43 protein-coding genes (1 of these 43 running past the window's edge) are annotated in these 57,671 nt (G+C 68.0%); 32 read left to right on the top strand and 11 right to left on the bottom strand.

The features are described 5' to 3' along the window. The 10 genes in view from BM417_RS41200 to BM417_RS41155 are tightly spaced (at most 9 nt apart) and all read left to right on the top strand, a layout consistent with a single transcriptional unit that may run on beyond the window. Window positions 1-2,292 carry the 3' end of a non-ribosomal peptide synthetase gene (locus BM417_RS41200; protein ID WP_093605564.1) on the top strand. The gene continues 6,183 nt to the left of window position 1, outside the view, so only the last 2,292 of its 8,475 coding nucleotides appear in the window; the start codon falls outside the window, past its left edge; its stop codon occupies window positions 2,290-2,292. Further along, window positions 2,289-3,893, top strand: a complete 1,605-nt coding sequence (locus BM417_RS41195) for a condensation domain-containing protein (RefSeq protein WP_093605563.1) — start codon at window positions 2,289-2,291, stop codon at window positions 3,891-3,893. Before BM417_RS41200 ends, BM417_RS41195 begins: the two co-directional genes overlap by 4 nt. Then, a complete protein-coding gene (locus BM417_RS41190; protein ID WP_093605562.1) occupies window positions 3,890-6,478 on the top strand; it encodes a penicillin acylase family protein in 2,589 nt (862 codons plus the stop codon). Before BM417_RS41195 ends, BM417_RS41190 begins: the two co-directional genes overlap by 4 nt. Beyond that, the gene (locus BM417_RS41185) at window positions 6,475-6,882 is read left to right on the top strand and encodes a hypothetical protein (protein ID WP_143139030.1); all 408 of its coding nucleotides are present in this window, start codon (window positions 6,475-6,477) and stop codon (window positions 6,880-6,882) included. The genes BM417_RS41190 and BM417_RS41185 overlap by 4 nt, the downstream gene beginning before the upstream one ends. Beyond that, the gene (locus BM417_RS41180; protein WP_093605560.1) at window positions 6,875-7,081 is read left to right on the top strand and encodes an MbtH family protein; all 207 of its coding nucleotides are present in this window, start codon (window positions 6,875-6,877) and stop codon (window positions 7,079-7,081) included. Before BM417_RS41185 ends, BM417_RS41180 begins: the two co-directional genes overlap by 8 nt. A gap of 1 nt (window position 7,082) precedes the next feature. Next, on the top strand, window positions 7,083-8,294 hold the full coding sequence (locus tag BM417_RS41175; protein WP_093605559.1) for an MFS transporter: 1,212 nt from the start codon (window positions 7,083-7,085) through the stop codon (window positions 8,292-8,294). Between the two features lie 9 nt (window positions 8,295-8,303). Further along, a complete protein-coding gene (locus tag BM417_RS41170) occupies window positions 8,304-10,112 on the top strand; it encodes a GNAT family N-acetyltransferase (protein ID WP_143139029.1) in 1,809 nt (602 codons plus the stop codon). Continuing rightward, a complete protein-coding gene (locus tag BM417_RS41165) occupies window positions 10,109-11,110 on the top strand; it encodes a 3-oxoacyl-ACP synthase III family protein (RefSeq protein ID WP_093605557.1) in 1,002 nt (333 codons plus the stop codon). The genes BM417_RS41170 and BM417_RS41165 overlap by 4 nt, the downstream gene beginning before the upstream one ends. Before the next feature lie 2 nt (window positions 11,111-11,112). Next, window positions 11,113-12,792, top strand: coding sequence for an HAD-IIIC family phosphatase (locus BM417_RS41160; protein WP_093605556.1), 1,680 nt, complete (start codon window positions 11,113-11,115; stop codon window positions 12,790-12,792). Then, a complete protein-coding gene (locus tag BM417_RS41155) occupies window positions 12,785-13,030 on the top strand; it encodes an acyl carrier protein (RefSeq protein WP_093605555.1) in 246 nt (81 codons plus the stop codon). The genes BM417_RS41160 and BM417_RS41155 overlap by 8 nt, the downstream gene beginning before the upstream one ends. Here the strand turns inward: BM417_RS41155 and BM417_RS41150 are convergent. Beyond that, complete coding sequence (locus BM417_RS41150; RefSeq protein WP_281251406.1) at window positions 13,017-13,496, bottom strand: class I SAM-dependent methyltransferase; 480 nt, start codon at window positions 13,494-13,496, stop codon at window positions 13,017-13,019. The genes BM417_RS41155 and BM417_RS41150 overlap by 14 nt on opposite strands. Window positions 13,497-13,827: 331 nt before the next feature. On the opposite strand from BM417_RS41150, the gene BM417_RS48840 reads away from it, so the two are divergent. The 5 genes from BM417_RS48840 (at window position 13,828) to BM417_RS41130 (ending at window position 17,267) form a co-directional block, all read left to right on the top strand. Continuing rightward, window positions 13,828-14,532 (top strand): hypothetical protein, encoded by a 705-nt coding sequence (locus BM417_RS48840; protein WP_245822667.1) that lies wholly within the window; start codon window positions 13,828-13,830, stop codon window positions 14,530-14,532. Between the two features lie 57 nt (window positions 14,533-14,589). Next, window positions 14,590-15,108: a TetR/AcrR family transcriptional regulator gene (locus BM417_RS41140; RefSeq protein ID WP_143139028.1), complete on the top strand. Its 519-nt coding sequence runs from the start codon at window positions 14,590-14,592 to the stop codon at window positions 15,106-15,108. Window positions 15,109-15,235: 127 nt separating this feature from the next. Next, window positions 15,236-16,030, top strand: coding sequence for an alpha/beta fold hydrolase (locus tag BM417_RS41135; RefSeq protein ID WP_093605552.1), 795 nt, complete (start codon window positions 15,236-15,238; stop codon window positions 16,028-16,030). A gap of 11 nt (window positions 16,031-16,041) precedes the next feature. Continuing rightward, window positions 16,042-16,515 carry a hypothetical protein gene (locus tag BM417_RS49580; RefSeq protein WP_245822665.1) on the top strand — a complete coding sequence of 158 codons (474 nt, stop codon included), beginning with the start codon at window positions 16,042-16,044 and terminating at the stop codon, window positions 16,513-16,515. Beyond that, the gene (locus BM417_RS41130; protein WP_245822663.1) at window positions 16,428-17,267 is read left to right on the top strand and encodes an MFS transporter; all 840 of its coding nucleotides are present in this window, start codon (window positions 16,428-16,430) and stop codon (window positions 17,265-17,267) included. The genes BM417_RS49580 and BM417_RS41130 overlap by 88 nt, the downstream gene beginning before the upstream one ends. Here the strand turns inward: BM417_RS41130 and BM417_RS41125 are convergent. Further along, on the bottom strand, window positions 17,264-20,389 hold the full coding sequence (locus BM417_RS41125) for an ATP-binding protein (protein ID WP_093605551.1): 3,126 nt from the start codon (window positions 20,387-20,389) through the stop codon (window positions 17,264-17,266). The genes BM417_RS41130 and BM417_RS41125 overlap by 4 nt on opposite strands. Next, window positions 20,386-21,282: a bile acid:sodium symporter family protein gene (locus BM417_RS41120; protein ID WP_093605550.1), complete on the bottom strand. Its 897-nt coding sequence runs from the start codon at window positions 21,280-21,282 to the stop codon at window positions 20,386-20,388. The genes BM417_RS41125 and BM417_RS41120 overlap by 4 nt, the downstream gene beginning before the upstream one ends. A gap of 156 nt (window positions 21,283-21,438) precedes the next feature. Between BM417_RS41120 and BM417_RS41115 the strand changes: the two genes are divergently transcribed. Continuing rightward, window positions 21,439-21,942, top strand: a complete 504-nt coding sequence (locus BM417_RS41115; RefSeq protein WP_093605549.1) for a monooxygenase family protein — start codon at window positions 21,439-21,441, stop codon at window positions 21,940-21,942. On the opposite strand, the gene BM417_RS48240 is transcribed toward BM417_RS41115, so the two are convergent. After that, complete coding sequence (locus BM417_RS48240; RefSeq protein ID WP_177320894.1) at window positions 21,933-22,097, bottom strand: hypothetical protein; 165 nt, start codon at window positions 22,095-22,097, stop codon at window positions 21,933-21,935. The genes BM417_RS41115 and BM417_RS48240 overlap by 10 nt on opposite strands. A gap of 808 nt (window positions 22,098-22,905) precedes the next feature. Then, window positions 22,906-23,175 carry a hypothetical protein gene (locus tag BM417_RS47295; RefSeq protein ID WP_143139027.1) on the bottom strand — a complete coding sequence of 90 codons (270 nt, stop codon included), beginning with the start codon at window positions 23,173-23,175 and terminating at the stop codon, window positions 22,906-22,908. Window positions 23,176-23,222: 47 nt separating this feature from the next. Between BM417_RS47295 and BM417_RS47290 the strand changes: the two genes are divergently transcribed. After that, entirely contained in the window at window positions 23,223-23,879 is a 657-nt protein-coding gene (locus tag BM417_RS47290) for a hypothetical protein (RefSeq protein ID WP_143139026.1), read from the top strand. A gap of 198 nt (window positions 23,880-24,077) precedes the next feature. Then, window positions 24,078-26,708, top strand: coding sequence for a hypothetical protein (locus BM417_RS41105; protein WP_093605547.1), 2,631 nt, complete (start codon window positions 24,078-24,080; stop codon window positions 26,706-26,708). Between the two features lie 145 nt (window positions 26,709-26,853). Here BM417_RS41105 and BM417_RS41100 read toward each other — a convergent pair whose 3' ends face one another. Next, window positions 26,854-27,054, bottom strand: a complete 201-nt coding sequence (locus tag BM417_RS41100) for a hypothetical protein (RefSeq protein ID WP_143139025.1) — start codon at window positions 27,052-27,054, stop codon at window positions 26,854-26,856. Between the two features lie 563 nt (window positions 27,055-27,617). After that, window positions 27,618-27,779, bottom strand: a complete 162-nt coding sequence (locus BM417_RS48235) for a hypothetical protein (protein ID WP_177320893.1) — start codon at window positions 27,777-27,779, stop codon at window positions 27,618-27,620. 184 nt (window positions 27,780-27,963) lie between these two features. On the opposite strand from BM417_RS48235, the gene BM417_RS41090 reads away from it, so the two are divergent. Both BM417_RS41090 and BM417_RS41085 read left to right on the top strand, forming a co-directional pair. Further along, window positions 27,964-29,424 carry a recombinase family protein gene (locus BM417_RS41090; protein WP_245822661.1) on the top strand — a complete coding sequence of 487 codons (1,461 nt, stop codon included), beginning with the start codon at window positions 27,964-27,966 and terminating at the stop codon, window positions 29,422-29,424. A 171-nt stretch (window positions 29,425-29,595) separates the two neighbouring features. Continuing rightward, complete coding sequence (locus tag BM417_RS41085) at window positions 29,596-29,847, top strand: hypothetical protein (RefSeq protein WP_093605543.1); 252 nt, start codon at window positions 29,596-29,598, stop codon at window positions 29,845-29,847. A 95-nt stretch (window positions 29,848-29,942) separates the two neighbouring features. On the opposite strand, the gene BM417_RS41080 is transcribed toward BM417_RS41085, so the two are convergent. The 4 genes from BM417_RS41080 to BM417_RS41065 are packed head-to-tail and all read right to left on the bottom strand — an operon-like array spanning window position 29,943 to window position 35,769. Further along, window positions 29,943-31,088, bottom strand: coding sequence for a lipase family protein (locus BM417_RS41080; RefSeq protein WP_093605542.1), 1,146 nt, complete (start codon window positions 31,086-31,088; stop codon window positions 29,943-29,945). 2 nt (window positions 31,089-31,090) lie between these two features. Further along, window positions 31,091-32,761 carry a CHAT domain-containing protein gene (locus BM417_RS41075; RefSeq protein WP_093605541.1) on the bottom strand — a complete coding sequence of 557 codons (1,671 nt, stop codon included), beginning with the start codon at window positions 32,759-32,761 and terminating at the stop codon, window positions 31,091-31,093. Continuing rightward, complete coding sequence (locus tag BM417_RS41070; RefSeq protein WP_093605540.1) at window positions 32,758-34,029, bottom strand: CHAT domain-containing protein; 1,272 nt, start codon at window positions 34,027-34,029, stop codon at window positions 32,758-32,760. Before BM417_RS41070 ends, BM417_RS41075 begins: the two co-directional genes overlap by 4 nt. 21 nt (window positions 34,030-34,050) lie before the next feature. After that, entirely contained in the window at window positions 34,051-35,769 is a 1,719-nt protein-coding gene (locus BM417_RS41065; RefSeq protein ID WP_177320892.1) for an NACHT domain-containing protein, read from the bottom strand. A gap of 282 nt (window positions 35,770-36,051) precedes the next feature. Between BM417_RS41065 and BM417_RS41060 the strand changes: the two genes are divergently transcribed. From BM417_RS41060 to BM417_RS41000, 12 genes are all read left to right on the top strand, one after another. Continuing rightward, complete coding sequence (locus BM417_RS41060; protein ID WP_177320891.1) at window positions 36,052-38,217, top strand: hypothetical protein; 2,166 nt, start codon at window positions 36,052-36,054, stop codon at window positions 38,215-38,217. A gap of 13 nt (window positions 38,218-38,230) precedes the next feature. Then, complete coding sequence (locus BM417_RS41055) at window positions 38,231-39,397, top strand: SEFIR domain-containing protein (protein ID WP_143139022.1); 1,167 nt, start codon at window positions 38,231-38,233, stop codon at window positions 39,395-39,397. A gap of 27 nt (window positions 39,398-39,424) precedes the next feature. Continuing rightward, window positions 39,425-42,115, top strand: coding sequence for a tetratricopeptide repeat protein (locus BM417_RS41050; RefSeq protein WP_143139021.1), 2,691 nt, complete (start codon window positions 39,425-39,427; stop codon window positions 42,113-42,115). A gap of 564 nt (window positions 42,116-42,679) precedes the next feature. Beyond that, the gene (locus BM417_RS41040) at window positions 42,680-44,173 is read left to right on the top strand and encodes a hypothetical protein (RefSeq protein ID WP_093605534.1); all 1,494 of its coding nucleotides are present in this window, start codon (window positions 42,680-42,682) and stop codon (window positions 44,171-44,173) included. 230 nt (window positions 44,174-44,403) lie between these two features. Further along, window positions 44,404-45,228 carry an amino acid kinase family protein gene (locus BM417_RS41035; protein WP_245822659.1) on the top strand — a complete coding sequence of 275 codons (825 nt, stop codon included), beginning with the start codon at window positions 44,404-44,406 and terminating at the stop codon, window positions 45,226-45,228. A gap of 438 nt (window positions 45,229-45,666) precedes the next feature. Further along, window positions 45,667-47,595: a CHAT domain-containing protein gene (locus BM417_RS41030; RefSeq protein WP_093605532.1), complete on the top strand. Its 1,929-nt coding sequence runs from the start codon at window positions 45,667-45,669 to the stop codon at window positions 47,593-47,595. Between the two features lies 1 nt (window position 47,596). Then, the gene (locus BM417_RS41025; RefSeq protein WP_093605531.1) at window positions 47,597-52,723 is read left to right on the top strand and encodes a hypothetical protein; all 5,127 of its coding nucleotides are present in this window, start codon (window positions 47,597-47,599) and stop codon (window positions 52,721-52,723) included. Window positions 52,724-52,725: 2 nt separating this feature from the next. After that, on the top strand, window positions 52,726-54,051 hold the full coding sequence (locus tag BM417_RS41020; protein WP_093605530.1) for a hypothetical protein: 1,326 nt from the start codon (window positions 52,726-52,728) through the stop codon (window positions 54,049-54,051). Beyond that, window positions 54,048-54,995, top strand: a complete 948-nt coding sequence (locus BM417_RS41015; RefSeq protein ID WP_093605529.1) for a S1 family peptidase — start codon at window positions 54,048-54,050, stop codon at window positions 54,993-54,995. The genes BM417_RS41020 and BM417_RS41015 overlap by 4 nt, the downstream gene beginning before the upstream one ends. Before the next feature lie 521 nt (window positions 54,996-55,516). Continuing rightward, window positions 55,517-55,771 carry a hypothetical protein gene (locus BM417_RS41010; protein ID WP_143139020.1) on the top strand — a complete coding sequence of 85 codons (255 nt, stop codon included), beginning with the start codon at window positions 55,517-55,519 and terminating at the stop codon, window positions 55,769-55,771. Window positions 55,772-56,127: 356 nt separating this feature from the next. Continuing rightward, window positions 56,128-57,297: a recombinase family protein gene (locus BM417_RS41005; protein ID WP_245822657.1), complete on the top strand. Its 1,170-nt coding sequence runs from the start codon at window positions 56,128-56,130 to the stop codon at window positions 57,295-57,297. Window positions 57,298-57,385: 88 nt separating this feature from the next. Further along, on the top strand, window positions 57,386-57,671 hold a 286-nt coding region (locus BM417_RS41000), incomplete at its 3' end, for a transposase (protein WP_143139019.1).

Below are 57,671 nucleotides of genomic sequence, written 5' to 3'. Positions count from 1 at the left end.
CGGATGGGCGCGGGCGCGGACATCCCGCTCGGCACGCCGGCGGACACACGCGGCCACGCCGGGCTGGACGATCTGGTGGGGCTCTTCCTCAACGCGATCGTGCTGCGCACCGACGTCTCCGGCGACCCCGGTTTCGCGACGCTGCTGGCGAGCGTCCGCGACGCGGACCTCGCCGCGTTCGAACACGCCGACCTGCCGTTCGACCGGCTCGTCGAAGCACTGAACCCGGTCCGTTCGCCGGGTGCGCATCCGCTGTTCGGCGTGTACGTCGCCTACCGCGGTGAGGCCGCGGCCTCACCCGCTCTGCCGGGGCTGTCCGCACGGTCGCACCCCGTGCCGGAGTCGTCTGCGAAGGCCGACCTCGCGTTCGCGCTCGACCACACCGGGCAGGCCGCGATCGTCTACGCGACCGAGCGGTTCGACCGGGCGACCGTCGTCGGTCTCGGCGCACGACTGCACGAGGTCCTGCGTCAGGTCGCCGCCGATCCTGACCTCCCGATCAGCCGCGTCGAGGTGCTGGCTCACGACGAACGCGACCGGATGCTGGGCGGATGGAACGACACCGCGTGCGAGTTGCCGGACGCCTGCTTCGCGGATCTCTTCGAGGCGCGGGCCACCGTGCGGCCGGACCACCCGGCGGTCGTGTTCGGTGACACGACGCTGACCTACGCCCAGCTGGACTCGGCGGCGAACAGGTTGGCGCACAAGCTGATCGGCTACGGCGCGGGCCCGGACAGGCTCGTCGGGATCGCGCTGCCGCGGTCGCTGGAGATGGTCGTCGCGATGGTGGCCGTGCTCAAGTCCGGCGCGGGCTACCTGCCGCTGGACCCGGCCCATCCGGCGCACCGCCTGGATCTCATGATCACCGACGCGGCACCGGTGTTCGTCCTCCGGCCGGACGACCTCGGCACCACCGGCTACCCGGACCACCCGCCGGACCGCCGATCCTCCGCTACCTCGCTGGCGTACGTGATCTACACGTCCGGTTCTACCGGCGTACCGAAGGGCGTCGCGGTGACCCACACCGGCGTGCAGGGACTCGTCGCCACCGCGACCGGACGCTGTGGCGTCTCCGCGGACAGCCGCGTGGTCCAGTTCGCCTCGATCAGCTTCGACGTGGCGTTCTGGGAGCTGTGCATGTCGCTGCTGGTTGGAGGCACGCTGGTGATCGCGCCGAGCGAGGTCCGCCTGCCGGACCGGACCCTGACGGACTTCCTGGCCCACAACGAGATCACGCACGTGGCGTTGCCGCCCTCGTTGCTCGCGGTGTTGCCGGAGGGCTGCGAGCTCCCCGCCGGCGTGACGGTGCTGACCGGCTCGGAAACGGTGCCCGCCGAGGTGGTCGGACGCCACGGCCCTGGCAGGACGCTGTTCAACGCCTACGGGCCAACGGAAGCCACGGTCAACTCCACGTTGTGGCGCGCTACCGGAGATCCCGTCGAGGCGGTGCCGATCGGTGTGCCGGATCCGGACACGACGGTGTACGTGCTGGACGGCCTGCGGCTCGTGCCCCCAGGTGTGGCCGGTGAGCTGTGCATCGCGGGCCGCGGTCTCGCCCGCGGCTACCTGAATCGGCCGGGTGCCACGGCGGCGGCGTTCGTGCCCGATCCGTTCGGACGGCCCGGCGGCCGGATGTACCGGACCGGTGACCTCGCCCGGTGGACGGCCGACGGCCAGCTGGAGTTCATCGGACGCGCGGATCTCCAGGTGCAGGTGCGTGGGTTCCGGGTGGAGCCGGGCGAGGTGGAGGCGGCGTTGCGCCGGCATCCGTCGGTGCGCGAGGCCGTGGTCGTCGCGGACACACCCGGCCCTGGACAGACCAGGCTGGTGGCCTACGTCGTCACGGACGCGGTGGAGCGGCTGCGTGACCACCTGCGTGAACTCCTGCCCGCGCACATGGTGCCCTCGGTGTTCGTACCGATGGACCGGATTCCCCGCGCCACCAACGGAAAGCTCGATCGATCGAACCTGCCGCGGCCCGGAGTCACGGCTGTCCGGGTGCAGGAACCACCGGCCACGGAACTGGAGAAGGCGGTCGCCGCGGTGATGTGCGAGATCCTCGGCGTCGACGACATCGGCCTGCACGACGACCTGTTCGAGCTCGGCGGCCACTCCCTGCAGATACCGCGGATCGCGGTGGGCGTGCGGGAACGCACCGGACAGGACATCTCGGTGAAGGACGTGTTCCTCGCGCCGACGGTCGCGGGTGTGGTGGCCGCTCTGGGACAGGGCACGCCGACCGCCGCGATCACCGCGGTCGACCGCGCGGCCCGCAGGCGGGTGGCGCCATGACCGAGTACACCTTCCCGCTGTCCTTCCAGCAGCACCGGTTCTGGTACTTGGAACAGCTCAACCCCGGCGGGGCGTACCACCTCCCGATCGTGCTGCGACTGGCCGGCGAGCTGCGGGTGGACCTGCTGCGCGAGGCACTGCAACGGGTGGTCGACCGGCACGAGGTGTTGCGCACGCGCTACCAGCCGGACGCCCAGGTGCAGGTGGTTGCCGAGCAGTGGACGGTGCCGCTGAGTGTGGTCGAGGGCGACCTGGAACGGATCAGGGCCGAAGCGCTGTGCGAACCGTTCGACCTGTGGTCCGCGCCACCGCTGCGGGTGGTCCTCGTCCGGTCTGCACCGGACGAGCACATCCTGCTGATGGTGATCCACCACATCGCGTGCGACGGGTGGTCGCTGGGCGTGCTGGGCCGCGAGCTGTCGGAGGCGTACACGGCGTTGCACGACGGACGCGAGCCGGACCTGCCGGAGTTGCCCGTCCAGTACGGGGACTACGCGCTGTGGCAACGGGACCGGATGTCCGGCGACGTCCTGGCCGCCGGCCTGGCCCACTGGGCCGCCGTGCTGGTCGGCGCGCCCGCCACGCTGGAACTGCCGACGGCGCGGCCGCGTCCCGCCGAGCCGGCCCTGAACGGCGACCGGGTGCGGCTGGCCGTGCCGGACGCGTTGGCCGAACGGGTGGAACAGCTGGCCCAGCGGCACGGGGTGAGCGTGTTCATGGTCGTGCTCGCCGCGTATGCGACCGTCCTGACGCGGTTGTCCGGTCAGGACGAGGTGGTCGTCGGCACGGCGATCTCCGGGCGGGAACGCCCTGAGGTGGCCGATCTCGTCGGCTGCTTCATCGACGTGGTCCCGCTGCGGCTGTCCACGGTGAAGTCGTCGGCCGAGGAGTTGCTCGCGGAGACGCGCCGAGTCTGCCTGGCCGCCTACGCCCATCAGGACGTGCCGTTCGAGCGCGTGGTCGACCACCTCCGCCCGGCACGCGACCCGGTCCGCCCACCGCTGTTCCAGGTGATGTGCAACGGCCAGGACACGCCCCGGCACGACGTGACGTGGCCCGGGGTCGAGGTGAGCGGCGAGCAGCCAGAGCCGGGAGTGTCCAAGTACGACCTCACGCTCGACGTGCATTCACGGCCAGGAGGGGTGCTGCTCGATCTCGAGTACGACCGGGACGTCTTCGACGAGCCGGGGATGGCCGGCCTGCTGGACCGGATCGTCGTGGTGCTCGACTGGCTCACCGACGACACCCGGCCGCTGTTCGACGGACCACCGCGGCCCGCTCCCGAGGTCGATCGGATCACCGCTCCGGGACCACGTCCGCCGGCGGCCGCGGCCGTCGAACCGCGGGACGCGCTCGAAGCGTTGGTGCTGGGCCATCTTCGCGACGCGCTGGGGGACGAGCGACTCGGCGTGACGGACGACTTCTTCGAACACGGCGGCTCATCGCTGGCCGCGATGACCGCGCTCGTGCGGATCCAGGAGGACACCGGGCAGCGGCTCGGCCCGGCCGATCTGTTCGGCGAGGCGACCGCGGCGAGGTTCGCGGAGCGGCTGAGGGACGGCCATGACGACATTGACCACGAAAGCGAGCAGAACCGATGAAACGTGTTCCCATCCGGCGGGTGCTGGACGTGCTGGGCGGACTGGTGTTCGCGCTGCTCGTGCTCGTGCCGTCGATCACCGGCCTCGGCGCGCTGCCCGCCCTCGGCGGCGCGCTCAACCCCGGCACCGGCGTGTGGCGCCTGGCGGCCGACGCCGGCACCGCGCGGTCGGGCGACCTGACGTTGCCGGGCCTGAAGCAGCCGGCGACGGTGTCCTTCGAGGACAACGGACTCGCCCACGTCAAGACCGGCGACGACCAGGACCTGTTCCGCGTCATCGGCTACCTGCACGCCCGCTTCCGGCTGGTGCAGATGGACCTGACCCGCAGACAGGCCAGCGGCACGCTGTCGGAGGTGATCGGCGCCGCGACCCTGGAGAGCGACCGGTTCCAGCGCGACCTCGGCCTGCGCAGGACCGCCGAACGCGACTGGGCCTCGCTCACCGGGGACAACCCGGCGCGGGCGACCGTGCAGTCCTACAGCGACGGCGTCAACGCGGCGATGCGCGAACTGCGCAGCGGCAACCGGCTGCCCACGCAGTTCGCCGTGCTCGGGTACGAGCCGGCTGAGTGGACACCGGTGGACACCCTGGCCGTGCAGCGACTCGTCGGGCAGAAGATCAGCTTCGACTCGCAGGCGCCGCTGTTCTCCTACGCGGAGAAGGCGATGGGGCGGGACGCCTTCAAGGAGTGGTTCCCCGACGTGCCGGAGAACGAGCAGCACCCGTACGCCAAGGGGCCGTTCCAGAAGCTGCCGCTGACCCCGCTGCCGCAGCGGTCGTTCCCGGACCCGTCCGCCGGCGCGGCCAAGGCCACTGCGGCCGGCCAGACCAGGCCCGCGAATCCCGTCGCACTCGGTGCGGGCGCTGAGCTCGCACCCCTGCTGGCGAAGCTGGGTCAGTTGCCGGACAGCGGCATGGGCGCCATGGGCCACAGCAACAGCTGGGTCGTCTCCGGCAGCCGCACCGAGTCCGGCAAACCGATCCTCTCGGCCGACCCGCACCTGCCGCACAGCCTGCCGTCGATCTGGTACCAGGTCGAGGGCAGCAGCCCCGGCTACCACTTCAGCGGGGTCACCACGCCTGGCCTGCCGGTGCCGCTGCTGGGTAAGACCGACGAGTTCAGCTGGGGTCTCACCGCCTCGCAACGGCCGACCACCTTGTACTACCTGGAGAAGACCGACCAGAGACGGCCGGATGAGTACTTCTCCAAGGGCGCGTGGCAACCGATGACGCTGCTGCGGGAGAAGATCGCCGTGCGCGGTCAGTCCGATGTGGACCACACGGTCAAGCTCACCTCGCACGGCCCGGTGATGGAGATGGAGGGCGTCACGGCGGCCGTCTGGTGGGCGGGCACCCTGCCCAACGACAACCTGCGCAGCATCCTGACCATGTTGCGGGCCAAGAACGTCGGCGAGTTCCGCGACAGTCTGCGCAACTGGGTCACGCCCGCACTGAACTTCTCCTACGCCGACCGGCACGGCGACATCGCGATGTTCAACGCCGGTGTCGCGCCGCAGGTCGACGGGCACGAACCGACACTGCCGCTGCCCGGCGACGGAACCGCGGAGATCACCGGCTCCATCCCGTTCGACGCGCTGCCGTCGTCGGTCAACCCGCCGGAGGGGTACATCGTGTCGGCCAACCAGCGCGAGGTCACCGGCGACTACCCGTACCAGTACTCGACCTCGTACAACTGGGTGCTGCACGGCTGGCGCGACGGCGAGATCATCGACCGGATCACCTCCGCGGGCAAGCTCAGCTTCGCCGAGACCGCCGAGATGCAGAGCGATTGGCACGACAACAACGCCCGCCAGCTCGTCCCGTTGCTGCTGGACGCACTGCGCGGCGAGCAGCTGTCGGGCTCGGAGCAGCAGGTCGTGGACCTGTTGCGCGGCTGGGACTTCAACGCGACCCCGGAGTCGCTCGCGCCCGCCTTCTTCGACTCCTTCAAGAACCGGGTGTCGTGGGTGACGTTCGAGCCGTGGTGGAAGCACTACGGCGTCAAGCAGAACCCGGGCCAGTACCTGCTGCCGAAGGGGCCGGACGCCGGCGCGTGGGCGCAGGAGACGTTGCGCGGCACCGTGCTCGGCTGGATCCAGCACGACCCGGAGAACAAGTACTTCAGCCTGCCCGACGGCACCAAGCGCACCACCACACAGGTGCTGCGCGAGGCCTTCCACCAGTCGGCGAAGCGGACGGTGGACAAGTTCGGCGCGGACCTGAAGGGCTGGCGGTACGACAAGTACCAGAAGGTGCTGTTCCCGTCGCTGCTGGGCATCTCGGCGCTGGACGTGGGTCCGATGCCGTGGGGCGGCAACCCGCGCACGATCAACACCGCGGTCGGCACCAGGGACGACGAGAACGGCAACCCCCTGTCCAACCTGGCCACCGCCGGGCCGACCTGGCGGCTGAACGTGGACTGGGGCACCGGCGAGGCCAACGCGATCTTTCCCGCCGGGCAGAGCGAGAACCCGATGTCCCCCTGGTACGCCAACGGGGTTCCGGTGTGGATGAAGGGCCAGTTCTGGCCGCTGCTGGAGAAGAACGCGGTCCGGGCGACCGCGGAATGGAGGTTGCAGCCATGAGGGTGGTGATCGTTGCCGTCGCGGTGGCGGCGCTGGACGCGGCGGCCCTGCTGGTGGGCTGGTGGTGGGTGACGGCTCTGGTGGCCGCACTGGTGGTGTACCGGTTCGCGGGCAAGCGGGTGCTCCTTGCGGTGCTCGCGGGCACAGCGGTCGCCTGGGGCGCGTCGATGGTGGCACAGGCGGGAACGCGGATGAGCGCGGTCGGCGATCTCGTGGCCGCCATGGCGCTCAACACCCGTGGCCTCGGCTGGGCCGTGGTTGGGGTGTCCCTGGTGTACGCGCTGTTGCTGGCGTTGGCGGGGAGCTGGGTCGGCGGCGTGGTGCGGCGACTTCGCCGCTCCGAACCAGAAGCTATCGCAGAGCAGGACGAATCCGTGGAAGCCGTGGAGGCACAGCATGTCTGAGCAGGACGACCACTACACAGTCGTGATCAACGACGAGGAGCAGTACTCGATCTGGCCCGTCGGCCGCGAAGTGCCGGAGGGATGGCGCGAGGTCGGCGTGAGCGGGGACAAGCAGACCTGCCTCGCGCACATCGACGAGGTCTGGACCGACATGCGTCCGCTCAGCTTGCGCAGGCACATGGCGGAAGCGGGGCTGTGAGATGACGCGGGCGAACCCCGAGGTGTCCGTGCGCGGCGTCTTCCGGCCGCTGCGGCACGCCGAGTTCCGGTGGCTGGTCGGCGGTCAGATGCTGTCCACGTTCGGCGACATGCTGCTCGTCGTGGCACTGCCGTTCGTGGTGCTGCGGCACGGTGACGCGGCCGACCTCACCGCGATGCTCACCGCCCTGGGGATCGCCCGCATGGCCGGCTCCCCGCTCGGTGGCTGGCTGGCTGACCGCTGGCAGCCGCGCACGGTGATGCTCTTCGCCGACGGTGCGAGGGCCGTGGTGCTCGCCGGGTTGGTGGTGATGGTCTCCGGGGACGGGTTCGACCTGCTGCACTTCGGCATCGGCGTGGTGCTGCTCGGCACGCTGGACGGGGTGTTCCTGCCCGCCTACTGGGCGGTGCTGCCCGCGCTGGTCGCGGAGGACGAGCTCGCCGCGGGCAACGCAATCGGTGAAGGGCTGCTGGTCTTCACCGTCATGGCCGGCACGTTCGTGGGCGGGCTGGCCAGCGCGGTGCTCAGTCCTACCGTCGTGCTCGCGGTGGACGCGGCCACGTTCGCCGTCTCGGCAGGCATGCTGCTGTTCCTCCGGTCACGACCGGGAGTCCGGACGGACGAGGGCACCGGTGGTCTCTGGGCCTTCGTCAAGGGGTCAAAGCTCTTCCTGTCCATCACGTTGATCGCGGGCGTGCTGCACCTGGCGTCCGCGGGCACGATGAACGTCGCGCTGCCGGTGCTCGCGGACGAACGGTCTGCCGACGGCCAGCAGGTGTTCGGCGTGCTGCTCGGAACGCAGGGCGCGGGCCTGCTCGTGGGCACCCTGATCGCGGGCCTGCTGTGGGGTTTCGCCCGGCGTGGCCTGGCCGCGGTCGCGTTGCTGGTCGTGCACGGCGCTGTGCTGATCGTGTTCCCGCAACTGCCCGGTCCGGTCGCGCCGATGGCCGCGATGTTCGTGCTGGGCGTGGTCGCCGGAGTCCTGAGCATCCTGGCCGTGACGATCCTGCAGCAGATCTCGCCACCGGAGGTGCGAGGCCGCGTGATGGCGGTGTTCTCCGCGGTGACGCTGGGGGCCTACCCGCTGTCGGCGGTGCTCGTCGGCACGGTGGTGGTCGGCGCGGGCGCGCCGGTGGCGTTCCTTGTGAGCGGAGTGGGTGTGCTGGTGACGGCGGCGATCGGGTTCGGCCAACGTGCGTTGCGACAAGCCTGAGGAGTGGTGATGACGTATCCCGAGGCCGGCGCACCGCCGTTGCCCGTGCTGCCACCGCCGTGGAGCGTCCGGCCCCTGAGCCCGGAGGACGCCGGGATGGTGGCGGACTGGATGAGCACGCCGCACGTGGCCTCCGCCTGGGATCAGGCGTGGCCACGGCAGCGGTGGGCGGACGAGCTGGCGCGGCAGGTCGCGGGTGATCACTCGCTGCCGTGCGTGGCCTGCTACGACGGGCGTCCGCTGGCGTACCTGGAGATCTACCGGGTGGTCCGCGACCGGCTTGCCGCGCACTACCTGGCGGGCTCGCACGACCTGGGTGTGCACGTGGCGATCGGTGACCCGGCCGACGTCGGGCGTGGACTGGGAAGCGCGCTGCTGCGGGCGGTCGCGGACGGGCTGCTGGCCGCCGAGCCGGAGTGCGAGCAGGTGGTGGCCGAACCGAACGTGGTGAACCTCGCGTCGCAGCGGGCGTTCCGCAACGCCGGCTTCCGGCCCGCGGGCGAGGTGGTGTTCCCGCACAAGAAGGCGGCGCTGCTCATCAGGTCGCGGGTGGACGAGGCCGCCGACGTGGTCGGCATCGGCTTCGGGCCTGCGAACCTGGCACTGGCGGTCGCGCTCGCCGAACAGACCGGCGTGACCGCTCGCTTCCTGGAACGCCAGGACGGCTTCGCCTGGCACCGCGACATGCTGCTGGACGGCGCGACGGTGCAGGTGTCGTTCCTCAAGGACCTGGTGACGATGCGGAACCCGACCAGCGAGTTCGGGTTCCTGTCCTATCTGGCCGCCAAGGACAGGCTGGCGGAGTTCATCAACCACAAGACGTTGTTCCCGTCACGGGTCGAGTTCAACGACTACATGTGCTGGGTGGCGAGCCGCTTCGCCGCGAGGGTCGACTACGGCGCGGAAGTGGTCAGCGTGCGGCCGGTGGCGGGGACGTCGGGCATCGACGAGGTCGAGGTCGTCACCCGGCTCGGCAGGCGGCTGCGCTGCCGGGATCTGGTGATCGCGACCGGGCTGCGGCCGGTGTTGCCCGCCTGGGTGGAGCCGTCGGACCGGGTGTGGCACAGCGACGAACTGTTGTCGCGGCTGGAGAAAGTGGATGTGGAGCCGCGCCGGGTCGTCGTGCTCGGCGCCGGGCAGAGCGCGGCCGAGGTGGTCGAGTACGTGCACCGCCGCTATCCGCACGCCGAGGTGTGCGCGGTGTTCGGGCGGTACGGCTACTCGCCGGCCGACGACAGCCCGTTCGCGAACCGGGTGTTCGACCCCGCCGCGGTGGACACGTTCTACGGTGCGCCGGACGAGGTGAAGGACAGGGTGCTCGGCTACCACCGCAACACCAACTACTCGGTCGTGGACCTGGAGCTGATCCAGGAGCTGTACCGGCGCGGCTATCAGGAGCTCGTGACCGGTGAGCGACGGCTGAAGGTGCTCAACCTGTCCACAGCGGACAAGGTGCGCGCCCTGCCTGACGGCGTGGTCGTCGACGTGGTGTCGCTGGCGACCGGGGAACGGTCGGAGCTGGAGGCGGACTTCCTCGTCTGTGCCACGGGTTACCGCGAGGCGGACGTGTTCGGATTGCTGGGTGAGCTGGGGGAGTACTGCGTGCGTGACGACCGGGGGCGGCCGGTGGTGGACCGTGACTACCGCGTCCGGACCGTGCCGGGTGTGTCGTGCCGGATCTACCTGCAGGGGCCCACCGAGCACTCGCACGGCATCAGCTCCGGACTGCTGTCCACCGTGGCCGTGCGGGCGGGCGAGATCGCGCGGTCCATTGTGGATGGTTCGGTGGCGCGGGAGCCCGTGGTGGCGGGCTCATGAGTTTCGGTGTGGCGGGGATGGGCGTCGCGCTCGGCGACCCGGTCCCGGTGGCGGCCGCCGCCGACGAGTACCTCACCGACCAGCGGCAGCTGTCCCGCTGGGGATATGGGACGTTCCACCGGGCCGGCCCGTCCGTCGGGATCACCGATCTGGCCGTGGAGGCGGGACGACGGGCACTGGACGCGGCGGGTGTGACCGCGGCCGAGGTGGACGTGGTGGTGCTGGCGATCTCCGACGTCGCCGAGCACCTGTACTGGGATCCGGCGGCCGCGTGCCAGCACCGGATCGGCGCGAGCCGGGCGGAGGCGATCCTGGTCAACCAGGCGTGCGGCGGCGCGGTGACCGCGTTCGACACCGTGGCGGGAAGGTTCGCGACCCATCCGGACCACGAGGTCGCGTTGATCATCGGCGCGAACCGGGTGTGCGAGACCTATGTGAACCGGATGGCGGTCAACACCTGCGTCAACGGCGACGGTGCGGCCGCCGTGGTGGTGCGAAGGAGCTCGCCCGGTCTCCGCTGGCTCGTGACCGAGACGGTGACCGACGGCACCTACGCGGACTACTTCAGGCTCGAAGGCGGGACGGCCCAGCCGTTCGGCGGTGGTGAGCCGCCGCGGATCCGCGACCCCTTCACCCGGCTCGCGGAGTTCTTCGACAACGACGTCCGCGCGATGGTCGAGTTCGGGCGGATGACCGTGGACCGCCTCCGCGAGGTCGTCGAGCGGGCGTGCAAACGGGCAGAAGTGTCCGCCGTGGCACGGGTCGTGCACCTCAACGACAACGTGATCGCGTTGGGTGACCTGGCGAAGGCGCTGGACCTGCCGCTGTCGGCGGTGAACGCGGACGTGGCCGCCGCGCACGGGCACCTGGGGTGCGCGGACCAGATCCTGGGACTGTCGTGGCTGGTGGAACGCGACCTCGTCGCTCCTGGCGAGGTCGTGGCACTGACCAGCACGGGCAGCGGAATGCACTGGACCTGCACGTTGATCGAGGTGTGAGGATGAGACGGCCGTTGCGAGTCGCGGTGGCGGCGACGTTCACCGCCGACGGTGTGGTGCCGCTGCTGCGGTCCGCTCTGGAACGCGCGGGCATCACGTCGGAACTGCACCTGTGCCCCTTCGGCCAGGTCGAGACGGAGCTGACCGCGCCGGACTCCGGGCTCTCCGGGTTCGCCCCCGACGCGACCCTCGTGCTGGTGCACGACGGCGCGTTCCTCCCGGCTTCCTGGGATCCGACGCGGCTGGACGAGCTGGACGATGCGGTGCGCGCGCGGCTGGCATCGCTGGAGTCCGCGGTCGCCGGGCGGGGAACGGTACTGCTGCACACCGTGCCGCTGTCGAGAGTGGAGCAGCGCACCGTCGTGTCGTACCGGGGGCGGGCGACGCTGGGCCGGTTGTGGCGACGGCTGAACTCGGAGCTGCTGGAGCTCGCGGAACGACATCCGTCGGTGCACGTGCTCGACTTCGAGGCGTTGCTGGCTGATGAGGCCGGGCCGGTTCGTGACGAACGGTTGTACCGGTACGCGAGCATGGCGTGGAGTGCGGTGGCGGAACAGGCTTACGCGAGAGAAGCGGCGGTGTTCTGCCGTGCGGTGGCGGGGTTGTCGGCGAAGGTGCTCGTGCTGGACGGTGACAACACGCTGTGGGGCGGCGTCGTGGGTGACGACGGCGTTGCCGGGATCGAGCTGGGTTCGTCGTACCCCGGCAACGCGCACGTGGATCTGCAGCGACGGGCGTTGGCTCTGCGACGCCAAGGGGTCCTGCTCGCGTTGGCCAGCAAGAACTCCGCGGCGGTCGTGGACCAGGTGCTGGCGGAGCACCCCGGCATGGTGCTGCGGGCGCCGGACCTCGTGGTGCGGGCGGTGAACTGGCGCCCCAAGGACGCCAATCTGCGTGAGCTGGCGGCCGAGCTGAACGTCGGGCTGGATTCGCTCGTCTTCGCCGACGACAGCAGGTTCGAACGTGAGCTGGTGCGCGAGGCCCTGCCCGCGGTGCGGGTCGTGCCGCTGGACGGAGACCCGGCCGGCTTCAGCGGCCTGCTGTTCGCCGACGACCACTTCGCCGTGCTGGAGACGACCGAGACGGACCGATCGCGCACCGACCTGTACCGGGCACGGCGTGAGCGGCACGACTCAGCCGCGTTCAGCTCGCCCGAGGAGTACCTGAACGGCTTGCGGCTCGTGGTGTCCGTGCGCGAGGCCACCGTGTACGACCTGCCCAGGCTGGTGCAGTTGTCGTTGCGCACGAACCAGTTCGTGATGGTGCGCGGTGCGCACGCCGAGGCGGAGACCCGTGCGTACTCGGCGTCTTCTGATCGGTTGTTGCTCACCATCTCCGTGTCCGATCGGTTCGGCGACGAAGGTGTGGTCGGCGGGATCTGGGTCAGCTGCGGAGAAGAGGCGTGGACGGTGGACAACTTCGTGCTCAGCTGCCGGGTGTTCTCCCGCGGCGTCGAGCACACCGCACTGCAGGCCGTCGTGGACCGTGCGATCGCCGCCGGTGCCGAACGGCTGGACGCCGCTTTTGTTGCCACAGAACGCAACCAGCCCGCCGGGGCGTTCTACCCGTCGGCGGGGTTCACCCCTCGTGTGCCGTCCGGCCACACCTTGCCGTTGCGTCCGCCGCCCGCCCTGCGGCCTGCCTGGGCGACTGTGACAGAGGGGGAGAACGCCGATGTCTGACGTGCTGACGGACCTCGTCCCGCTGGTCGCGGAGGTGTCGGGCACCCGGCCGCACGAGGTGACCGGCTCGTCCCGGTTCGAGCAGCTGGCCGAGTGGGGGAGCATGGCCGCGTTGCGGTTGCTGGCCAGGGTCGAGCCGCACTGGGGCGTGCGGCTCGACCTGCGGCGCTTCCTGGCCACCGAGACGGTGGCGGAACTGGCCGGCGTGATCGCCGAGGAGCGGCTCAGATCCGCCTGACGGTCCTCGTCGTCGCCACGGTCAGCACGATGTTGTTCCCGAACGTCGTGGCCTCGTCGCACACGAGGCCCGCACCCTCGACGAGCAGGCGCATCTGCTCCGGCGTGCGGAACTCCGGCAGCCGGAAGAACATGCGTCGGAACAGCCGGGCCGGCTTCAGCTCGGCGATGTGACACCGGCCGCCGTCGCCGAGGACACGGGCCACTTCAGCCAGGCCCGCGGCCTGGTCGGACCAGTGCCCGAAGGACGTCGTGCTGAGCACGAGATCGATCGCGCCGGTGTCGACCGGCAGCCGCTCGGCGGTGGACCGGTGCAGGACCGCGGTGGGAACCAGTGCCTTCGCCATGGTGAGCATCCCGTTGACCGGGTCGACTCCGACCACCTTCGCGTCCGGCCTGTGGGGTGCCAGAACTCTGCACACATGCGTTGAGCTGCGGCGGTCGGGCCCCTGTTGTCCGGTCGGCATGATCGTGGACGTGGCACTGCGACTGCTGTACCTCATCTTCGCCAAGCTAGGTGGCTGGCTGGTTCTGCTCGGCCGGTCCTCGGCGGCCAAGGACGTCGAGTTGTTGGTGTTGCGGCATGAGGTCGCGGTGTTGCGCCGTACTCATGGTCGTCCGCGGTTGGACCGGGCTGACCGCGCTGTGCTGGCCGCGTTGGTGCGGCGACTACCTCGCTGGCTGCGGGAGCACCGGTTGGTGTCTCCGGGCACTGTGTTGCGGTGGCATCGGCGGTTGGTCGCGAAGAAGTGGACCTACCCGAACCGGGCTGGGCGACCGCGGGTCGATGAGACCGTCGTGGCGTTGATCGAGCGTATGGCGCGGGAGAACACAGGCTGGGGTTACCGCCGCATCCAAGGTGAGCTGCTCAAGCTCGGCCACCGGACGGCGGCGTCGACTGTTCGCCGTGTGCTCAAGCGGCTTCGGATACCGCCTTCGCCGACTCGGGACTCCGACACGTCGTGGCGGCGGTTTCTGCGTGCTCAGGCGGCGAGCATGCTGGCGTGCGACTTCTTCCACGTCGACTGCGTCGTCACGTTGAAGCGGGTGTACGTGTTCTTCGTGATGGAGGTCGGCACCCGCTACGTCCACATCCTCGGGACCACCTCTAACCCTGACGGGCTGTGGACCACTCAGCAGGCTCGCAACCTCCTTATGGCGCTTGACGATCGGGCGACCGACTTTCGCTTCCTGGTTCGTGACAGGGCGGGCCAGTTCGCGGCGTCGTTCGATTCTGTTCTCGCTGACGCCGGCATCGACGTCGTGAAGATTCCGCCGCGATGTCCACGGGCCAACTGCTACGCCGAGCGGTTCGTTGGCACCGTAAGGCGAGAGCTCACCGACCGACTGCTCATCATCAACGAGCATCACCTGAAGTCGGTGCCCATTACAACCACCGACGGCCACACAGAGCGTGGCACCACGCCCCACCACGACCCGATTACCCGCTCACAGAATCAGGCTGTAGGGCCGTTCGTCGTCGGCGAGTACTCGGCGGCTTGATCAACGAGTACGAACCTGCGGCGGCCTGAGGCACAGGTCAGACCGCCAAGCCTGGTTTTGGCACCCCACACGCTGTCGGACGTCGCCGCCGCGGCCGGCATCACCAAGCCGCTCGTCCACAGCTACTTCGGCTCCAAGGACGACCTGTTCGCTGCCTGCCTGACCCGTGCGCGCAGCAACATCGTGACCCACGTCGAAGAGGCGCTCGTCGACGTCACACCAGGTCTCGACGCGGCCTTCACCGTGCTGGAGGCCGTGTTCACCGCGCTGGCCCCGCGCCCGCACGACTGGTCGCTGCTCTACGACACCACGGTCCCGCCCGGCACCGCTGCGGCCGTCGCCCTTCGCGCACAACGACGTCTGGTCGCCGCGCCGGCGATCACCGGCGTGCGTGAAGGCGCGCTGGCCCACGGCCTCACCGACGCCGACGACATCACCGCGGCCACGGAGGTCTGGCTGAGCGTCCTGTCCGCGCTGGTGCGCTGGTGGCTCGCGCACCCCGACCACACCGTGGCGGACATGCTCGCCCGCTGCCGCCGGATGTTCACCGCGATCGCCGGGTGGCCAGCGAACTGAGGGCCGTGGCAGGTCAGTGCACTTGACATCGAAGGAACTGGGCCGCCGGTTTCGTTCACTGTTCGTCCAGTACGCGGTTCCACACTGAGCCGCGATCACTGCCGAGCACACTGGACGGAGCACTCCAATGACCACATCTCGCCGAAGCCTGCTGGCCGGATCCGCCGCGGTCGCCGCCGCAGCAGCTGTCGGAACGTCGGCGGCACAGGCACATCCCACGCCCGGCGGCACGCGCAAGCCCACGGTGGTGCTCGTGCACGGCGCGTTCGCCGACGCCTCCGGCTGGAACGCCGTCGCCGCGCGCCTGATCCGGGACGGTTATCCGGTCATCGCCCCGGCGATCCCGTTGCGCGGCGTGGCCTCCGACGCCGCCTACCTGGCGACCGTCCTCGCCACCCTCGGCGGTCCGCTCGTCCTCGCCGCGCATTCCTACGGCGGCAACGTGATCACGAACGCCGCCACCGGCAACACGAACGTCAAGGCCCTCGTGTACGTGGCCGCCTTCGCACCCGACCAGCGCGAGTCGTTGCAGGACCTGCAGACGAGATACCCGGGGAGCAAGGTCGACGAGACTGCTTTGGACTTCCGTCCCAACGGTGTGAGCGCCGACGCGTACATCAAGAGAGAGGTGTTCCGCGACGTGTTCGCCGGCGACCTGCCCAAGGCGACCACCGACGTGATGCAGGCGGGCCAGCGGCCGGTCGACGTGCGCGCGCTGGGGGAGCCGTCCGGTGTGCCGGCCTGGAAGACCATTCCCTCCTGGTACCTCGTCGCCCGCAAGGACAACGTCTTTCCCGCTGCGGCGCAACGGTTTGTGGCGCAACGGGCCAGCGCACGCACCGTGGAGGTCAACGCCTCGCACGTCGCGATGATTTCGCAACCCGCCGCGACGGCCGAGCTCATCGAACGCGCCGCGCGCTGAAGGACGGGACGATGCATCAGCACGCCTACGTGGGCCAGTGCGCTGTCGAAGAGAAGCGGCACACCGTCGCGAGGTCACCCATCCGCAACCCGAAGCTGGCGCTGTTCGCGTTGGCACTGGGCACTTTCGCGATCGGCACCGGCGAGTTCGGCAGCAACGGCGTCATCCAGCTCCTGGCGTCCGATCTGGACGTGTCGATCCCGGTCGCGACGTACGCGATCACCGCCTACGCGTTCGGCGTGGTGATCGGCTCCCCGGCGATCACCCTGCTCGCCGCCGGGGTCAACCGGCGTGCGCTGCTGCTCGGTCTGGTCGTGCTGTTCCTGATCGGCAACGGTCTTCCGCGCTGGCACCGAACATCGCGCTGCTCGTCGTCTGCCGGTTCGTCAGCGGCAGTGTGCAGGGTGCGTTCTTCGGCGCAGGGGCCGTTGTCGCCGCGTACGTGTACGGGCCGGGCAAGGGCGGCAAGGCCTTCGCCACCGTGATGGGCGGGCTCACGGTCGCCACGATCCTCGGATCGCCGCTGGGCACGTTCATCGGCCAGAACGCCGGATGGCGGGTCATGTACTGGACCGTGGCCGCCATCGGTCTGCTCGCCGGCGCCGCACTCGTCGCCTGGCTGCCACGCACCGGCGACCTGCGCGGCGGGTCCGTCACGAACGAGCTGGGCGCCCTGCGCAGCAAGGACGTCTGGGTGATGGTCGTCGTCGCGGCGCTTGGCATCTCCAGCATCTTCGCCGTCTACACGTTCATCGGCCCGTTCGTCACCGACGCCGCCCGCAGCGATGCCGCGCTCATCCCGGTCGCGCTCGCCGTGTTCGGCATCGGCATGGCGGTGGGCAACCACCTCGGCGGACGGGTCGCCGACCGGTACGCGCACCGCGGGCTGACGTACGGCTACGGCAGCGTCCTGGTGCTGTTGGTGATCATCGGCGTGGCCGGCGACGACCTGGTGATCCTGTTGCCCTGCCTGTTCGGCGTCGGCGCGACCATGATGTTCGCGATCCCCACCATCCAGGTTCGGCTGACCAGCCTCGCCCCGGACGCCCCGACCCTGATGGGCGCCCTGAACCTGGCCGCGCTCAACCTGGCCAACTCGCTGGGCGCGATCGGCGGCGCGATCACCCTCGGCGCCGGCTGGGGCACCCTGTCGACCGTCTGGGCCGGCTTCGTCTTCACCGCCGCCGGCCTGGCCCTGTACGCGGTGACCATCGGCCGAACAAGGCCATCGCGTTAGGAGATCGCCGCACGGTCGAGCCCGGCCAGGAACTCCTGCGCACGGCGGGCGAACAGGTGGGCCTCACGACCGGCGGAGAACGCGCGGGCCTCCTCGGCCGCGGCCCGTACGACGTCGACGGGCTCACCACGGGCGTGCAGCAGGCGCGCCCGCAGCAGCCGCACCAGTCCCTCGGCGTAGCGCTGGCCGTTGGCCTCCAACGCCTTGTCCGCCCGGTCGAGCGCGATGTCCGCGTAGTCCAACTTCCCGGCGGTCAGCCACATCTCGGCGACCAGTCCATTGTGGAACGCGACACCCCACCGAGGCGGGTCGGCCAGCGACGCGGCGAGGAGCTCCTCGGCCTCCGCCGCGACCCCGGCCGGGTCGTCGCCGGTGAGGGCGCGGGCCCAGCACCAGTTCAGCCGGACGTAGTGCTCCTGCTGCACGGCGGCGCGGCCGGTGCCCACGGCGATCCAGCGTTCGACCGTGCGGATCACCAGGTCCGCGTCACCGGCCGTGGCACCGATGATCGTGAGGTAGTAGGCCCAGGTCGCGACCGCGTACGGGTCGTCGGGCCCGTTCCACTGGTCGATCATGGTCCGGGCCTTCTCCACGTCACCGTGCAAAGCGGTCACGACGGCACGCCAGCCGGGCCACTCACCCGAGACGTCCCGCCGGATCGGCGTGTCGCTGTGCGCGGAGACGACGCCGTCGAGCACGGCCGGGTTGTTCGCCTCGAAGCACCGGTGTGCCTCGCCGATGTTCCCGACGTCCCACTGGTGCAGGCCCCACGCCTGCCTGCCGTACACCCGCACGACCGGGTCGGAGGACGCCTCACCCTGCTCGCGCAACCGGCGGACGAGGCGTTCGCGGTCCCACTCCAGGAAGGTGTAGGCCCCGAACAGGCGGGCGAACAGCAGTCCGGCGGCCTCCACGTCCCGGCTCAGTTGGCGCGCCAGGAGTTCCGCCCGTTCGAGCAGGTCGAACGTGGTGCCGCCGTATCCGGCCTGCCGGCGTGGTGCGATGGCGAGCAGCGACAGGGCGGAGAGCTCCAGTTCCGGGAGCCCGGCCGTTCGGGCGATCTGGGCGGCCGACTGCAGGTGCCGGTCGGCGGCCGCGAACGCGAGTTTGGCCGTTGCGCGACGACCGGCGCGTTTCAACGCCTCGGCGGTGCGCACCGGGTCGGCGAGGGGGCCAGCGGCCTGCAGGTGGTACGCGAGGCGTTCGGTGATGGACTCGTCGGCGTGCTGGTCCTCCAGGGCGTCCGCGATACGCAGGTGCAGCCGCATCGCCTGCTGCCGCGCCGTTGTCTCCGTGATCGACTCGCGGACCAGGTCGTGGGCGAAGCGCAACGAGAACGGGTCCGCCGTCGGTTCGAGCAGACCGAGTGCGCGCAACGGTTCGAGGAGTTCGAGGCACTCCGTCAGGTCGAGGGCGGCGGCACGGGCGAGCAGGTCCAGCTCGACGTCACGGCCGATGAGTGCGGCGATCCGCAGTAGGTCGCGGGTGTGGTCATCAAGGCCTGCCATGCGGTCGCGGACCACGTCCCGCACGGTGGACGGCACCCCGGCCGAGGCGTCCCCCAGCGCGCCGCTGTCGCTGAGGAGCCTTGACAGCTCACGGACGAAGAACGGGTTGCCTGCGGTGCGGGAGTGGATGGTGCGGGCGATGTCCGCACCGGGCTCACGGCCGGTCTCGCGCCGCACGAGCTCGGTCACGGCGGTCAGGTCGAGAGGGCCGAGCCGGAACCTCCGGTGGCCGGGCAGCCGGCTGGCGGCGGCCAGCACCCGGGACAGGTCGGAACCGGGGGACGGTGCGCGGTCGCGAAGTGCGCCGATGATCGCGGCACCGGCGGGCAACCGGGTCGCCAGATGGCCGAACAGGTGCAGTGAGGCGGTGTCGGCCCACTGCAGGTCGTCGATGATGAGCACCACGGGCCGTTGGCCCACAGCCTGCCCGACGACGGTGACGACCTGCTCGAACAGGCGGAACTGGGCACGGCTCCCGGACGCCGCCGGTGCCGCGTGGTCGTCCCGCTCCTCGAGGAGGCCACCGAGCTCACCGCCTAGCCACTTCTCCCGCGCGGGTGCGGGCAGGCTGTCGAGGACCGTGGTGAGGGCCTGTTCCCACGGCCACATCGAGGGAGCCCCGTCGCCTTCCAGGCAGGACGCCCAGACGACGAGCGCGCCACGCCGGTTCGCGTCTGCGGCGGCCTCCTCCAGAAGGCGGGTCTTGCCCACGCCTGGTTCGCCCTCCACGACGGCTAGCCCGGTGCGTCCGGTGAACGCCGCCTCCACGGCCTGCCGCAGCGCAGCGAGTTCCTCGGTCCTGCCAACGAGATCGGCGCCGCGCACGGGTGCGCTGTCCGGGTCCGGCTCTGGCGCGGGGGACTGCGTCAGCACCCGCAGGTAGGCGTCCTGCAATGCGGGGCCGGGGTCGATGCCGAGCTCGTCGGCCAGGCGGGCGCGGAGTTCGCGGAACGCCGACAGCGCCTCCGCCTGCCGTCCGGCGGAACCGAGCAGGGAGATGAGACCGGCCTGCACGGGTTCGTGGAACGGTGCCGTCTTCGCGGCCAGCTGCAACGCCGGGAGCACCCGTTCCGGCCGGCGCAATGACACGGCCAGGTCGGCCGCGGCCTCGCAGGCAGCGCGGAACTCGTCGTCCAGGGCGGCGAAGATCGCCATCGCCGTCGGTCCGTGGGCGAGTCCGTCCCCCGCAGGGCCCTGCCACAGGCCGAGCGCCTCCACGTAGTGCTCCAGCGCCGCTTCGTGCTGACTCCGCGCCTGGGCCGCCTTGGCGGTGTCGACGAGTTCCCGGAAGGCGACGAGGTCCAGCGTGTCAGGGCCGGCGGTGAAGAGGTACGCGTTGCCACGGCGGTGCAGGTACGAACCGGGACTCCTGGCGGGGTTCGCGGGTTCGAGCAGCCGCCGCAACGCGCCGACGTACTTGTGGATGACGTTGAGCGCGCTCGTCGGGGCATCGTCGCCCCAGACCAGGCCGATCAGCTCGCTCGTCGTGACCGGCCTGCCCGCGCGGACCAGCAGCAGGGCGAGCAGATAGGCCTGCTGCCGTGGCCCGGCGTCGACCTCGGCACCGTCGCGCCACACCCGCAGCGGGCCGAGGATGTGCAGGCGCGGGCTCATGCGGGTTCGACCGGCGTGCGCGCACCGCGAACCTGAGCGCGGCGGCGGGTGATCACCCAGCCGAACGCGGCCGCCGTGAAGAACATGACGATGCCGTACGCCGTGCCGGGGATGGCCATCTCGGCGCTGTTCAACAGCCCTGGGCTCAGCGCGACGGTGATGGCGAACGCGGTGTTGTGGATGCCGATCTCGAACCCGGCCGCGACGGCCGCACGGTGCTCGACGCCGGTGAGGCGCGGCACGCCGTAGCCGATCAGCATGCTCACGACGTTGAAGACCAGCACGGCCAGGCCGACCGCGACGAAGTAACCCGCGAGGTCGTTGCGCACCCCGTAGACCACCGCGGCGATGACCACAACCAGCACCACGACCGACAGCACCCGCACCGGCTTGTTGAGCCACTGCGCCAAATGCGGTGCTCGCGCGCGCACGAGCATCCCGACCGCGACCGGCACGAGCACGATCGCGAAGACCTGCACCACCTTGCCGAACGGCAGCCCGACGTCGGCGTCACCGGCCAGGAAGTACCCGGCCGACAGGTTCACCACGATCGGCATGGTGACCACCACCAGCACCGAGTTGACGGCCGTGAGCGTGACGTTGAGGGCGACGTGCCCGCCGAACAGGTGGCTGTAGAGGTTGGCCGTGGGACCACCCGGCGACGCCGAGAGCAGCATCATCCCGACCGCGAGCTCCGCCGGCAGCCGGAACGCGAGCACCAGTCCGAAGCAGACGGCGGGCAGCAGCAGGACCTGGCACGCCAGCGCGACCACAACCGCCTTCGGGTGCCGGCCGACCAGCCGGAAGTCGTCCACGGTGAGCGCCAGTCCCAGACCGAACATGACGACACCGAGCGCGAAAGGCAGGCTGGCCAGGAGCCAGGGGGAGTCCATGGCGAATTTTCTCCGTCCCGCCGTGGCCGGTCAAGACACCGTCGCACCGTCGTGGAAGTCGTAATTCACTAAGCGCGGGTTGCCGTTCACTGCCCGTCAAGAGCACATTCGTACCGTCGAACAAGTCCACACGCGACTCGACCCAAGGAGCCCCGGATGCCAACCAGAGTGACCCGGCAGACCGTCGACCTGTCCGCGTATCCAGACCTGGTCGTCCTGTACCTCGGCATGCGGGTGAACCAGCTGTACGGCATCCGCACCTTCTTCAGCTTCGGCCGCAAGATCAGCCAGTCGGTCGCGGACGCGCCGGACGGCCTGCTGCTGCACGAACCCGTGTACTACTCGGTCTTCCCGATGAACATGGGCATGCGTCAGTACTGGCGCGACCTGCCCTCGCTGCTCGACTTCGCCCGTTCGCAGCCGCACCGGCAGTGGTGGCTGGACTTCCTCAAGGACTCGGGCGGCACCGGCTTCTGGCACGAGACGTACTCGGCCAAGGGCGGCATGGAGGCCGTCTACGACGACGTGCCCAAGCCGATCGGGTTCGCCCGCTTCGCCGGGATCCAGCGCGCCAGAGGCCCCATGTTCGGGTCGGCGGAACGCCTGGGACGCACCTACGACAACACCCCGGTCCTGAGCGAGAAGGACCTCTACGAGTAGTCGATGTCCAGCTCGGCGAAGCCCCTGGACCCGAACAGCGCCTTGCCGTTAGTCCTGAACGGGTTGCCGCAGTTGAGGAACCTGATGCTCGCCAGTTCCGGGCAGTCCAGCAGCGCCTCGACGTTCACGATCCGCTTCGAGTTCAGGACGGTCATCCGTGAAGATCACCTGTTTGAAGCGCTCCCAGGCCTACTCGAGCGGCCAGCTGGACCTGTGGAGGAGGACGTGCTCGCGGGGCTGGTTGATCAACTCTACGAGCAACGTTTGCAAATCGAATACGACGGTCAGCGAGTGAAACTTCGACCCGCCTCACAGGTTGTGAAAACCATGGAACCTGCCCATCGCTCAGTCCAGTCGATTCTCGCGTTGGAATGGTGTGATGTCACGAAAGCGGTCGAAATATGAATTACCCCACGGGATCCCGAGGAATCCCGTGGGGTAAGAGAATGTCCGAGGGAGACTTGAGTCCCCATATGTAGCAAGCTTGCGCAGTTCGTGTGTTCATGCGCTATTGAATAGCTCGAACCTAGTATAGAGGGCCAGTCGACACTAATCAATCTTTCGGGCTGATCTGTATCGACTGGAGTAAGAACTTTCGCGGTGACCTCTCCGGCCGCCCGCTTATCTGGAATCAGGCCCATCTGCGCTAGGCGCTGCGTGAGTACGAGCGGTACTACGGCGAGCACCGAGCCCGCCGATCGCTCGCCGAGGCGGCACCCTCGCGGGGCCGACCTCAGCCTGGCGAACCTGCTCAGATCGAACGCCGCATGATAGACCGACGTGATCTTCTCGACTGCGTCATCCACGAGTATCGCCATGTGCCTTGACCTGCATGGACGTAGTTTTCGGCACGTACAGGTGTAGGAGCGGCCAAGGGCGAGGGCGTTCACGTGCGCTTGCTCGGAGTACAGGTCCAGGTGGTTGGCCTGCCAGATGTGCCACAGCTCCCGATCGGTCGCCGCCTCACCGCCCAGCCGGAAGCTGGTGACGTCCGAGCGTTCGTCCAACGAGTCCACAATGAGTTGGGGGCCAGTTGATGACCACCGACCGCAGGCGGGAGTCCAAGCGCCGCAACAGCTCGGGGTGCATGTACGACAGCGACTGTTCGCCTTCGTAGTAGGCGTCCGGCAGTTCGAGTTCGGGGAGTTGCTTGTTGTGCCGCCGGGCGAGGCGGGTCACCCATTGTTCAGGCGACAGCGTGAATTTGGTGGTAGTCAGGACGATCACCACCATGTAGCGGGTACGGTCTTGCCGTGCCGCCAGGACAAGTTTCGGTCTGGGTGCCCGTAGTCGTTGCCGTACTGGGCATTGTCGGAATTATCAGCGGACAGTTGATCAACGCCTGGCGAGAGGACCGCCGATGGAAGCGTGAACTAGAGCGGGAAGATTTGAGGTGGCGGCGTGAACGTGAGCGTGAACAAGAGCGAAACGAAATTGAGCGAGCTCGTGAGGAGCTGCGGCAAGCGCACGATGCTCGAATTGAGTGGCGGAGTCAGCGGTTCGAGGTCTATAGGAATTTTGTCACTTCCGTCGATGAACTCGTGTATCTGTTGCCGCCTGAGGGTGATCAAGATCTTCCCTACGACATTATGACTTGCTTTAAGGATCCCAACTTCAGCTCGGAGCTGTCTGTGAGGCTGTCGGCAGTACGCGAAGCAGCGGTTGCGATCGAGCTGCTTGCCGGTGGGCGATTGGTGAGCACGGCAGATAACCTCGTATCCGAGTGTGGAGCTGTGCGGTACAGCCTGTACATCCCTCCCCGTCCTCCGCCTCGCAAAGATAGCGACGAAGGTGAGGAAAAGGTTGACTGGGGCCGGATGGCTGCACGGTTCTTGCCTGCGCTCAAGAGACTGAAAGCTGTTCGAGCGCAATTCATATCTGAGGTAAAACGTGAGCTGGCGCTTGTGACCCCCGAGGATGCGAAGGGCAAGAGTTAGCCCATCACCACCATGCGACTCGATTTCTTCGGTTTCGAACCGCGCTCTGAAGGGACACCGCATTGGTCACCTTGGTCTAGTTGGAATCGCGGTAACTGATGGCGCTCGGAACTACGTACAAGACTGGTTCGTCGATACGGTGTCAGGCAGTGTCGGGTGAACTTCGTAGGACCGCTCGGCAGGACAACGAGGAGCGGCATGGATCCGTCGGACATCAGCACGCTGGAACAGCTGGCCTGCGCGCTTGATCAGCTTCGCCGCGACCTAGCGCTGTCTCTGAGGGGGCTATCGAGCGCTGCGGCGAAGCTGCCGGAGAACCAAGGACGGCGGCCAGCCCTGCCGCACTCGACGGCCGGGGACCTACTGAAAGGCAAGTCGGTGCCCGAGGTGGAGACGATGACGTCGTTTCTGGGTGCGTGTGGAGTTCACGGGGACGCGCAGCGCCCGTGGCTCCTGGCGCTCGAGCGGGTCGTCCACCAGCACCAGCGGTGCTTGCCGGGTGCGGTGCGGGTTCGGGATGCGCGGCCGCGGCTGCTCGGAGTGCATGCAGCGATCCAGGTCGAGCAAACCAAAGGACGGGACCGGACGGAGCGCGATCGCGGGGACGAGCTGCCCCTGTATGTGCAGCGCGATCTCGACACCGATGTGCGCGCCAGGCTTATGGCTGCCTCCCGGCTGGGCGGCTTCTTGTTGCTCGTCGGGGAGTCCTCTGCCGGAAAGTCCCGTGCGCTGTTCGAGGCAGTACGGACGGTGCTACCGGACAGATGGCTACTGCATCCAGCGAATGCCGCTGAACTGCGGGAACTTTCCTCCCAGTCAACGGATCGGATCGTCGTCTGGCTAGACGAGCTGCAGGACTACCTCGACCACCCTGTCGGCGTGCCTGCGGGGCAGATCCGCGGACTGCTGGAAGCAGGCACGGTTCTGGTGGCGACATGCTGGCCCGACGAGTACCGCAAGCGCACGGCACTGCCAGCACTAGGTCAGCCGGACCCCTACGCCAATGACCGGCGACTGCTTGACCTCGCCGACATGCTGCACGTCTCTGATGTGTTCAGCGCCGACGAGCTCCGCCGAGCGGAGGAACTCGCCGATACCGACCGTAGGATTCGAGTCGCGCTCGACACGCCGGACGCCGGTTTCACGCAGGTGATGGCAGCCGGCCCTGAGCTGATCCGCCATTGGGAACATGCTCCCGCCTACTCCCACGCCGTCATCACCGCCGCACTTGACGCCCGCCGCGTCGGTGCCCACGCACCCCTGACCCGCGATTACCTCGCCGTTGCCGTACCCGGCTACCTCAACGACCGGCAGATCGCCACAGCACCCTCTGACTGGCTCGACGCCGCTCTGGAGGACGCCACAACGCTTCTGCGCGGCGCCACCGCCGCCCTGGCGCCAGTGTCTGCTGGCATGGGATGTACCGCTGGATTCCGAGTAGCCGACTACCTGCATCAGCACGCCCTACGCGTCCGACGCGTCGAACCCCTACCTGACGCCGCTTGGCACGCCCTGGTTCACCACCACCATCCCGACGACACCAAACGGCTAGCAGATAACGCCCAACGCCGCGGCCGAGAGCACGAATCCGTCGCCCTGCTTGAGAACCTCATCGGCAGAGGCGACCGGAACGCCGCAGTCGAGTTGGCACAGCTAAAGACCGACATCGGAGACGTGGACGGCGCAGTTCGAGTGCTACGCCCTCACGCTGACAGGGACACTTACGTCACCTGGGTGCTGGCGGACCTGTTGGCCGATCGCGAGGAGATTGACGACGCAGTTCAAGTGCTGCGCGTTCACGCCGACAGTGACGGATACACCGCCGAGCGATTGGTCGAGCTGCTGACAGGGGCGGGGCAGGTCGGCGACGCATTGCAGATTCTGCGCACTCGCGCTGACAACGGCGACGAAAACGCCGCATTCCGACTGGCCAACCTGCTGTTTGAGCACGAGAACGCGCAGGAGCTACGCACCCGTGCCGACAACGGCGACGAGCACGCCGCCGCTCGGCTGGCGGACCTGCTGCGGGAGCAGGGCCAAGTGCAGGATCTACGTATCCGCGCCGACAGCGGCGACGAGCACGCCGCCTACCGCCTGGCGAGCTCGCTGTTCGAGCAGGAGCAGGTCGACGACGCACTCCAGATCCTGCGCACCCATACAGGCAACAATATCGCGCACAAGGTGGCTTACCTGCTGCAGGAGCAGGGCCAGGTGCAGGAACTACGCACCCGCGCCGACAACGGCGACAAGCAGGCCGCCGCTCGGCTGGCGGACCTGCTGCGGGAGCAGGGCCAGGTGCAGGAGCTACGTATCCGCGCCGACAGCGGGGACGAAGACGCCGCCAACTGCTTGGCGACGCTGCTCATTAACCTGGGCCAGTTCGATGACGCAGCTCAGTTCCTGCGCACCCGCGCCGACAACGACGGCAAGGTCGCGGCCTTCCACTTGGCGTACGTGCTGGCGAAGCAAGAGCAGGTGCAAGAGCTGCGCACCCGCGCTGACAAAGGCGATATATACGCCGCCAGCAAAATGGTGGACCTAATGACCGACAAGGGGCAGGTTGAGGACGCAATCCAATGGCTACGCAGCCGCGCTGATCGGGGCGATATATACGCCGCCAGCCAACTGTCAAATTTGCTAGCCAGTCAAGGACTGCATGCGGAGTTGGGACGGGAGGTGACGGCCGGAACCAAAGGAGCGGTACAGGCTCTGCGTCTCGCGCAGGCACGCTTGTCACGCAGCGCCGCACGACGACCAGTGCAAGTTCGACTCAATTGGCTGGAACTGGAAGCCACCACGCTACGCCGACGCTCCGACCTGGCCGACTAGACAAAATGCACTGGCGGCCATCCGCAACTCCTAGCCTGCAAGGGCTCGTTCTGGATTCGGAAAGTAGAGAGTCGAATGTTCTATAAGGCGCCTTTGTTGACATCGCTGGCCACAAAGGCGGAGGTGCGTATCCACGTCGTCGGGGTCACAACAGCCCGGCCTGGTGCAGGCGGGTCGCTGCGGCGAGCACCCCGCCGCCACCGAGGATCGCGCCCAGAACGATCTTGAGTAGTGCCACTGCACGTTCGGAGCGCTCGCGATCGGTAGTCGCGAGCGCTACCGCCGCCGCAACGGCGGCCGTGCTTATCAACACCAGCGAAATCAGCGTGATCAACGGCGTCCACATGATCGTGTTCCTGTTCTCCAAAGTGGGACGCGAGCCAGGCCGATCCGTGCTCGCCGCATGTAGCTGATCAGCCCTAGGCGCTGTCCGGCATGGGCTCCGTACGCGTCCGGACAGCTACCGCTCGGCAGATCGGTGCAACGGCTTGTCACCTGGAAGCGAAGCGCTGGAGAGGGCCGTTAGTACGGCGTCCGGAAGCTGTTCGGTGAGCTTCGCCGGACAGCTTGGCAGGGCAGAGAGGACGAGCATGGATCCGGCGGACGTCAACACCCTGGACCAGCTGGCTGGCGCGCTCGGCCAGCTCCGCAGCGAGAAGAAACTGTCGCTGCGGGACTTGACGAACGCGGCGAGGCTGCCGGCGCACACCGGGCGCCAGCCGGTCTTGTCCCGGTCGACTGCCAGTGACCTGGCTGCATGGGACCGGGCGTGCGCGGGGTTTGAACCGCGACGCCGCCACTAGTCCGCGTCCAGCAGTCGTGCGACTGTCGAAGCGTGCGGCGAGCCAAGGCTGTTGCCGTGTTGTTGGCCCTGCGTGCGAGATCGAGCGCGCTGGTTGCGTAGTGGTTTCATTCGGTGAAGCGAGTGATCGCCAGGTAGGCCTTCGCGAGGGTTAGCTGGGTTTTGACGGTGTAGAGCACGTTGTTCGCGGGCTGGTGGATCATCAACGCGGAGTTCGCGGAGTCGATGGCGCGTAGCGGGTCACCGGTGGCGAGGCGAAGGTGTGCCAACGCCGTCAGTGTGACGGCTTTTGGGTCTGCTGCACCGTTAGATGACATCAGAGTTGGCTGCCGTAATGGGGAGCTGGCCCGAGGTTGGTACGGCTCGCTCTTGGTCTGTTCGGGTGGAGATGGACAGGACGTCGTCACGATGCCTTTGGCAGCTGGGTCTCGGTTTTGACCGAGGGAGCTGACTGTGGCCACGTTGACGAACGCCGAACTGGTTGCCGCGTTGACGGGACGTCGTCGTCCAGTGGCGCCGTCTGAGGTGCCTGGTCTGCGCTTTGCGTTTTACGGGCGGGTGTCGACGAGCACGTTTCAGGATGTGCAGACGTCGCGGGCGTGGCAGCGCGCCGTGTCGGATGAGTTGATCGAGGGTGTCGGCTCGGTTGTCGCGGAGTTCTTTGATGTGGGTGTGTCGCGGCGGTGGTCGTGGCTGGATCGTCCGGAGGCGGCGGCGTTGCTGGCGGCTGCCGCGGGCCCTGATCGCGACTTTGACGCAGTGGTAGTCGGTGAGTACGAGCGTGCGTTTCACGGTGATCAGTTTCGGCAGGTCGTGGCTCGGCTGAACTTACTGGGCGTCGAGGTATGGCTGCCGGAAGCCGGCGGCCCAGTGGAACTCGGCAGCCCTGTGCACGAGGCTCTGATGGTGTTGCTGGGTGCGCAGGCGCAGCGTGAGGTGGCGCGGGCTCGGCAGCGGGTGTTGGCGGCGATGCGGTCTCAGACGCGGTTGCAGGGTCGGTTTCTGGGTGGTCGTCCGCCGTATGGGTATCCGCTTGTTGATGGTGGTCGGCATCCGAATCCGGTGCATGGGCGGTGGGGTCGGCGGGTGCAGGTGTTGGCGCCGGATCCGGTGACGGCGCCGTGGGTGCGGTGGGTGTTCGCCGAGCGTGCGCGCGGGCGGACAGTGGCGTCGTTGGCGCGTGAACTGAATGAGCGTGGGGTGGTGTGTCCGTCGGGTGCGGATCCTGGGCGGAATGCGCATAGGTCGGGGGAGCGGTGGATCGTGCGGACGGTGGCGATGATTCTGGAGAATCCGCGCTACACCGGCCGGCAGGTGTGGAACCGGAGCAGCACAACGGGTCACGGGCCTGGAGGCCGTCCCGGCGGCCGCGGTTCAGGTGTGCTGCGGTGGAATCCGGTCAGTGAGTGGGAGGTCTCCGAACGGATCGTGCACGAACCACTCGTGGATGACGAGACGTTCGTCGCCGTTCAGGGCTTAAGGGTGGCGCAGCCTGCAAAGGACGGCGAGGTACGGCGCTACCTGCTGGCGGGGCTCGTCGTGTGCGGGCTGTGTAGCCGTCGGATGGACGGGCACTGGGTTCACGGGCGAGCGGGCTATCGATGCAGGCATGGATTCACCAGCGCCAAGCGACGTTCCGACGGCGAACCACGGAACCTCTACGTCCGAGAAGACCATCTGCTCGAGGCGCTGTCACATCTACTGGCGCGGACCGCTGGGCCCGTAGAGGAAGGTGTGGGCGAGGAGTTAGTCGATCAAGTCCGCGAGCAACGCCTGCAGATTCACTATGACGACCACCGTCTTGAAATTCGACCCGCACCGCTAATGCTGAAAACCATGGAACCTGCTCGTCGTCCAGTTCAGCCGGCGCTCGCGTTGGATTGGCGCGCTGACGTGAAAGTGGTCGAAATATGAATTACCCCACGGGATTCTGGTGAATCCCGTGGGGTAAGAGAATGTCCGTGGGGGGACTTGACCCCCCACGTGTAGCAAGCGTGCGCAGTTCGTGTGTTCATGCGCTATTGGATAGCTCGAACTTAGTATAGAGGGCCAGTCGACACTAATCAATCTTTCGGGCTGATCTGTATGGACTGGAGCAAGAACTTTCGCGGCGACGTGTTCGACCGCGCGCTGATCTGGAACCGGGCCCATCTGCGCCAGGCGTTGCGTGAGTACGAGCGGCACTACAACGAGCACCGCACCACCGATTGCTCGCTGCCGCAGCACCCTTGCGTGCCAGGCACCAGCCCCTTGGACTTGACCGGATCGAACGCCTCGCGATACTTCGACGGGACCGTCTCGGTGGAGTCCGTCACGAGTAATCGGCATGCCGCTTGACTTGTGCGGACGTAATTTTCAGCACGCACAGAGTGCGCGGCGGCTTGATGAGCAGGTCACGCCTATCAAGCCGTGTTTGGCACCCCCACAGGCAGTCAGGTGGTGAACAAGCGGTCCATTGCCGTGACCAGTTCGGCCGCATCCCAGTAGATCGAGTGGGTGTTGGCTCCTTTTGTGTACCTGTGCGGTACCTCGACGTCCATCGGTGGGGTGCCGTCGTGCATCCGGAAGACGTTCGCGGCGAGGAACGACAGCGGATCGGAAGGCTCCCAGAGGTTCGTCCAGCGGTTCAGGGTTTCAGGAAGACGCACGACTTCGTCGCCGCCGATCGCCGCGAGTGCCGGACGCCGCGGGTCACAGAGTTGGAAGAGCGGCCACGGCGAGCCGAACGTGATGACGGAGGCCGTCCACAACGGGGGCGATTCCGGGGCCATGGCGCCGGTGGCGAGGTCGAGTGCGATGGTGGCGCCGAGACTGTGGCCGATGAGGTGTACTCGGTGGGTCGAGTCCGTGCCGAGGAGGGGATCGACCGCTGCGATGACCTCCCGCACCCGGTCGTGGATCTCACGCCACCTCCGCTGGTAAACGATGACGTCGCCGAAGTTGCGTACCACCGCGGGAGCGAGCTTTGTGCGGATCATGTGGTTGACGTTGCTTGCGAAGCTCTTCAGCGCGTCCCCGACCAGCTCGTCAAGGGACTGCATGCGCTGGCGCACGATCTCGCGCACGCGCGTCCTGTCTCGCAGTTCCACCTCGTCGAGCGCTTCGGCGGTGTCCTCGGCCAGCAACCGCCCGATCGCGCGCAGCAGCGCCGGGTCGCTGACCTGGTTCAACCAGAACCGATCCGCGGTCCAGGTGTCTGCCGTGGCCTCCGCGACCGCGTCGGCGGCGTCGCCACCTAGCGCCGCCCTGATGCCGGCCTCGATCGCGAGCAACTGCTCCTGCTCGTCCAGCTGGTCGTCCGCCGGCTCAAGCGCGTGCGCGATCGTGAGCGCGAACTGCTCGACGTCATCGTCGTCGGTTTCCGGGATGTAACCGCCGCGGACCTCTTCGGACCGGCGCTGAGTGGGCTGCGGGAGGATGCGCTCGATCCACTCCTCGTGCGCGCCGAAGTCGCCCCAGTAGACCGGGATCAGCTCCCATTTGCCTCCGCACGTGATGGACAGCTTCGCCACGCGCTCCTCGATGATGTCCGCCGTGCGGTTCGATGTGCCGTGTAGGACGAAGACGGGGGTGGCCATTCTCAGCTGCTTTCGGTGAGTTTCGACTGTGCCGAGCCGTAGACGGCGTAGGCGAGCCACGTCGGGTCGTGGCCGTCCCTGGTTGCGGATCGTGCGGCCAGAGACGCCGTGCCGAGGGTGGCGTCAGGGGCGATGAGGGCCTCGTAGAACGCTTCGGCGAACCGGCTGGCTGTGCTGGAGCGCACCGCCCAGTTCGTGCCGACGAACGCTCCGGCGCCGGCCTGCAGGAACGCGCCGGCCCAGGAACCCTTCAGGGTGTCGATCGGGCTGCCGGAAGTGTTGCAGGCGTTGAAGAACACCAGAGGGCGGTCGGTGTTCGCCAGGTTCTTGTTCTCGTTCACGTCGTAGGGTGTGAAGCCAAGGTCAGCGAGATGGATGCGGTCCCACGCGTCCGTTGACTTCGCGTTGTGCGCGGCGATGTGCAGCAGGTCGTAGGTCCGTTTGTCGTTCACCAGGCTGTGCAACGGCTCGTAGGTCCGGTACGTGCCCAAGTTCTGCGAACGGTGCTTGAGCAGGTTCCGGACGGCGGCGAGTTCCGCCTCCGCGTTCGTGGGTGGGTTCGACGGCAGGACATACGCCGCTCGCCCTACACTCAGCCGCCCTGCCGGCAACACGGCGCTCGCGACCCGCATCAACGGAATGCGCTGGACGATGAACGGTGAGTCGTCGTTTACATCGGGGCACAGGAGCTCCCACGGGAATTCCTGGCTGTCGCCCAGCACGGTGAGGGTGTCGGTTCGTCCGAGTGCGTCGAGAAGATCGCGGCGCAGCTCGTCGGGCACCAGGTGGTCCCACAGCCTCCTGCCGAGATTCGCTGTCTGCCTGAACTGCGCGGACGCGTTGGCTCGGACGTTGTTCGCCTGGGCGAGCTTTCCCAGCTCACCGAGCACGAGCCGGCGCAGGTTCTGGTCAAGACGGCATCGGCCCTCCCGTTTCTCCGCGTGTCCGGAGAACACGCGGAGGAAGTACCCGGTGTCGTCGGTGGCGATTTCGAGCGCGAGGCCCTGCGCATCGTGGACGAAGGCGGCGATCGCGGCCTGCTGCCGGGCGGTTCCGGTCACCGGTCCGTCAGCGCGCACATAGACGTCGATGGACAGGCTTTGGACCAGCGTTCCTCCGACATACGCCCGGATGATCAGGTCGCAGTTGCCCTCCGCAGTGGCCAGCAGCTCGATTTTCGTCGTCACGGCCACCTGCTCGTCAGGGACGAACATGCTGGCCACGTTGCTTCGACTCGGTTGCACCCCACGGCGAGGGCTGGTCTGCACGGTGAGCTCGACCTCCGCGCCTCCGGGAGGCACTGCGAACGGGCGCACCTGCTCCGCGGTGCCGGAATGGGGTCCGATGCTGACATCGAGCGAGAAGGTCTCGCCCACAGGCACGGCCGCTGGGCACTCCGCCATCAGAAACCGTGCGGGCCGGTCGCCTTCTCGTGCCTTGTAGATGTCACGGGACGGTGGCCGGTGGGCGTGCTCGTGTACCCACCGCTGGACTCGTCCGTCGGACAAGATGCGCCGCAACGCGCGCATGCGGGCGGTACCGGTCTGCTTCGACGCCTCGGCGATCAGTTCGCGAAAGTCTGCGGCGTCGTGCGGCGTAACGAGGGTGTCGAGTTCACGTTCGAGCAGCACCACGAGGCCGTGCATCTGTTCGGGATCCACGGACGTGCTCACGCCCCTGTCATGGTGAACGCCGCCCAGTCGCTGATCGCCGACCACGGCCGGTCGTCGGCAGTCGCGTGCCGACCGACAAGATCACCGAGCACGAGGTCGCCGAACTCCGCCGGCAGCCACTCCGCTTCGTCGTCGAGCGCAGACTCCCAGCTGCCGCTGAACTCCCCGACTGTGACGTCCCGCAGCCAACGTTGGGTCTCTGCCAAGGCGACGGCGGGTGGTGTCCCATCGGTCCATCGGCGGTAGAACTCGACCATGTGAACGGCCGAGCTCCGTTGCCGCACCGACCACAGCGTGGCGAGCACTCCCGCGACGCCCGCCTGGACCAGTCCTGTCGGCAGGGAGATGACCTCGTCCGGGAGGTCGAGACCGATCAACGCGGTCTCGCACGCCGACAGCACTGCGAGCCTCGCCGAGAGCTTCAGGTCCAACACGCGCGCCAGGGCCAGCACGTCCTGGCCGCTGAGCTGGAGGTGGCTGTGCAGAGGTGTGGCGAGTTCGGCGACGCCGTGGCAACCGAAGTGAAGGACCTGCGCGTCGCTCAGCAGCCGGACGACCTGCTCCAGGTTCGCGTCGCCGTGCCGCAGCACCGTTCCGCCCGGAAATCGGGCCGACGCTGCTGCGGCCTCCCACTCGGTGTCCGGTAGCGCATTGTGCTCGTGCGGGTTCGGGTTCACGACGCCGAGCAGCCTCGTGCCGGTGATCGTTGCCGCCCGCCGCATGCACTCCCGGTGTGCCTGTGCCTTCGCAGCATAGGAGATCGCGGTTCGGTCGACCGCGTGCAGCCGGCCGGTCGGCGTCGAGTCGTCCGGTGTCCAGGCGGCGTGCAGGGGAAGCAGTCCGAACTGACCGCCTGTGACGATGGTGGTGCTGCTCGCTCCTTCGACGGCGTCGAGCACGGGTCCCATCGTGCTGTCCCAGAGCCATCGCGTCACGTCGTCGAGCGCCTGCTCCCAGCGAGATGCTCGTGGTTCGGCACGGGCTTCCTGGTAGGCGTGAAAGTAGTGGTGCACCTTCGACCGCAGGTCTGCGGAGTTGACCGGGAGGTCGACAGGCGTCACCTTGCCGTCGAAAACGACCAGGGCCACTCCGGTGGTCTCGGTTGTGGACAGGTAGACGAGCGGGTCGATGGCGCCGGCCGGGGCGATGACGTCGAATCCTGACGGCACGGAGAAGTCTCGGAATTCGGGTGTCCGCTGTATCTCCCGGACGACCTCGTCGAACTCCTCGCGGGCTGCCGCGAGCTCGTCGAGCGGTTCCTGGGTCACCCGTGTTGCCCTTCGCGGCTGCTATTCCGCGGTGGCGGACAAGCGGTTCTGGAGGCTGGCATGGCGAAATTCGTACATGGGACCGACGCGGCGCAGTATCCCCCGTTTGTGCGATTCGATGAGAAATTTTCTGAGTCGGAGCGGGAAACGACCAGCCATCGCGAAATAGGCCCTGGCGACGGCGAACTTCCCCCAGGCGGTGTGCAGGATGCTCCCGGCCGCCACGGTGCTGAACAGCGCGGCTGCGGCACCAGGTCCTACCACCGGACTCGACGCGAGTCCGATCACCACGCCGCGGGACGTGCCGCGGATGAGCGCCGCGGTCCGGTCAGCTCGCAGCAGCGTCCACGGGTCGTGCGCCCTGCGGATGTCGCTGGGCACGTCCAGCCAGGCGTCGAGCACAACCGCGAGGACGACGCCGCCAATCGCCCAGAACAGGCCGAGCGGTCCGGCCGACACACCCAGGGCGACGATCACCGCTCCGCCCGCGACGGTCCAGCCCACCGGACCCGCCGAACGCAGGACCCGTGACGGACGCGGCGCCGGCGTGAAACGAAGCCGCAGAGCGAGCAGGGTGCCGCGCAGTCGAAGGCGCACCTCGGCGGGTTCGGTCCGCTGGGGCAGCGTGACGAGGAAGGCGAGGGGCGCTACCAGGACCGCGGCGGCAACCGCGACGCCGATCCCGGCGATCAGCGCGACCGTCCAGCCGGTGCACAGGCCGAGTGCCACCGCGACGAGGCCGCGCACCGCACGAGGTGCTTCGTGGTGCAACTCCCACCAGGCGAACTCGCGGGAGCCCCGGCGCGACAGCATTGACGCCAAGGTCGTGATCCACCGGCGCGTTTCCTGGTCGCTATCTCCGGGCGACTCAGGTCGGGTGGCCGGGACGAGTGCGTCGAGCAGGTGTTCGGACAGCCGTTCGGCCGTCGGGAATCGGGCCCGATCGAGCAGTTCGACCGGATCCGCCTGCGTTTCGCTGTAGGCCACACGAGCCAGCGACGCCATCAACGGCGTGGCGAGGACCTCGCGCAGCGGCCCGCCGTCGAGCCCGGCCAGCGCGGTGATCACCGGCTCCCACAACGAGGTCCGGTCCGTCGCCGCACGCACCCGGCGAGTCGTTCGCGGCAGATACTGGGCCAGCGCGTCCACGCTGAGAGGCCGCAACTCCACCACCGCCGCGCCAGTGAGCACATCGCCGGCGTCGACCAGCGCCTGGTACTCGTGGGACCTGCAGGTCACCACGATCGGGTCGCCGGCGTGCAGGTCCGCATTGCACCGGCGGATCGCGAGATCCCGCAGTTCGGGCGCGATCTCGTCGAGTCCGTCGAGGACGGGCAGGACGTGACCGTTCCCGACCAGCTGGTCCGCGACGGTCCCGGCGCTGCCTCGCCGGGCGCGCAGGGCGGGATGCTCGATCGCGAGCCGGACCGCCATCCACTCGTGGAACCGCTGTGCCTGGGGATTCCACGTGGAGGCGGGCAGCAGCACCGGCACCCGCTCGCCGGGCTTCCGGGCATCCAGCAGAGCGACGGTCAGCCGTGTCGCGAGCACCGACTTGCCCGCGCCCGACCTGCCGAGCACGACCAGCCGTCCGGTCGGGATCCGTGCGAAGACCTCGTGCACGCGGTCGATGCCGCCGTCGAGTTCTGATGGAACGACCGGTCGATCCCGCCCGACGACGTTCACCCAGTGGTCTTGCAACGGGGACTCGAGCGACTCGGTTCGCCAGATCACTGGCATGGGCACGGGATCGTGTACCCGGCGGACCGATTCCTCAGCACGCCACTGTGCCCGCAGCACGACGGCGAGTTCGTCGCACAACTCAGAGACGGAGGGCTCCCTCCCGGAATTCAACCTGAAGCGGAAAACAAGCATCGCGGTGATGGTGAACAGCGACACCAGGACCGCCAGGTGAATGAACAATGTCCCGTCATGCGGCACGGTGAGGCCTCCTCGAAGCACGCGAGGATCATCTTCGGGCACAGGACCGGCAGTTGGGCACGGGAATCTGGAGGGCGCTGAATGCGGCGGCTGCACGAGTGGGCGCTCAACCGGTTCGTCCGGACACGATTTCGGTGGCTGCGTCTGCTGCTGTTGCGGTGCTTCCCTTCGTTGAACGGTGACGAAGCCGACGTGGCGCTGCGTGAACTTCTTCGGCACTGCGAAGCCGAAGAGCAGTGGGACAACGTTCGCCTGGTGGAGCAGACGAGGGCCGTGCTCGCACGCAGCCGCGTAATCGGCGCCTCCATGGCGATCGCGGAGGCGAAGCTCGTGGATGAGCGCGTACCGGACCTGCTGGGCACCGCGGAGGAACTGCTCTCCGAGATCGAGGGGGACAAGGCGGAAGACCTCGTGCACCAGGCGATGCCCCTGTTGGAAGAGGCCGAGCGGATTGCTGTGGCACCGCACCCGTACCGGCCGCTGGTGCTCGCGACGCTGGGTCACGCGTTGTGGCAACTGCACGAGCTGCGCGGCGACGACAAGCATCTGACCGCGTCCGCTGTTGTCCTCGAAGAAGCCTACGACCTGATGGGCGTGCACCCTGTCGTCAGGTTCCCTGTTCTGATGAACTACGCCACCACGTTGCTGGCCGCGTCCGCGGTCGGCGATGGTGCCGAGCTCGACAGGGCGGCAGGCCTGCTCGCCGAGGCGTTGCCGCTCGCGAGTGGACCGGAGCTGGCCAAGGTGTGGAGCGGTCTAGGCCAGGTCGCCCTGGAACGGTGCTTCCGTGCGACCGAGCTCGACGGCACCCGTCGTGAGCACGCCGACAATGCGGTGTCGGCGTTCGAACAGGCCCTCGCGCACAGCGAGGACGATCAGGACCTCCGCGTGCAGCAGCTGAACAACCTGAGCGTCGCGCTGACGGAGCGGTTCGTCGTCGATCGTGGCTCCGTCGAGGACCTGGACCGGGCCGAGACGGCGCTCCGGGAGGCGATCGCGTGCGGGCGGCCGGATTCGGCCCAGACGTTCACGGCACGCGCGACCCTGGCCTCCACGTTGATCGAGCGGCACGAGGTGACGGGCCGCAAGAAGGATTTCGATGAGGCCGACGTGGTGATGGCGGAACTGCTGGAACAGGTCGACCCTGCGTACGACCAGTACCCGGACTGGCAGGCGAATGCCGCGCTGCTGCGACAGATCGCGTTCGAACGGGTGGGAGAGCTCGATCTGCTGAACGAGGCGATCGTCCTGATGGAGTCGGCGACGAGCCGTGCCGCTACGCCGGTGGTGAAGGCGAGCAGGTGCGAACAGCTCGCCACGATGCTGCGCGAGCGCGCGGTCCGGCGCCGCGACGAGGCGGAGCTGTACCGGGCGGCGGCATTGCACCAGGAGGCCGCGGACACCCCAGGACTGTCGGCCGGCCGCCTGGTCTCGGTACTTGGCAACCTCGGCGGCACTATGCGCGCCCTTGCCGCCCTGACCGGGATGGATCGGCATCGCGCCGCGGCGGTGCGGGCCTATCAGGCCGCACTCGCGGCAGCTCCGGAACAGGGAGCTGTCCGGGCGGCCCTGCTCGGGAACCTCGCGCTGGGGTTGCAGGACCAGTACGACCACGAGCCCGACGAACGGTTGTTGGAAGAGGTGCTGGCTCTGCACCGGGCGGCAGTCGGCCTCACGTCGGTGTCTTCGCCGTTCGGCGCACTCAGGCTCCACCATCTCGCCGGTGCGATGCGCCGGGCCTGGGCCATCGGAGGAGCGTCGGTGGACGACACCGTCGAGGCGCATCGGGACGCGTGCCGACACGGACGGGAATCGGCGCCGGAGATCGAGCTCCGAGCAGGAGTCGCCTGGATGAGGTGGGCCGAGGATCGGCTTGCGTGGCAGGAGATCAGTGAGGCGGACCAGCACGTGCTGGCGTCCAGCGAGGTTCTCCTGCGTCGTCAAGCCTCCCGTGAGGACAGGGCTGTCTGGCTCGTACTCGAGACCGAGGCCGGTGCGCTCGCTGCCAGGTCGTTGGTCGAGCGCGGCGACGCGATCGGTGCGGTCGAACGGCTCGAACGGGCGCGCGGGCGTCTGCTCACCACGGAGCTGGCTGCCGCGGACCGAGCGCTCGCCGCGGCGGACGCAAGAGTCCCGCATCTGGCCGATCGCTATCGAAAAGCCGCCGAACGGCTGCGGGAGCTGGAGATCGTCGCACGGTCTTTCCCACTCAACCGGACGTCGTTTGAGCCGGAGGGCTCGCCGTAGGCTGGGGCGACCGGTGCGACAGGGGGTGGCGATGGTGGGGGCCTCCCAGCCTTCCTCTGCGGGGCCCAGGGTCTTCCTGAGCTACGCGCACGACGACGACCGGCATCGGAACCTCGTGCTGGCATTGGCGGCGTTTCTCACCCGGAGTGGCGTGGACGTCGACTTGGACATGTGGCTCACCGGTGAGCGCCAGGACTGGTACGCCTGGGTTCTGGACCGCGTCACCACTGCCGACTTCGTGATCGTGGTGGCGTCACCGCGTTACCGCGCGGTGGGGGACGGTACAGCGCCCAGCGCGAAGAACAGGGGAGTGCAAGCGGAAGCGGCCGTGCTGCGCGAGATGCTCTACGCCGATCGGGCTCGCTGGCTGCCCAGGATCCTGCCGGTCGTGCTGCCCGGCAGGGCTCTCGGCGAACTGCCCACGTTCGTGCAGGCGCATTCCGCGTCGCACTTCATTGTCCGGGAGATGACTGACGCGGGGTTCGAGGAGTTGCTCCGGGTGATTACCGGGCAGCCCCGGCACGTGCGACCGCCGATCGGTGCTGTACCCGCGCTGCCGCCGGATGAACCTGTTGCGCTGACGTGGAGTCTGTTGCCGTTTCCGCCTGAGGTGCCGTGGTTCGGGGATCTACATGTCGGAGGACCCGAGCATGCCGCGCTGGAGGTGCACCTGGTGCCCCTCGACGGGGCCGCGCGGATCTCGGCCCTGCACCTGGCCGGCGCGGCCGATGCGCTGACGGATCACGGCATGCGCTCGGGGTTGTTCAGCACCGGTACCTCGGTGCGCACACACGGTTCTGCCACCGCAGCGCTGGTGTGGACTCCGTGTGCTGGACTGGCGATGCGCCGCGACGGCGCCCGGTCCGCGTGGGAGCTGCTGCCGTTCGCCGACGTGGGCGCGGTCTTCGACGCGGAGTCTGTGTGCGATCAGGTGATGCGCCTGCTCGGCAGCCTGAACGGCGTCGATGCCGCCCTGCCGGACGAGGTGGTTCCGGTGGTAGGCCTCGAATCCATCGGCGTACTGCGCCTGGGACGCACCGCACCTTGGCGGTTCGACCTGCCGGAACGGGTGCGGCCGCGCGCCGACGAGGTGATCGACTCCCACTGGGTGCTTGCGGACCCGCGAAGTGTGGCGAACGAGTTGACCTCACGCCTCACCGCCGCGTTGAGAGCCTGGTGACGCCGGGACTGTGATATGGACTCCGCCATGACGCAGTTCGACGAGGAGGATCTGGTCGCGCGCGCCGACCTGGCGCGAACCGAGTTCCTGCGGACGGGGTCGCTCGACCAGGCCGACGAAGCGGTGCGGTTATGGTCGGAACTGGCTGCTGTGACGGGCAACGCCGACTACTTCGACGAGCTGGGCTCCATCCTCCTGGATCGGTACGAGGCAGACGGCGGGCGCGGTGGGCTCCAGGAAGCCCGTGAAGCGTATGAGCGAGCGGTTGCTCTCGATCGCGATCCAGCGCTGCTCAACAACCTTGGCAATTGCCTGCGCGTGTGTTTTCGCGAACTCGGTGATGCCTCCGTGCTGGAGGCAGCACGGCTGGTCCTCGAAGAGGCCGTCGAACGGATGTCGACTGCGGATGAGGACCGCCTGTTGTGCTTGGACAATCTCGCGAACGTGCTGGGTGATGCGTTCAGGTTGAGCGGAGATCCGGACTATCTCGAGCGGGCGATGGTCCTGCACCTGGACGTCGTGGAGACCGCAGCGCCGGAGAACCCGAACATGCCGTTGTTCTGGAACAACCTGGCCACTTGCGCGCAGGAGATGTACGCGGAGACGAAGGATCCAGAGCACCTTCGGGCCGCCGTGGATGGGTTCCGCGCTGCTGTGCGGCACGGCGACGCTGGTACACGTGAGCACGGGCTTTGGCTGGCCAACCTGGCGAGCGGTTACCACGACCTGCTCGACCACGAGGACGAGGGCGTCGAGTTCGACGAAGCCATCGCGGTCGCGGAGGAGGCGGTGCGCTGTACAGCCATCTCGGACGTGGACAGGCCGCGCAGACTGCGGGTGCTAGGCGACGTGCTACGCCTGAGGTGCGAGCGCGAGGGCGGCCGCGCGGACGGTGATCGCGCCGTTGAGGTGTATGAGGAAGCACGCTTTCGTGATCGGCCGGGATCGTCGTCGCGGGCCGCCACCGGACACAACCTGGCGCTCGTCCACGAGTTGATGTACCAGCGGTTCGGTGTCGTCGAAGGGCTCGACACCGCCTTGGAGGTGCTGGAGGAGGCGACTGAGGACGCGGAGAACTTCCCACCGCTGAAGGCTCTGTGCGCCGACACCCACGCGACGTTCCTCACCTCGCGCTACGAACGGCTCGGTGCGGTCGAGGACCTGGACCGTGCAATCGCCGTCGCCGAGCAGAGTGCGACGGGTGGTTCGTTCGAGGGCAGAACGAAGCTCAAGCGTCTGCGCACAGTCGCCGCCGCGTACGCGCACCGGTTCACGGCGACCGGTGACAGCCGCGATCAGGACAGGGCGTTGGAGTTGTTCGAGCAGGCGGCGGCAGCGATCGCGGGAGACGGTCTGCCACAGGGGCCTGAGGGCAGGGCGGCCCTGCACGACCTCGGGGTCATGTTGCGAGACAGGTTCAAGCACTCGGGCGATCAGCATGACATCGACCGGGCCGTCACGTCGCTGCGTGCGAGTATCGAGCACCTCGCCGACGACGCGCGGTTGCTCCCGAGAGGTCTCGGCAGCCTTGCGCGCACGCTTTCGGTGCGGTACCAGCGGTTTGGTGCGCTGGAGGACCTCGTCGAGGCGCTGGCGGCGCTCGACCGTCTTGATTACCTGGTCGCCGATCACCACCCGGTACGCATGGAGTGCCGCGGTGACAGGGCGGGTTTGCTCCATCTCCGATTCGAACGAACAGGCAGCAGCGCCGACCTGGACGCCGCCATCGCCGCCTACGACGAGGCTGTCGAGAAGACTCCTGTCGGTGCGACCGCCAGAGCGGGTCTCCTCAACGACCGAGCCACTTGCCTGCAGGCCCGTTTTCAGCACGGTGGCGACCACAACGATCGCGAGAACGCCGAACGCGCGTTCCGCGAAGCAGCGCGGGCCGTGGCGTCGACAGCACCGGAACGTGCGATCTACCTGGACAATCTCGCGCTCTGCCATTCCGACCGCTACGACGAACAACGCGATCCGCGACACCTCGACGCGGCTATCGACCTGTTCCAGCAGGCGATGTCGCTTCTGCCAGAGTCGGCTCCCGACCGCATGCGGATCGAGGTGAACCTGACCAGTGCATTGTGGGAACGGTGGTGGCTTTCGGACAGCACCGAAGGTCTGGAATCAATCGTCAGCGCGTTGAGGAGGGCGCTCGCCGCGCTGCCCGCCGGGAGCACCAGCAGGGCGAGAGCCGCCAGCAACCTGGCTGTTGCGCTGGAGGCGCAACGCGGTGTCGCCGGGGAGGCCGACGTCGCCGAGACCGTCGCCCTGCACCGTGCCGCCTGCGAGGCGGGCATGGCATCGGATCTCGGCTGGTGCCTGCAAGCCGCGCGGAAGTGGGGGCGTGCCGCCGCCGTGCGAGGAGCGTGGCACGAAGCGGCGGAAGCACACGAGTGGGGGCTGGACGCGGCTCGCCGGCTGTTCGCCCTGCAGACGGTCCGCCGGCACAAGGAGGGCTGGTTGAGACAGGCGACCGGCTTCGCCGATGAGGTGGTCGTGACGTACCTCAAGATCAGCAGGGAGATCGCCGCGGTGCAAGTGTTGGAGGAAAGCCGGGCACAGATCCTGTCGGAAGCACTGACCCGCAATGGGATGAGCTCGGACACGCTCACCGCCGCGGGATATCCGGAACTGGCTAGCCGCTACGCCGCGGCGGTCGAGAGGCTTGTCCGGATGGACGGAGCTTCTCGAGCTGTTCTGGTGGGTCGGCACGGATAGCGGAGGACCGGCTGCTGGGTTGCCGATCGATATGGCCCGCTCAGTATTGTGAGCTGATCAACGTGCGATGTCCCGTGCCGCTGGCCAACCTCGTCGTGGTCGTCGACAGCAGAAGAGCTGCCTCGACGACCACGGCTGCGCCGACTCCGACCAGGGCTCCGCGACGCCGAGATCTGACTGGGTCGTCGTCTTCGTGCGATGTGGACTGTTGTATTGCCAATTGAACCGGGTGGAGTTTCCGCCTGATTGGGAACGAGGGTGCAGTGGATCAGCGGGCCAACTTTTCCGCAGCGACGAAGAAGTTGCTCGCCGCACGCGCCGGATATCAGTGCTCCGTGCTCAACTGCGGGCGGCTCACCGTGAGGTCCGGGCCTGGAGCCAACGGCTGACCTCTTCGACGCGCCGCCCCTCGCATCCTTTCGATCTCCGCGTCGATGCTGTCGGGCTCGGTCGCAGTCGTGGTCGTGGTCGCCATGCTTCGAGCGTCACCAGCGTGTTGCACCATCCCCAGGGACCTAGGGACCAACACGGGTGGGCACGAAGTCTGCGTTGGATACTTCCGCGATGAGCAATCGCCCTTCCACACAGGCGACCGACGAGGACCTTCGGCTGGATGTGGAGACGCGCACGAAGCTTCTCGCTGTTGTGGTGGACGCGAACTCCTACGGCAAGGTCGGGCCTGACCTGCCGAGACTCGCGTCGCTCGCGGCCGACCTGGCCAAGATCGACGTTCAGGTGTGGGTGCCGGAACCGGTTGCTTGGGAGTGGGCGGAGCACCTGGCCGCCCAGTGGGTCGCGGCTCGGAACGTGGTCAACGACCAGCTCAGTCACCTGTCCAGGGCGGGTCTGCCCGCCTCGTCGATCAACCCGTCTTACCTCAGTCGTGAGGACCTCATCAGCAAGTTTCTGTCGGTCCTGACTGATACGCCTCACGTGAAGGTCGTCGAGTTGACCGGAGCGAGCGCGATCGAGGGGCTCAAGGACCAGGTTCTGCAAAGGAAGCCGGCCAAGACCAAGAGCGCGGACCTGGTGAAGACCGGAGGCAGTGACTCGGCCTGGCTTCGCGACGTCGTGGCGAAGGCCGGCGAGCCGGACAGAGTGATGTTCCTGAGCAAGGACGCCGACATCAAGAGCGCCTATGCAGCATGGGGCTACGGTCAACCGCTGGTGCGCGAGGCGAACACGGTGCGTGCGAGCCTCTTCGAGTACGTGTTCGCCAGCATCGACGAGGAATGGATGATCGCGAGGTACCTCGCCGACCAGTTGCCGCTGAACCTCGACGATGCCACGAAATCCGACGCTGTTCAGCTGGTCGGAACGACCGTCGACGTACTCGAGGCTGTGGACCTCGACTGGGAACACCACGGTCTGATCAGTGCGAGCCTGACGAAGCTGACCAAGCTCGCCGGCCTCTGGTGGGTGGAGCGTGAAGCGCCGGAACGGCACGAGCCGGGGCGCGCGCCAAAGCGCATGGTGTTCCGAGCGATCGCACTCTTCCTCGCAGAAGCGGAGATCACCGACATCTACTCGCTGACGGGCGGTGATACGGCGGGGGAGCGCACCCTGAATTCGGATCAGCTCATCGCGCGCACGCGGCTCATGGTGACGGTCGAGAACGGGAAGATCGTCAAGGTCGAGCCGGACTCCGAGACCGTGGTGTCGAACTCGTCTCCGCGCTCAGACCACAACTGGGAGGCAGGGAACGAACTCGCAGACGCGTTGGAGGGTGTGACTGGCCTCGAGTTGCCGTCGGGCCACCTGGGTGGCTGGAACGTGGCCGAGGAGGAGGTTTTGGTAAAGGGAACCACCCAGCAGGTCCGCCTCTCGTGGTCACACCACAACGAGGGCGAGCTGTGGATTTCGGTCGGCACCGACGAGGCGCACGTGACCTGTGAGTACGACGCCAACGCCTGGATCGGGGGCAAGGAGGGCATGTACGGCGAGTCTCCCTACTTCCTGAGGGTCGAGACCGAGCACGACATCGAGCGAGGTCCGTGGGCACTTGCGGCGTGGGTCTTCAACCGGCTTCTCGATAGCTCCGACACCGAGTCGGAATAGGCCCCTTCCCGAGGTGCGACGTTGGTGCCGACCTAGTCACCGCGTTGGGATCTGCGTCACACCCAGGCGGGAAGAGCAGCCTTGCCTCACCACGCAAACGGCTGAGGGAAGGGGAAGTCAGATGAGCACAACGGTTACACCGCAAGGCACAGGGCCATGTTGAAGGCAGTCGCCGAAGGCCGCGCCGAGCTGTCCGGCGGCTCTGTCCCCGGCTTGGCCGTCGACGGCCTGTGGTGCGACTTCTCAGCGACGAACGACCTGTGCGCCGGCGGCCTGGTCGTGGCGGCACACAGGCCGAAGGCACCCAAGCCGACCAGCTCACAGATCAGAACGGCTGGACCATGGCCGCGGACGGCCCGCACTGGCGCCGCGTCGTGCCAGCACCCGAGCATGTCCGACTCGTCGAACAGGAGTCCATCGAGCAGCTGGTGAGTGGCGGGACGGCCGTGGTCTGTGCCGGTGGGGAAGGAGCACCCGTTGTCGACAGCGGGCAACTGCACGGCGTCGAGGCGGTCGTGGACAAGGACCTCACGTCGGCTGAGCTCGCGATCGCGTTTAAGGCCGACCGCCTGCTCCTGCTGACCGACGTGCGTGCCGTGATGACCGACTTCGGCACGCCCGACGCTGAGCCGCTGCAACGTCTGGACCTGGCGGAAGTCGAGGGAGCTGACGTTCCCTGTGGGGTGCCAGAACTCCGCACATATGCGCTGAGCTGCCATGGACGGCTCTGTCGGTCTGACGGCATGATCGTGGGCTTGGCGCTGCGTCTGCTGTACCTCATCCTCCTCAAGCTGGGTGGGCGGCTGGTTCTGCTCGGCCGGCCTTCGGCGGTCAAGGACGTCGAGTCGCTTTCCCCAGACGGCGATCATCTGCGGCTGGGCACCCGACACCGGCAGCCGTGTCGCGACGTTCAGCGGCCCGCTGCTCGGCGCGCACACCCATGGCTGGGTACGCGAGAGCAAGCACGAGATGTCGCGTATGGCTACGCGCTAGCAGCCGACGCGCTATGGCCGATGTGTAGGTGCGACCGAACCGAGACGACTGTTTCCAGCTAAGACCACCTCGTCCATCAGACCTCGCGGACGCTCGTTGCGGCTCAGACCAGTTCCACCCCTGCCCCGACTTCTGCCTCTCCGCGTACGCGCGTGGCGCAGGTTCGGGGCGGTCCTGCCGCAGGCCGCAACAGCGGCAACGGCGTTCGACAAGATCGCCTCAGCGATGTCGCGCCGGGTGGCGGCGATGCCCAGACCGTTCATCTCCGCGTCTTTATGCCCATCAATCGCCTCGTGGCGACGCTGGGTTACCGCACCTCGCTCGATTCGCTCATCCAGTCTCGATTGCCACTTCGTTTCCGTCTCAGATCGCAGCTGAAATTCCTTTCGAAATGGAAATATCGAGCCACGCGCGGATTCCAGGCGCGGCTCGGCGAGGACGGACTGCTACGTTCGAGTGAGGCTTGTAACCATCCGTGTTCAGGCTGCGAGACATGATGCATGACGGGTGGGTCGAAGGCCGACGCGGTGATCGTCGTGACGGGCACCGGTCCATACCAGGCAGAGCTCTTCGCCGAGGACAACGGCGTCCGCGGGTTGTTGGCGGAGTGGAGTCTGCCTGCTGATCTGGCAGGCCAGGACGTTCCCGCCGTCATCGCCGGCGGGGCGGTCACCAAGGCGATTCAGGACTTCGTCGCGACGCATCCCAGCTCCGCGGAGTTCGTGAACATCGGCAAGTACCTGGGCCGGTTGCTGCTGCCAGAGGGCGCCCCGCGTGAGGAATGGCAGAAGCTCGGCGCGACGAGGACCAGGCTGGAGATCGCCGCTCCCGAACTGCGCAGAATTCCATGGGAGATGACCAGGTTCGGACCCGGCCCCGCATTGTTCCTGACAGGTCAGCACACAGGTGTGCGCACCAGCGAGTACTCGGCCGGCCCGTCGGACTGGTCGTTGCCCGTCCGGCTGCTCGTCGTCGAAGGAGAGCCGGACGAGGGCATCAAGACGACAGCGGAGATCAGGGGCATCAAGAGCGCTCTGGCGGCCGCAGGCGGATGGGTTGAGGCCGAGTTCCTCAGCGTGCCGACGGCGGAGGAACTGCGGGTGGCCTACCAGCGGTTCGCACCGCACATCTTTCACTTCATCGGCCACTGCGAGAAGGTTGTGGGCAGCGAGGAGTCCGCGCTCAAGGTGCGCAGATCCGCGCAGCCGTGGGAGATCCGCGCCTCCGCCATCGCGGACCTGCTGGTACCCGCACCCCGGCTCGCCGTACTGAACGCCTGCCGCACCTCCAAGGCCGTCGAGGACGTCGACGCGCTGACCGAGGCGTTCGTCCACAGTGGATCAGTCGCGGTCGTCGGCATGCAGGGCGACATTCTCGGCCCGGAGGCAGCGCTGTTCGGCTGCGAGCTGTATCGAGGGCTGATCGAGGGCGCCGGCATCGACGCCGCCGTCGCCGGGGCGAGGATGCGGCTCTACACCCACAGCGGCGTAACCGGTTCGCGCGACTGGTTCCTGCCGAGCCTCACCCTGCACTCGGCACCGTGCGACGTGCTGCCCGAGATCCGGGTGAAGGAGTGCCAGCAGAAGGCCGAGTTGATCAAGGCTTTCGTCGACCGGGTCGAAGAGCGCCACAAGCTCGTCAACGGCGTGGATCCCGAGCGGGAGACGCAAGCAGAGCAACTTCTCCTGATCACCGGAGACCGGGAGGCGGGCAAGACCAGTCTCGTCACCTGGCTGCGACGCCGTTGCCTGATCCGCGGACGCCGGGTGAAGTACGTCGACTTCAACGGCACGGACAACGTCGACTTCCTCTCGGCGCTGTACAACATCCGCGACACTGCGGAGGAGAGGCCGCGCGAGCACCCTGACGGCCAGGCGCCGTTCGACCGTTTCAACCACGACCTGGAGTCCTTCAAGGACGGCCGACTGCCGGTGGAGCAGGAGGGCACGCTCGTTACGATCACGCCGGCGCCGACGCCACAACTCTCGGACAGGGCCGCGGTCGGCCTGGTCGAGAACCTCTTCCAGTCCTTTCGTAACGCGCTCAACGTGGACGGTGCCGAGGACCCGGTCGTGCTGATCCTCGACCATGTCGAGCAAGTGTTCAGCTCCGACTTCCGCAGTCAGTTGCTGCCGAACCTGCTGCTCGCCGCGCTCAACGGGGACGTTCCCGGTGTCCGGCTGGTCGTGGTGCTGCGCGCGGACAAGCTCGACGAGTACTGGCCGCACGATCGCGGCGGCCTCCGCGTCGACCTCGACGACTTCGACCGCTCCATGGTCGGTTCGCTCGCCGAGGACATCTTCATCGCCCTCGGACAGGAGATCCCCGAGGGCTTCGACAAGTTCTTCGACAAACTGCTCCCCGTAGGTCCGGTGAAGCCGGTGCAACTCAACATCGTCGCGCGGCTCGCGCAGATGAAGGTGAGCTGACGTGGAACCGGACTTCGCCCAGGTGCTGGAGCTGCTGAGCAAGGGCAGCTCTGTCGACGAGATCGCGGCCGCCCTGCGCCCGGCGACGCTGACCGAGGCTTTGAAGCGCTGTTCCGTGGTGCGTGCCTTCGACCAGTACCTCTACGACTCCGTGCTGACCGCCAGCGCTGACGCAGAGGTGGCTCCGTTCGACGATGTGCGGTGCTGCGCGGAAGTGGAGCAGTTGCCTGGGCCGGTCGAGCTGTTCCGGCTGCGGGAGTCCGCCCGCCGCACCGCCTGGTTCTCGTGGTGGAGCGATGGATCCGACGCGCACGAGGTGCCGGAACCGTTGCGCGAGCTGGGTGAGCGGCTGGCGGTGCACTACGAGGGCATCGCCTCCGCCGAGGTGGATCTGCTGGCCGCGCTGGTGCTCGTGGATCAGCGGCGGGCAGGAAAGTGGTTCGCGGACCGGTTCGACGTCGCGGACCGGGCTTTCCAGCTCGCGCGGTGCCAGGACCTGGTCGACGTGCTCGCCGACGAGGGGCGCGCGCAGTTGCTCGGCACCGAGCTGTTCGCGCTCGGGCAGCACCGGGCCGCGCACTTGCAGGCCAGGAGCATGTGGTCGGCGGAGTACCTGCAGACCGGCACGTTCCTCGAAATGTCCGGGACGAGAGCGGACTACCTGAACCTGCTGAGGCGGGGCGGCCCGCGGCTCATGCAGGTGCACGCGCGCGGTGGCCAGGGCAAGACGATGGAGCTGCGCTGGCTGTTGTCCCGTGTGCTCGTGCCGGACCGCGTTCCCTGTGCGGCCACGGACTTCGACTTCGTCGACCTCGCCAACGCGGCGAAGTACCCGTGGCTGGTGCTCATCGACATCGCCTTCCAGCTCGACCAGCAGCTGACCCGTGCGCCGTTCGCGGACTTCCTCGCCGTGCACGGGTATGCGATCGCCCTGCTGCGCCGTCGTGCGTCCGAAGAGGAGAGGTCCGCCGCCAGCAAGTGGGTCAAGTCGCAGGACGACGGTCTCCGGGACCTGGTGGTGAACACCTTCGTCCGCACGTTCAACAGCGCGCTTGCCGACCGCTCCGTGGTGATCGTCTTCGACACGCTGGAAGAGCTGCACCTGCGCACGGGCAACGGGCTCGAAGGCCTGATGGACGTGGTCCGCGCGGTGCACGACCGGTGCAGAACAGCGCATTTCGTGCTCGCGGGCCGGTACGCGGTCAGCGAGCGGATGTCCGGGCTCCCAAGCATCGCCGACCGCACCCCAGGGCTGTTCACTGACGAGGACTCCGGTCGATACCTCACGTTGCGCGGTATCGAAGGCTCCGACCTCCAGGCCGCGATCACCGCCAAAGCGGCGGGCCGGCCGTTCACCCTCGCGCTGCTTGCCGACCTGGCACAGCAACGGCTGAACCTCACGGCCCACGACGTCACGAAGTTCGAGGCGGACCTGATCTACCTGGTGCTGCGGGTGATCAGCCGCATCCAGGACCCCCGGGTACGGTGGTTGCTGCGGTACGGCGTCGTTCCCCGCAGGCTGACGTTCGAGTTCGTCGTCGACGTGATGGAGCCGTACCTGCGGATGGGGATGTCCGGGGACACCGAGGTGGACGACCCGGAGACCGACGAGCTGCCCGCGCCGCTCGACGTCACCAGCACCCCGTTCCACACCAACGTCCTGGACTCGGCCGGGTCGTCGCTGCCGCTCGACCTCGTCTGGAAGGAGCTGCGCCGGTACGCGAGCACGAGCTCGTGGGTGACCGAGCAGCAGGACGAGCTGCGCTTCCACCCCGACGTCCTGGTGCCGATGCGTCGGCTCATCCGGCCGAGGGAGATCCACCGCCGGCTGCATGAAGACGCGGTCGCCTACTTCGAGCTGCGTGCGGGGGAGGACCCGGAGCAGTGGAAACGATGGACCACTGAGGCCATTTTCCACCAGTTCCAGCTGGAGGGGGCGGGCGCGGCGGCGTACTGGCGATCGGCCCTGGACCGCGTCGAGTTGGGCGACGCGGACGTCCGCGCGCACCTCGCCGACGAGGTGCTGTGCCGCGACTACCTCGATGACGACGGGCAGCCGCTGCTGTGGGACGGCTCGGAGCCGGTGATCTCACCGGAGACCGTCGTCGAGGCGAGGTACGAGCTGGCCGCGGCGTCCACCCAGGAAGCCCGCGTGCTCGGCGTCGTGGACGACGACCAGCGGTGGAGCCAGGTCGTCGAGCAGTTGACGCTGATCGAAAGGTCCGGGCTGGAGCACGTGATCCCCGAGCACCGGCTCGCTTACGTGCGTGCGGCGCTGAAATTCCAGACCGGCGACTCGGCCGCCGCCGAAGCGCTCGTGCGTGAGGCGCTGCCCCACGCCCGCCACACCCAGGACGAGGTGCGGTTGTACGTGCTGCTGGCGGACATCAGGCTGCAACAGGGTTTCGCGGACGCGCCGTCCCTCTACCTCAGGGCCGTGCACGCCGCCGAACGGTTGTCCGCGTGGAAGTGGGCGCCCGCGCTGCGGTGCCGGGTGGTCCGGGCGCACCAGCGGCTCGGACAACTGTGGGAAGCGATGCGCGAGCTGGAACTGATCCTGGCCGACGTGGACCTGCCGGCCGATCAGCGCGCTGAGCTGGACCTGGTCGCCGTCGAACTGGGACTCGCCAGCGGCAGGTTGACCTGGGCGGCCGAGCACGCTCACAAGCCTGACCGCCACTCGATCAACGTCGAGGCGGCTCAGGTCGCGTTGGCCCGCCGGGACCCGCTCTCCGCGTACTCGCGTGTGCGCCACATCGGGGAGTCCCTCACTCATCACACTTCAGCGACCGGGCTCGAAGTCGCGGCGCGCTCCTCTGCCGCGGTCGCTGAGTACCCCCAGGCCTTGCTGGAGCTGGAACTTGCCCGCAACATCTGGCTCACCCGAGGTGACAGCGCTGGTGCGGCCCGTTGCCATGTCAGTTCGGCACTGGTGAACATGCGGGATCTCGGTGACCTGGCCGCCGCCGACACTCACTTTGCCAAGGCGATGAAGCTTCTCGGCGAGTCCGACGATCCGGTGCGGCTCTCCTACTACCTGGCGCGCGTGGAACTGCTCGGCCGTCGCCGCGAACCTGAAGCCGCGATGTCGTTGTTGCGCAGTGCTCTCCGCTGGCTGGACGGCAGGTGGAACCCTCCCGAGATGTTTGTGCTCGCCGCCGTGGAAGGACTGGCGCTCGGCCACCCGGACTGGTCGGTCCCGTTCCTGGAACTGCTGGAGAAGAACCTGCCGTTGATCACGCCGGTCTCCGCACGGCTGCGGGCTTTGCGGGAGCTGGGCAGAATCGAGGATCTTCCCTCCGAGGAGCTCCAGGACCGGCTCGTGGCGCTGCGCCCGTTGCTGCGGCTGAGCGGGGACGAGGACCTCACCGATGCAGACCAGGCCGAGCTCGACTTCGTCAGCGTCGAACTCGACCGGCTCACCGCCCACACGACCGACGCGGCGGGCAGGCTCTCCTGGATCCGCCACGAGTACCGCAAGGGCGGCTCGCATTACTTCGTGCGCGAATGGGCGTTGGCGACCGACCGGCTGCGCAGGCACCGCAGCCAGGCACTCCCGAACAACACGACCGTGGACGCGTTCGTCGAGGAGTTCCGGGAGCACCGCATGCTGTGCTTCGAGTTCCTGGTGGAACGCGCGGAGGCAGAACTCGTCCAGGAAAGGCCGAAGCAGGCCCGTCGGCTGCTGGACCGGGCCGAGGCATGCCTCGACCGGGCGGAGGGCACGCAGTGGCAGGCACGCCACGCGGACGCGGTGAGCAGGACCATCCAGCTGGACAAGCAGAACACCGAGGACTGGCGCCCCTACGCGGTCACCGCGGCCGCCGCGTTGGCCGCTCTCGGCCTGGCGGTGAGAGGACTGCGCAGGACGGATGCCACCGAGACCTCCCAGATCGTCGTGCCGCGCTGCACCGCCCGGATAGGGGTGTCGGCCAAAGGACAGGTGGAGGTGGAGACGTTCGTGCCGCCGTCCACCGAGGTACGCCATCAGTTCTCGCCGAACCACGACGTCGGGCGGACCGTGCTGGCGGACGACCTCGATGAACGGCTCGTGCGCGACTGGCAGAAGGTCGGAGCGGAGTTGGGTTCGGCGCTGCTGCCGTCCGCCGCACCGGCCGCGCTCTCCGCCGGCAAGACGCCGTTGGGCTTCCGGTGCGACATCGAGGACCGCAGGCTCGACGCCGTGCCGTGGGAGCTCAGCCGCCTGCGCGGCGGTTCCCAGTTCGTGACCCTCAGCCCGTCGGTCGCCGCGCTCTACCGGACGAGTGGGCACACCACAGCGCGGTTCGAGGAGGCCCGCCACGTCCAGTTCGCGCTCAACCGGCTGATCGGCGCGAAACTGGTGCTGGACGGCGAGATCGGGCCGCAGACGGTCTCCGCGCTGCGGAAATGGCGTGAGAGGCAGCACCTGGAACCGAGCGACGTCATCAACGCGGAGGTGCTGGACCGTTTGCAACGCGGCCTTGTCGAGTTTTCCCGGTCGAGAGTGCTGATCCTGTCCGGCAACGAGCACGGTATGCACACATCTCGCCGCAGGTTGAGCACGGCGGAGGACATCGCGCGGATCTACCTGCGGTTCGGCTTCATCAACATCTCGGTGGTCGAACGGCCGACGATGCCGCAGCTGTCGTACATGGTGGAACAGCTGGTCAGCAATGGGGAGCGGCTTGGGATCGTGCACCTCGCGGGTGGGATCAAGCCTTCACCCGACGGCGTCGCGATGACCTTCGGGTCCTTTAAGTCCCAGCTGTCGGCGACCGGCGTCGACCGGCTGCTCGCGCAGCTGCCAGCTGACGACGTGCGGCCGTTGGTCGTGCTCGACGTCGACCGTCCGTCGAGCCTCGTCGACACAGCGCGGTACCTGTTGCTGCGCAACGCCTACGCCGGCGAGCTGTTCGCGCTGGGACGGTGCTCGGGTGTGCTGGGCACAGGACTGGCCGACGAGGAACGGCACCTGCTCGTCAACGAGATGATCGAGTCCTTCGCCACGGGGGACTCCCTCGGCGAGACGGTCCGGCGGTTGCGGTCGCTCGTCCGCGACGACACCGGGATCGATCGGGTGCTGGCGTTCGCGGGCACGACGCTGCACACCCACCTGCCGTGGCTCAGGTTCACCGGAGGTGGATGAGGATGTCGTTGCGGGAACGCAAGCTCGCCGAGCTCGCGGATCAGGTGCGCGGGGTGGACGCGGACTTCGAGTGCTGGCTGGAGGAGACGGCCGACGGAAAGCCGTTGCGCAAGCACAACTCCCAGGTGCGGCGGCTCACCGAGCAGCTGCGCGGACTGGTGGACGTGATCTCCGCTGAGATGGACGCCATTCCCGCGGACGGGGACGAGGTGTTGCGACAGTGCCGCAAGGTACAGCGGCGTGTCCTGGAGGTGCACCGGATCTGGGACTACTACCGGTCCAAACTCGGTCAGCGGTACGTCTCCTGGTACCAGCAGTACCTCGCCGCTGCGGACGAGTTCACCTGGGAGTGCTACCGGCTCGGCGCGGAACACCTCGGCAAGGACACCGCGCTGGTGTTCCTGAACGGGGACTTCAGCCCGTTCACGCTGGACCGGGGCAGGCAGTTCACCCCGGAGCGGGCCGGCGGTCAGCAGAGCATCGAGTACCTGCGGTTCGTGACCGAGTTGCCGGTTCCTGTGATCGGGCTGCCGTGGTACCAGCTCGCCCACCTCGCGGACATGGTCCTCGTCGCCCACGAGGTCGGGCACGTGGTGTGGACCGATCTGAAACTCGGCTCCGAGGCGGAGACGCACCTGCTTGGCGCGGTCGCGGACCTGCCAGGCGACCGGCGGGACGCCTGGCTGTACTGGGGTCCCGAGGTTTTCGCGGACCTCTACGGGGTGCTCGCGGCAGGCCCTGCCTACGCGTCGGCGCTGGCCGATCTGCTTGCCGCGGACCCGGACAAGGTGCGGGCGGAGTTCCCGCCCGAGTCCGCGGCGAACGACCACCCGCCGGCCTCGCTGCGGATCGCGCTCGTCACGAAGGCTCTGCGACACAACGGCTTCGTCGAGGCGGCGGACACCAGGGCTGCGGCCTGGCAGGAGAACTACCCGTCCTCGGACCCTTACCTGGACGACGTCGACCTCGTCGTTCCGGCCCTGCTCGACGGTGCGTACGAGGGATTCCAGGGCGCGACCATGCTGGAGCGGGTGCGGTTTTCCCAGGAGCAGGAACGCCAGGCCGCTCTCACGGCCCACGCCGCCGCGGTCGGTCAGTCGCTCACGCACACCGAGGACGTGCGGGCGCTCGTCGCAGCGGCGCGCCTCGCATTCGACCGCGTACCAGGCGACGCTGAACCGCAGCGGGCGATCGTCGTGAAGATTCAGAGCGTTCTGGACAACCGGCGGCGCAACGAGGCCCGCCGGACATCCGTGCCCTCGTCCAACGACAGGGCAGCAGGAGCGGCGCTGCACGCACTTTTCGAGATGACGGAGAAGAACTCATGACCGCACTGAGCGACCACCTGGCCGCGACCGCCGAGCTGGCCCGGTCCATCGCTGGAGCCGACGACGCCAAGTTCGCCGTCGTCTACCACTCGCTGGCGAACCAGGTGGCGAGTCTCTCGGAGGGTGACCTCGGCCGGAACGTTGCGCAGGTACGCGACCAGCTCGTGGCAGCACGCCAGGACAACAGGCGTGCAGCGGTGGGGGACGACGACGATGCCGAGGCGAGCGTTCTCTTCGACCGTGTCTACCTGGAGAACCTCTCCGCGGCGGGCGAGTCGAAGGCGTTCATCGTCGGCGGCGAGCCGACCGCGGACTTCCCCGAGTGCGTCGCCGTCGGAGCCACGAACCGCTGGTGCTGCTCGGGAATCTTGGTGGCACCGAACGTCGTCGTCACGGCGGCGCATTGCATCGGCGCGTGCTCATCGCGCGTCTTCTTCGGCACCGACGTGAGGTTCCCGAAGGACGGGCGGATCGTGAACGTCTCCCAGAGCGTCAAGCACCCCGGCTACGACAAGAGGGTCAACGACATCGCCGTGCTGATCCTGTCGGAACCGGTGACCGACGTTGAGCCCAGGAAGATGGCCCAGGCCCCACCGGCCGTGCCGTCGGTCCGGCTCGCGGGCTACGGCAACACCGACACCGCGGGCAGGCGCGGCTACGGGCAGCGCAGGCGGGTCGACGTGCCGATGGCGAGCCAGGACCCGAGGTTCGGAGCCGATCCGGCGCTGGAGTTCGTCGCCGGATCACCGATGCTCGACCGGGACAGCTGCACCGGCGACAGTGGCGGGCCCGCTTACGTGTGGTCGGGCCAGGAGTGGTTGCTGGCTGGGGTCACGTCCCGGGCCACTGCCAGTTCGGTACGCCCGTGCGGTGACGGCGGGATCTACTCCCGCGTCGACGTGCACGCCGCATGGGTCCGATCAGTTCCCGGCGGGTTGTGGTGACCTTCTCCGCATGAATGTCTTGTCCACCTGAAGGGCCGGTTTCAGGGACGCCGTTCAAGAGCTGACTCGCACGTCGACTCGTGGCGGCGAAACAGGCCTCGGACTGAGTTGGCAGTTGCCGGAGAAGGACATTGCTATAACGACGGCGGCGGCCTGGTCCGCGATGAAGGACCTTGGTGGTCTCCTGGTCAGCCATCTGGACCACGTGCACGTGTCTTTCCAGGCGAACGCGGCGGTCAAGGTCATCTGACAACCCCTTCGCCTGGCAGATCGGATGTGCCGTTGTGCCGGTCGTCCTGTGGTTTCGCGGCACTGCCACGAAGTGCAACTGCTGCTCGCGCTGAATCATCACACCGGACTGGCGTAGTGGGTGTACTAACGCCGCGACGCAGCCGAGCGATGGACAGAATGTGAGTGCGTCGGCAGAGCATGCGGAGCTCGTACAGCGGTTCAGCGGTGACATGCACCGGGGAGTGAACGAGCTCGCTCGACTTGGCTACCCGGCGACAATTTTCCGACGCATGTTGACCGACCACGGCGCGGTGGAGGCCGCACGTCGGCTTGTGCTGGACCCCAAGCCGACCTATGGCTTGTGGAGACTGCAAGAACTCGATCGACTCGACGCCAGTGTGGAGATGTGGGTTCTCCTGCCGTGGTACGAACCGCTGTTCGATCAGTCGATCAGGGAACAGGCGGAACGCAAACTTCGCCTTCTTGATGTTGATGTTGATCGCGAGCTTCGGCAGCTCGTTGCTCGCCTTACGCCGACTGCGTGAGCGGAGCGGCTTCTGGAAACATCTGAGGCCGCGCCGGCTGATCGTCCAATATGGACAGCAATATCGATGCAGTTCGATGGTGCTCGTCAGCGCCTGGGGTGACCTCATCCGAGAGGACGGCCGCAACCAGTCCGTGTACCGGCTCGCTTCTGAGTGATCGGTTGTGCCGTGGCCTTCACACCGAGTCGGTGATCGCCCCGGTGGCATTTCACTGGCGCGACCATGTCTGCAGATCGCGCCGCTGCCGGTCCGGTGTCTGGTGTAGTTCGCTCTTGGGCTGTTTGGGTGGAGATGGGTACGGCGTCGTCATGAGACGTTTGGTGTCTCGGTCTCGGTTCTGACCGAGGGAGCTGACTGTGGCCACGCTGACGAACGCCGAACTGGTTGCCGCGTTGACCGGGTGTCGCCGTCCAGCGGCACCAACTGAGGAACATGGTCTGCGCTTTGCGTTCTACGGCCGGATGTCGACGAGCACGTTTCAGGATGTGCAGACGTCGCGTGCGTGGCAGCGCGCCGTGTCGGATGAGTTGATCGATGGCGTCGGCTCGGTCGTTGTGGAGTTTTTCGATGTGGGTGTGTCGCGGCGGTGGTCGTGGCTGGACCGTCCGGAGGCTGCGGCGTTGCTGGCCGCTGCCGCGGGCCCTGATCGTGACTTCGACGCGGTGGTCGTGGGGGAGTACGAGCGTGCGTTTCACGGTGATCAGTTCCGGCAGGTCGTGGCTCGGCTGAACGCACTGGGCGTCGAGGTGTGGCTGCCGGAAGCAGGTGGCCCAGTCGAACTCGGCAGCCCGGTGCATGAGGCGTTGATGGTGTTGTTAGGTGCGCAGGCGCAGCGTGAGGTGGCGCGGGCGCGTCAGCGGGTGTTGGCGGCGATGCGGTCTCAGACGCGGTTGCAGGGCCGGTTTCTGGGTGGTCGTCCGCCGTATGGGTATCGGTTGGTTGATGGCGGTCGGCATCCGAATCCGGTGCATGGGCGGTGGGGTCGGCGGGTGCAGGTGTTGGCGCCGGACCCGGTGACGGCGCCGTGGGTGAAGTGGATGTTCTCCGAACGTGCTCGCGGCCGCACGGTGGCGTCGTTGGCGCGCGAGCTCAACGAGCGTGGCGTGGTGTGTCCGTCAGGTGCCGACCCCGAGCGGAACGCGCATAGGTCGGGGGAGCGATGGATCGTGCGGACGGTGGCGATGATTCTGGAGAACCCGCGGTACACCGGTCGGCAGGTGTGGAATCGAAGCAGCACGACCGGCCATGGATCGGGTGGACGCTCAGGTGGCCGCGGCTCGGGCGCGTTGCGGTACAACCCGGTCAGCGAGTGGGAGGTATCTGAGAGGATTGCCCACGAACCGCTCGTGGATGACGAGACGTTCGTCGCGGTGCAGGGCCTGCGGGTGGCGAAGCCTGCCAAGGACGGCGAGATCCGGCGCTATCGGCTGGCTGGGCTCGTCGTGTGCGGGCTGTGTGGCCGGCGGATGGACGGGCACTGGGTTCACGGGCGAGCGGGCTATCGATGCCCCTGCGTGTCAGGGTGAGTTGAGTCCAGTGGTTCACAGCAAACCGGCCTGACGCTGTTCCGTGCCGGGTTTGATGGAGACCATCAAGCCTGGATGATGAGGAGCAATGGCCCCACCGAAGAAGTACCCAGACGAGCTGCGTGAGCGGGCGACCCGGATGGTCGTGGAGGCCCGTCGGGATCCGGCGTCCGCGGTCGGGGCGATCAAGCGGATCGCCGAGCAGCTCGGGATCCACCCTGAGGCGCTGCGGACCTGGGTCAAGCGCGCGGAGATCGACGCCGGTGACCGGCCTGGTACCACGACCAGCGATGCGGAGCGGATCGCGCAGCTGGAGCGGGAGAATCGGGAACTGCGCCGTGCCAACGGGATCCTGAAGTCCGCGTCCGCTTTCT

It is taken from the genome of Lentzea waywayandensis (assembly GCF_900115955.1).
Classification (GTDB): Bacteria; Actinomycetota; Actinomycetes; order Mycobacteriales; family Pseudonocardiaceae; genus Lentzea; species Lentzea waywayandensis.
This window is presented reverse-complemented; position numbering and strand designations above follow the sequence as displayed.

Coding starts and splice junctions, on each gene's coding strand:
- BM417_RS41195 (WP_093605563.1), top strand. CDS start 2,289: ATGACCGAGTACACCTTCCCGCTGTCCTTCCAGCAGCACCGGTTCTGG.
- BM417_RS41190 (WP_093605562.1), top strand. CDS start 3,890: ATGAAACGTGTTCCCATCCGGCGGGTGCTGGACGTGCTGGGCGGACTG.
- BM417_RS41185 (WP_143139030.1), top strand. CDS start 6,475: ATGAGGGTGGTGATCGTTGCCGTCGCGGTGGCGGCGCTGGACGCGGCG.
- BM417_RS41180 (WP_093605560.1), top strand. CDS start 6,875: ATGTCTGAGCAGGACGACCACTACACAGTCGTGATCAACGACGAGGAG.
- BM417_RS41175 (WP_093605559.1), top strand. CDS start 7,083: ATGACGCGGGCGAACCCCGAGGTGTCCGTGCGCGGCGTCTTCCGGCCG.
- BM417_RS41170 (WP_143139029.1), top strand. CDS start 8,304: ATGACGTATCCCGAGGCCGGCGCACCGCCGTTGCCCGTGCTGCCACCG.
- BM417_RS41165 (WP_093605557.1), top strand. CDS start 10,109: ATGAGTTTCGGTGTGGCGGGGATGGGCGTCGCGCTCGGCGACCCGGTC.
- BM417_RS41160 (WP_093605556.1), top strand. CDS start 11,113: ATGAGACGGCCGTTGCGAGTCGCGGTGGCGGCGACGTTCACCGCCGAC.
- BM417_RS41155 (WP_093605555.1), top strand. CDS start 12,785: ATGTCTGACGTGCTGACGGACCTCGTCCCGCTGGTCGCGGAGGTGTCG.
- BM417_RS41150 (WP_281251406.1), bottom strand. CDS start 13,496: ATGCCGACCGGACAACAGGGGCCCGACCGCCGCAGCTCAACGCATGTG.
- BM417_RS41135 (WP_093605552.1), top strand. CDS start 15,236: ATGACCACATCTCGCCGAAGCCTGCTGGCCGGATCCGCCGCGGTCGCC.
- BM417_RS49580 (WP_245822665.1), top strand. CDS start 16,042: ATGCATCAGCACGCCTACGTGGGCCAGTGCGCTGTCGAAGAGAAGCGG.
- BM417_RS41125 (WP_093605551.1), bottom strand. CDS start 20,389: ATGAGCCCGCGCCTGCACATCCTCGGCCCGCTGCGGGTGTGGCGCGAC.
- BM417_RS41120 (WP_093605550.1), bottom strand. CDS start 21,282: ATGGACTCCCCCTGGCTCCTGGCCAGCCTGCCTTTCGCGCTCGGTGTC.
- BM417_RS41115 (WP_093605549.1), top strand. CDS start 21,439: ATGCCAACCAGAGTGACCCGGCAGACCGTCGACCTGTCCGCGTATCCA.
- BM417_RS48240 (WP_177320894.1), bottom strand. CDS start 22,097: ATGACCGTCCTGAACTCGAAGCGGATCGTGAACGTCGAGGCGCTGCTG.
- BM417_RS47295 (WP_143139027.1), bottom strand. CDS start 23,175: ATGGTGGTGATCGTCCTGACTACCACCAAATTCACGCTGTCGCCTGAA.
- BM417_RS41105 (WP_093605547.1), top strand. CDS start 24,078: ATGGATCCGTCGGACATCAGCACGCTGGAACAGCTGGCCTGCGCGCTT.
- BM417_RS41100 (WP_143139025.1), bottom strand. CDS start 27,054: ATGTGGACGCCGTTGATCACGCTGATTTCGCTGGTGTTGATAAGCACG.
- BM417_RS41085 (WP_093605543.1), top strand. CDS start 29,596: ATGGACTGGAGCAAGAACTTTCGCGGCGACGTGTTCGACCGCGCGCTG.
- BM417_RS41080 (WP_093605542.1), bottom strand. CDS start 31,088: ATGGCCACCCCCGTCTTCGTCCTACACGGCACATCGAACCGCACGGCG.
- BM417_RS41065 (WP_177320892.1), bottom strand. CDS start 35,769: ATGCCAGTGATCTGGCGAACCGAGTCGCTCGAGTCCCCGTTGCAAGAC.
- BM417_RS41060 (WP_177320891.1), top strand. CDS start 36,052: ATGCGGCGGCTGCACGAGTGGGCGCTCAACCGGTTCGTCCGGACACGA.
- BM417_RS41050 (WP_143139021.1), top strand. CDS start 39,425: ATGACGCAGTTCGACGAGGAGGATCTGGTCGCGCGCGCCGACCTGGCG.
- BM417_RS41040 (WP_093605534.1), top strand. CDS start 42,680: ATGAGCAATCGCCCTTCCACACAGGCGACCGACGAGGACCTTCGGCTG.
- BM417_RS41030 (WP_093605532.1), top strand. CDS start 45,667: ATGACGGGTGGGTCGAAGGCCGACGCGGTGATCGTCGTGACGGGCACC.
- BM417_RS41020 (WP_093605530.1), top strand. CDS start 52,726: ATGTCGTTGCGGGAACGCAAGCTCGCCGAGCTCGCGGATCAGGTGCGC.
- BM417_RS41015 (WP_093605529.1), top strand. CDS start 54,048: ATGACCGCACTGAGCGACCACCTGGCCGCGACCGCCGAGCTGGCCCGG.
- BM417_RS41010 (WP_143139020.1), top strand. CDS start 55,517: ATGTTGACCGACCACGGCGCGGTGGAGGCCGCACGTCGGCTTGTGCTG.